At 71.9% G+C, this 56,815-nt stretch carries 49 protein-coding genes (2 of these 49 only partly in view); 9 read left to right on the plus strand and 40 right to left on the minus strand.

What is annotated here, in order from left to right:
* The 8 genes from ACIOC1_RS24990 to ACIOC1_RS25025 all read right to left on the minus strand — a co-directional run.
* A protein-coding gene (locus tag ACIOC1_RS24990) for an enoyl-CoA hydratase/isomerase family protein (RefSeq protein ID WP_401856399.1) crosses the window boundary here: on the minus strand, positions 1-388 show its 5' end (the start). The gene continues 473 nt to the left of window position 1, outside the view; the window shows 388 of its 861 coding nt (coding positions 1-388); it begins with the start codon at positions 386-388; its stop codon lies off the left edge, out of view.
* Entirely contained in the window at positions 385-1,116 is a 732-nt protein-coding gene (locus ACIOC1_RS24995) for an enoyl-CoA hydratase-related protein (RefSeq protein WP_391163032.1), read from the minus strand. The genes ACIOC1_RS24990 and ACIOC1_RS24995 overlap by 4 nt, the downstream gene beginning before the upstream one ends.
* Positions 1,113-2,018: an enoyl-CoA hydratase/isomerase family protein gene (locus ACIOC1_RS25000; protein ID WP_355342456.1), complete on the minus strand. Its 906-nt coding sequence runs from the start codon at positions 2,016-2,018 to the stop codon at positions 1,113-1,115. The genes ACIOC1_RS24995 and ACIOC1_RS25000 overlap by 4 nt, the downstream gene beginning before the upstream one ends.
* On the minus strand, positions 2,015-3,415 hold the full coding sequence (locus tag ACIOC1_RS25005) for a CaiB/BaiF CoA transferase family protein (protein ID WP_401856400.1): 1,401 nt from the start codon (positions 3,413-3,415) through the stop codon (positions 2,015-2,017). Before ACIOC1_RS25005 ends, ACIOC1_RS25000 begins: the two co-directional genes overlap by 4 nt.
* A complete protein-coding gene (locus ACIOC1_RS25010) occupies positions 3,412-5,598 on the minus strand; it encodes an acetate--CoA ligase family protein (RefSeq protein ID WP_401856401.1) in 2,187 nt (728 codons plus the stop codon). Before ACIOC1_RS25010 ends, ACIOC1_RS25005 begins: the two co-directional genes overlap by 4 nt.
* A 188-nt stretch (positions 5,599-5,786) precedes the next feature.
* A complete protein-coding gene (locus ACIOC1_RS25015) occupies positions 5,787-6,509 on the minus strand; it encodes an ABC transporter ATP-binding protein (RefSeq protein WP_401856402.1) in 723 nt (240 codons plus the stop codon).
* Complete coding sequence (locus ACIOC1_RS25020) at positions 6,506-8,413, minus strand: ATP-binding cassette domain-containing protein (protein ID WP_401856403.1); 1,908 nt, start codon at positions 8,411-8,413, stop codon at positions 6,506-6,508. Before ACIOC1_RS25020 ends, ACIOC1_RS25015 begins: the two co-directional genes overlap by 4 nt.
* Positions 8,410-9,273 carry a branched-chain amino acid ABC transporter permease gene (locus ACIOC1_RS25025; protein WP_355342471.1) on the minus strand — a complete coding sequence of 288 codons (864 nt, stop codon included), beginning with the start codon at positions 9,271-9,273 and terminating at the stop codon, positions 8,410-8,412. Before ACIOC1_RS25025 ends, ACIOC1_RS25020 begins: the two co-directional genes overlap by 4 nt.
* A 201-nt stretch (positions 9,274-9,474) precedes the next feature.
* Between ACIOC1_RS25025 and ACIOC1_RS25030 the strand changes: the two genes are divergently transcribed.
* The 3 genes from ACIOC1_RS25030 to ACIOC1_RS25040 are packed head-to-tail and all read left to right on the plus strand — an operon-like array spanning position 9,475 to position 11,959.
* Positions 9,475-9,984, plus strand: a complete 510-nt coding sequence (locus tag ACIOC1_RS25030) for a VOC family protein (RefSeq protein WP_188284259.1) — start codon at positions 9,475-9,477, stop codon at positions 9,982-9,984.
* A complete protein-coding gene (locus tag ACIOC1_RS25035) occupies positions 9,981-11,174 on the plus strand; it encodes a CoA transferase (protein WP_401856404.1) in 1,194 nt (397 codons plus the stop codon). Before ACIOC1_RS25030 ends, ACIOC1_RS25035 begins: the two co-directional genes overlap by 4 nt.
* Positions 11,171-11,959, plus strand: coding sequence for a hypothetical protein (locus tag ACIOC1_RS25040; protein ID WP_401856405.1), 789 nt, complete (start codon positions 11,171-11,173; stop codon positions 11,957-11,959). Before ACIOC1_RS25035 ends, ACIOC1_RS25040 begins: the two co-directional genes overlap by 4 nt.
* Here ACIOC1_RS25040 and ACIOC1_RS25045 read toward each other — a convergent pair.
* From ACIOC1_RS25045 to ACIOC1_RS25090, 10 genes are all read right to left on the minus strand, one after another.
* Positions 11,906-13,297 (minus strand): MFS transporter, encoded by a 1,392-nt coding sequence (locus tag ACIOC1_RS25045; protein WP_401856406.1) that lies wholly within the window; start codon positions 13,295-13,297, stop codon positions 11,906-11,908. The two genes, ACIOC1_RS25040 and ACIOC1_RS25045, sit on opposite strands and share 54 nt — an antisense overlap.
* Positions 13,298-13,350: 53 nt before the next feature.
* Positions 13,351-14,595 (minus strand): cytochrome P450, encoded by a 1,245-nt coding sequence (locus tag ACIOC1_RS25050; RefSeq protein ID WP_401856407.1) that lies wholly within the window; start codon positions 14,593-14,595, stop codon positions 13,351-13,353.
* Positions 14,595-15,452, minus strand: a complete 858-nt coding sequence (locus ACIOC1_RS25055; RefSeq protein WP_401856408.1) for an SDR family NAD(P)-dependent oxidoreductase — start codon at positions 15,450-15,452, stop codon at positions 14,595-14,597. Before ACIOC1_RS25055 ends, ACIOC1_RS25050 begins: the two co-directional genes overlap by 1 nt.
* A gap of 79 nt (positions 15,453-15,531) precedes the next feature.
* Positions 15,532-16,803, minus strand: a complete 1,272-nt coding sequence (locus tag ACIOC1_RS25060) for a cytochrome P450 (protein WP_401856409.1) — start codon at positions 16,801-16,803, stop codon at positions 15,532-15,534.
* 86 nt (positions 16,804-16,889) lie between these two features.
* Positions 16,890-17,882: a zinc-binding dehydrogenase gene (locus ACIOC1_RS25065; protein ID WP_401856410.1), complete on the minus strand. Its 993-nt coding sequence runs from the start codon at positions 17,880-17,882 to the stop codon at positions 16,890-16,892.
* Positions 17,883-18,043: 161 nt separating this feature from the next.
* Positions 18,044-19,162, minus strand: coding sequence for an acyl-CoA dehydrogenase family protein (locus tag ACIOC1_RS25070; protein WP_401856411.1), 1,119 nt, complete (start codon positions 19,160-19,162; stop codon positions 18,044-18,046).
* 3 nt (positions 19,163-19,165) lie between these two features.
* Complete coding sequence (locus ACIOC1_RS25075; protein ID WP_401856412.1) at positions 19,166-20,317, minus strand: acyl-CoA dehydrogenase family protein; 1,152 nt, start codon at positions 20,315-20,317, stop codon at positions 19,166-19,168.
* A 131-nt stretch (positions 20,318-20,448) separates the two neighbouring features.
* Complete coding sequence (locus ACIOC1_RS25080; RefSeq protein WP_401856413.1) at positions 20,449-21,810, minus strand: tetratricopeptide repeat protein; 1,362 nt, start codon at positions 21,808-21,810, stop codon at positions 20,449-20,451.
* Positions 21,807-22,574, minus strand: a complete 768-nt coding sequence (locus tag ACIOC1_RS25085) for a class F sortase (protein WP_401856414.1) — start codon at positions 22,572-22,574, stop codon at positions 21,807-21,809. Before ACIOC1_RS25085 ends, ACIOC1_RS25080 begins: the two co-directional genes overlap by 4 nt.
* Positions 22,571-24,301 carry a DUF4331 domain-containing protein gene (locus ACIOC1_RS25090; protein WP_401856415.1) on the minus strand — a complete coding sequence of 577 codons (1,731 nt, stop codon included), beginning with the start codon at positions 24,299-24,301 and terminating at the stop codon, positions 22,571-22,573. The genes ACIOC1_RS25085 and ACIOC1_RS25090 overlap by 4 nt, the downstream gene beginning before the upstream one ends.
* Positions 24,302-24,966: 665 nt before the next feature.
* Between ACIOC1_RS25090 and ACIOC1_RS25095 the strand changes: the two genes are divergently transcribed.
* Together ACIOC1_RS25095 and ACIOC1_RS25100 are read left to right on the plus strand one after the other, a co-directional pair.
* Positions 24,967-28,233, plus strand: coding sequence for an FtsX-like permease family protein (locus ACIOC1_RS25095; RefSeq protein WP_401856416.1), 3,267 nt, complete (start codon positions 24,967-24,969; stop codon positions 28,231-28,233).
* 209 nt (positions 28,234-28,442) lie between these two features.
* On the plus strand, positions 28,443-31,277 hold the full coding sequence (locus tag ACIOC1_RS25100) for a hypothetical protein (RefSeq protein ID WP_401856417.1): 2,835 nt from the start codon (positions 28,443-28,445) through the stop codon (positions 31,275-31,277).
* Between the two features lie 38 nt (positions 31,278-31,315).
* On the opposite strand, the gene ACIOC1_RS25105 is transcribed toward ACIOC1_RS25100, so the two are convergent.
* The 16 genes from ACIOC1_RS25105 to ACIOC1_RS25180 all read right to left on the minus strand — a co-directional run bounded on the left by ACIOC1_RS25105 (position 31,316) and on the right by ACIOC1_RS25180 (position 48,416).
* Entirely contained in the window at positions 31,316-32,308 is a 993-nt protein-coding gene (locus ACIOC1_RS25105; protein WP_401856478.1) for an ABC transporter ATP-binding protein, read from the minus strand.
* A gap of 231 nt (positions 32,309-32,539) precedes the next feature.
* Complete coding sequence (locus ACIOC1_RS25110; RefSeq protein WP_401856418.1) at positions 32,540-33,409, minus strand: NAD-dependent epimerase/dehydratase family protein; 870 nt, start codon at positions 33,407-33,409, stop codon at positions 32,540-32,542.
* 162 nt (positions 33,410-33,571) lie between these two features.
* A complete protein-coding gene (locus tag ACIOC1_RS25115; protein WP_401856419.1) occupies positions 33,572-34,237 on the minus strand; it encodes an N-acetylmannosamine-6-phosphate 2-epimerase in 666 nt (221 codons plus the stop codon).
* On the minus strand, positions 34,234-35,331 hold the full coding sequence (nagA, locus tag ACIOC1_RS25120; protein WP_401719063.1) for an N-acetylglucosamine-6-phosphate deacetylase: 1,098 nt from the start codon (positions 35,329-35,331) through the stop codon (positions 34,234-34,236). Before nagA ends, ACIOC1_RS25115 begins: the two co-directional genes overlap by 4 nt.
* On the minus strand, positions 35,328-36,173 hold the full coding sequence (locus ACIOC1_RS25125) for a GntR family transcriptional regulator (RefSeq protein ID WP_355342525.1): 846 nt from the start codon (positions 36,171-36,173) through the stop codon (positions 35,328-35,330). Before ACIOC1_RS25125 ends, nagA begins: the two co-directional genes overlap by 4 nt.
* A gap of 106 nt (positions 36,174-36,279) precedes the next feature.
* Complete coding sequence (locus ACIOC1_RS25130) at positions 36,280-37,305, minus strand: SIS domain-containing protein (protein WP_355342528.1); 1,026 nt, start codon at positions 37,303-37,305, stop codon at positions 36,280-36,282.
* Positions 37,302-38,543 carry a sugar ABC transporter permease gene (locus ACIOC1_RS25135; protein ID WP_391046090.1) on the minus strand — a complete coding sequence of 414 codons (1,242 nt, stop codon included), beginning with the start codon at positions 38,541-38,543 and terminating at the stop codon, positions 37,302-37,304. Before ACIOC1_RS25135 ends, ACIOC1_RS25130 begins: the two co-directional genes overlap by 4 nt.
* The gene (locus ACIOC1_RS25140) at positions 38,540-39,364 is read right to left on the minus strand and encodes an ATP-binding cassette domain-containing protein (RefSeq protein WP_188280229.1); all 825 of its coding nucleotides are present in this window, start codon (positions 39,362-39,364) and stop codon (positions 38,540-38,542) included. The genes ACIOC1_RS25135 and ACIOC1_RS25140 overlap by 4 nt, the downstream gene beginning before the upstream one ends.
* A complete protein-coding gene (locus tag ACIOC1_RS25145; RefSeq protein ID WP_401856420.1) occupies positions 39,361-40,344 on the minus strand; it encodes an ROK family protein in 984 nt (327 codons plus the stop codon). Before ACIOC1_RS25145 ends, ACIOC1_RS25140 begins: the two co-directional genes overlap by 4 nt.
* On the minus strand, positions 40,341-41,414 hold the full coding sequence (locus tag ACIOC1_RS25150; protein ID WP_366823751.1) for a substrate-binding domain-containing protein: 1,074 nt from the start codon (positions 41,412-41,414) through the stop codon (positions 40,341-40,343). The genes ACIOC1_RS25145 and ACIOC1_RS25150 overlap by 4 nt, the downstream gene beginning before the upstream one ends.
* A gap of 661 nt (positions 41,415-42,075) precedes the next feature.
* Entirely contained in the window at positions 42,076-43,047 is a 972-nt protein-coding gene (locus tag ACIOC1_RS25155; protein ID WP_401856421.1) for a PQQ-binding-like beta-propeller repeat protein, read from the minus strand.
* A 147-nt stretch (positions 43,048-43,194) separates the two neighbouring features.
* Positions 43,195-43,770 (minus strand): hypothetical protein, encoded by a 576-nt coding sequence (locus ACIOC1_RS25160; protein ID WP_401856422.1) that lies wholly within the window; start codon positions 43,768-43,770, stop codon positions 43,195-43,197.
* A gap of 270 nt (positions 43,771-44,040) precedes the next feature.
* Complete coding sequence (locus tag ACIOC1_RS25165) at positions 44,041-45,060, minus strand: aldo/keto reductase (protein ID WP_401856423.1); 1,020 nt, start codon at positions 45,058-45,060, stop codon at positions 44,041-44,043.
* A gap of 133 nt (positions 45,061-45,193) precedes the next feature.
* On the minus strand, positions 45,194-46,288 hold the full coding sequence (locus ACIOC1_RS25170; protein ID WP_401856424.1) for a CU044_5270 family protein: 1,095 nt from the start codon (positions 46,286-46,288) through the stop codon (positions 45,194-45,196).
* The gene (locus tag ACIOC1_RS25175; RefSeq protein ID WP_355342550.1) at positions 46,285-46,938 is read right to left on the minus strand and encodes an RNA polymerase sigma factor; all 654 of its coding nucleotides are present in this window, start codon (positions 46,936-46,938) and stop codon (positions 46,285-46,287) included. The genes ACIOC1_RS25170 and ACIOC1_RS25175 overlap by 4 nt, the downstream gene beginning before the upstream one ends.
* A 326-nt stretch (positions 46,939-47,264) precedes the next feature.
* Complete coding sequence (locus tag ACIOC1_RS25180; RefSeq protein WP_401856425.1) at positions 47,265-48,416, minus strand: FAD-dependent oxidoreductase; 1,152 nt, start codon at positions 48,414-48,416, stop codon at positions 47,265-47,267.
* A gap of 141 nt (positions 48,417-48,557) precedes the next feature.
* On the opposite strand from ACIOC1_RS25180, the gene ACIOC1_RS25185 reads away from it, so the two are divergent.
* Positions 48,558-49,199 (plus strand): TetR/AcrR family transcriptional regulator, encoded by a 642-nt coding sequence (locus ACIOC1_RS25185; protein WP_401856426.1) that lies wholly within the window; start codon positions 48,558-48,560, stop codon positions 49,197-49,199.
* Here the strand turns inward: ACIOC1_RS25185 and ACIOC1_RS25190 are convergent.
* From ACIOC1_RS25190 to ACIOC1_RS25215, 6 genes are all read right to left on the minus strand, one after another.
* The gene (locus ACIOC1_RS25190; RefSeq protein ID WP_401856427.1) at positions 49,187-49,540 is read right to left on the minus strand and encodes a PRC-barrel domain-containing protein; all 354 of its coding nucleotides are present in this window, start codon (positions 49,538-49,540) and stop codon (positions 49,187-49,189) included. The two genes, ACIOC1_RS25185 and ACIOC1_RS25190, sit on opposite strands and share 13 nt — an antisense overlap.
* Positions 49,541-49,739: 199 nt before the next feature.
* Positions 49,740-50,984, minus strand: coding sequence for an NAD(P)/FAD-dependent oxidoreductase (locus tag ACIOC1_RS25195; protein ID WP_401856428.1), 1,245 nt, complete (start codon positions 50,982-50,984; stop codon positions 49,740-49,742).
* A 227-nt stretch (positions 50,985-51,211) separates the two neighbouring features.
* Positions 51,212-51,574 (minus strand): hypothetical protein, encoded by a 363-nt coding sequence (locus ACIOC1_RS25200; protein ID WP_355342563.1) that lies wholly within the window; start codon positions 51,572-51,574, stop codon positions 51,212-51,214.
* Between the two features lie 360 nt (positions 51,575-51,934).
* Complete coding sequence (locus ACIOC1_RS25205) at positions 51,935-53,221, minus strand: ArsB/NhaD family transporter (RefSeq protein WP_355342566.1); 1,287 nt, start codon at positions 53,219-53,221, stop codon at positions 51,935-51,937.
* Between the two features lie 148 nt (positions 53,222-53,369).
* A complete protein-coding gene (locus ACIOC1_RS25210; RefSeq protein ID WP_355342569.1) occupies positions 53,370-53,828 on the minus strand; it encodes a CBS domain-containing protein in 459 nt (152 codons plus the stop codon).
* 45 nt (positions 53,829-53,873) lie between these two features.
* Entirely contained in the window at positions 53,874-54,146 is a 273-nt protein-coding gene (locus ACIOC1_RS25215) for a hypothetical protein (protein ID WP_188280217.1), read from the minus strand.
* Between the two features lie 377 nt (positions 54,147-54,523).
* Here ACIOC1_RS25215 and ACIOC1_RS25220 point away from each other — a divergent pair, with 377 nt between their 5' ends.
* The 3 genes from ACIOC1_RS25220 to ACIOC1_RS25230 form a co-directional block, all read left to right on the plus strand.
* On the plus strand, positions 54,524-55,471 hold the full coding sequence (locus ACIOC1_RS25220) for a histidine kinase (protein WP_401856479.1): 948 nt from the start codon (positions 54,524-54,526) through the stop codon (positions 55,469-55,471).
* Positions 55,472-55,497: 26 nt separating this feature from the next.
* The gene (locus ACIOC1_RS25225) at positions 55,498-56,130 is read left to right on the plus strand and encodes a response regulator transcription factor (protein ID WP_188280250.1); all 633 of its coding nucleotides are present in this window, start codon (positions 55,498-55,500) and stop codon (positions 56,128-56,130) included.
* A gap of 223 nt (positions 56,131-56,353) precedes the next feature.
* A protein-coding gene (locus tag ACIOC1_RS25230) for a hypothetical protein (RefSeq protein ID WP_401856429.1) crosses the window boundary here: on the plus strand, positions 56,354-56,815 show its 5' portion. The gene runs 117 nt beyond the window's last position; 462 of the gene's 579 nt are visible here — the first part of the coding sequence; it begins with the start codon at positions 56,354-56,356; its stop codon lies beyond the right edge, outside the window.

Here is a 56,815-nt window from a genome sequence, read left to right on the forward strand (position 1 = left end):
CGGTGTCCCAGCAGCGGCCACGCGCCTCGACGACCGTCACCTTCCGGCAGTGCAGCAGCCGGCTGTACAGGCCCGTACTCCCCCACCACGCCTCGTCCAGCGCGATCAGCCGCGCCCGCTGGCTCGGGTGCTTGCGCACCGATCCGCCGGGCGCCTCCACGTACTGGTCCCAGGCGTCGGCCGGGTCCCAGCCCGCGCACAGGTCGTCGCCCTCGCCGCGGATCAGGACGGCCTTCACGTCGTCGTCCCGGTCGACGTCCGCGAGGTGGGCCGCGAACTGCTCGGCCATGGCGCGGGTCATGAGGTTGCCCGTCGCGGGACGCCGTACGGTGACGGTCGCGATGTGGTTCTCGTGGTCCTTGCCCAGTTCGACCCGGCCCTCGCTCATGCGCTCTCCTCCGTGAGACCGGACCCGACCGCCGCGCGGTGGATCGCGTAGTGGTCGGCCAGGTCGAACTCCCGGCCCACGCCGTGCGCGTCGTAGACGGCCTGCTGGAGCATCTTCGACATCGTCATGCCGTCCAGCGGCATGCCGATGACGGCGGCGGTCATCGACACGACCTCCGCGCGGAGCCGGCCGTCCGGGACGACCCGGTTGACCAGCCCGATCCGCCCGGCGGTGGCCGCGTCGTGGACGGTCCCCCTGAGCAGCCACGACTTGGCGCGGTTGAGCCGGACCGTCAGCGCGGCCAGGACGAAATTCGCCTCGGGCACGTCGAGGAAGGGCGAGCCGAACACGGCGTCCTCACTCGCGACGGCCAGGTCGGTACAGAGCAGGAGCGCGGTGCCCGCCCCGTGGCACGCCCCGCGCACCTCGGCGATCACGACCTTCTTCGCGAAGCAGGTCGCCTGGTAGACCGCGGTCGACGCGGCGAAGGCGCGGTGCCAGGTGGTCGGCGCCTCGGCCGCGGACGGGAATCCGGTGGCCGCCTCCGGCGCGAAGTCGGGCCCCGTGGTGCGCAGCACGATCGCCTTGACGTGGTCGTCGTCCGACGCCTCGACGACGGCCGCGGCCAACTCGGCGGCGAAGGCGGGGTCATGGGCCGTCAGCGGGGCGAAGCTCTCCACCTCGATGTACGCGCGGCCGTCGGCCACGCGGAGGTCGACGGCGCTCATCCCTTCACCCCCAGGCGGGGGTCGGCCGCGCCTTTGCGTTTCTTGTCGGCGTCGAGCGCGCCGCCGACGCCGACGTCCCTCGCGGTCTTCCAGAAGTCCATCTCGTCCGGGCCCGATTGGAGGAAGTGCGAGACCAACAGCCCGGTGATCGAGGGGACGCTGGTGTCCATCGCGCCCTCGGCGGCGCGCAGCCGCGACTTCAGGTACAGCAGGTGGCCGGGGGGCCGGGCGGCGAGGTCGGCCGCGATCGTCCGTGTGGCCGCGGCGAGTTCGGCGGCCGGGGTGACGGTGTCGACGAGGCCGAGGTGGTGCGCCTCGGTCCCGCTCATCGGCATCGCGGTGAAGCCGGTGCGGCGGGCGGCCTTCATGCCCAGGATGCGGTTGATGTGCACGCTGGCGACCGCGCCCGCCGGGCCCAGGAAGCGCGCTTCGAGCGCGCCGATCCTGCTGTCCTCGGCGGCCGTCACCACGTCGGCCTTGCACGCGATCATGAAGTAGGCCGCCGCGGCGCAGTAGCCGTGCAGTTGGGCGACGGTGACCTTCGGCGAGCGGGAGATCGCCTGGCTGAAGCCCAGTCGGCCCCACGCCATGTCCGCGCCGTACCGGTAGCCGACCGTCAGGGTGCGGCGCCGCTCGTGCGGGCGCTTCTGGCCCCACTGCTCGTTGATCTCGTTGCCGCTGCAGAACGACTTCCCGTTGCCCCGGATCACGATGACCCGCACCGTCGGGTCGTCCCCGGCAAGCGCCATCAGCTCGATGATTCGGTCGCGCATGGGCACGCTCATGGCGTTGTGCTTCTCCGGCCGGTTCAGCGTCAGATACGCGATGCCGGACGCCGGGTCGGCCTCGTACAGCACCTGTCGCGCCGCGGCGGCGATGCTCTCCGGGGTTCCGTACTTCACGCCTTGCCCACCTCTTCCGTTGCTCGGGGTGATTCCGACGGCGCGTGCGCGGGCCGCGCCTGCTCGACCACGCCGTCCGCGACGAGCGCGTCGATACGGTCCTGCGGGACGCCGAGGCGCGCGAGTACGTCGCGGGTGTCGGCGCCCAGCTCCGGTGTCCAGTCGCCGACCCGCGCGGGGGTGGCGCTGAGCAGGAACGGGTTGCCCACGGTGCGGACGGTCCCCCAGGTCGCGTCCGGCTGCTCGACGACGAAGCCGTTCGCGAGGACGTCGGGGTCGCGGGCGGCCTCGACGAAGGTGTTGACGGGAGCCACGGGTACGCCGTTGTCCCGCATCCGCTCGACCCAGGTGTCCCGGTCGGCGGTCAGGAAGATCTCCTCCAGGACCGGCTCCAGGACGTCGCGGTGCCGCTCGCGGATCCTGCTCTTCTCGAACCGCGGATCGTCGCGCAGGTCGGGCCGGCCAAGGGCCGCGGTCAGCCCGTGCCACACCTTCTGGTCGGTGGCGCCGATGACGATCCAGCGGTCGTCCCCGCAGCGGAACGCGCCCGAGGTCGACGTCACACGGCCCTGGGTGCGCTTCACCTCGTCGCCGTGCAGCGCGATGGTGACCTCGGCGGTGTGCATGGCCAGGCAGGAGCCGACGAGCGAGCCGTCCACGCGCTGGCCCCGCCCGGTGCGCTCCTTGGCCAGGAGCGCGGTCAGGATGCCCATCGCGAGGAAGACGGCACCGGCCGAGTCGGCCATCCCGCGGCTGGCGAGCCGGGGCGCCCCGTCCGGGGTGCGGACGAAGTCCGAGAGGCCGGAGACGGCCTGCGCGACCATGTCGAACATCGGCTCCTTGGCGCGCGGGCCCAGCGGGCCGTAGCCGGACGCGGCGGCGTAGACGATGCCCGGATTCTCCTGGCGCAGGGTGTCGTAGCCCAGGCCCAGCTTCTCCATGACGCCGAGCCGGAAGTTCTCCACGACGACGTCGCACTCGCGGGCGAGGGCCTTGACGATGTCGCGGCCCTCGGGGGTGGTGATGTCGACGGCGATCGACTTCTTGCCGCGGTTGAGGCCGGTGAAGAACCCGGCGTATCCGTCCGGGGCCTGGCGCAGCCGCCGGTCCCACTCGCCGCCCGGCCGCTCCACCTTGACGACCTCCGCGCCGAGGTCGGCGAGGATGCGGGTCGCGTAGGGGCCCTGGAGGAAGCGGGTGAGGTCGAGGACCTTGATCCCGTCGAGCGCTCCGGCGAGGAATTCGGGCGCGCCGGGCGCGGGCCGGGGCACGGTGTCCGGGGTGACCACAGGCGCGGTCGCGCGGTCGACGCCGGTTCCGTCCTCAGGCGCGGTCGTACGCTCGACACCGGATCCGTCCTCAGGCGCGGTCGCGCGCTCGATGTCGGGCGCGGTCATGCGTCCTCCCCCACCGTGGCCGTGACGAGTACGTCGAGCGCTTCGACCCGACTGCCGTTGACGCGCAGGGGGTTGACCTCCAGGGTGTCCAGGCTGGGTCCGACCGACAGGGCGGCCCGGCTGATCGCCACGATCGCCTCGCTCAGCGCGTCGAGGTCGGCGGCCGTGCTGCCGCGTGCGCCGCGCAGCAGGGCGGCGCCCTTCAACTCCCCCAGCATCCGGCGCACTTCGCGGGCGTCGACGGGCAGCACTCGCAGGCTGGTGTCCTTCATGACCTCCACCCAGATGCCGCCGAGGCCCACCGCGAGCACCGGTCCGAAGGTCGAGTCGACCGTGACGCCGACGAGGAGTTCCTGTCCCGGCTCCCGCATCGGCGAGACGAGCACACCGCGCAGGTCGGCGCCGGGGACGTTCCGCGCCACCGTCGCTGTGATCGAGTCGTACGCCGTCGCCGCGGCCCCGGCGCCCTCGACGCCGAGGACGACCCCGCCGACGTCGGACTTGTGCGCGACGGCCCGCGAGCAGATCTTCATCGCCACCGGGCCGCCGGCCTTGGCCGCCGCGCCCGCCGCCTCGGCCGCGGAGTGGACGAGCACGGCCGGGACGATCGGCACACCGGCCGCCTCCAGCAGGGCCCGCCCCTCGTCCTCCGCCCAGGTGCCGGCCGTCGGCCCGTCGCCGACCGCGGCGGGCGGCACTTCCCCGGTCCCGCTCGCCGTCACCCGAAGCGCGTCGCGCTGCTCGACCCACCGGGCCACATGCCCGAGGGAGGTGATCGCGAGGTCGACGCCGGGCAGCAGGAACAGCTTGTTCTCGGAGAGCAGCGACAGGGCGTACGGCGAGATGTCCAGGCAGGTGTTGGACGAGAGGAAGACCGGTACGGGCGAGGCGGCCACGATCTCACCGATGATCTTCATCCGGCTCTCGATGAACGTCGGGTCCTCGGGGCGCTCGTCCGGCAGCGGCGTCATCATCGAGAACATGAAGTCGATCCCGGAGTCCTCGACCGCGATCTCCATGAGGTCGTCCTCGGCCTTCGTCGGCCGGGGTCTGGCGCGGGCGTGGCCGAAGCCGGTGGTGTCGAGGGGGTTGAGGATCGAGGCGAACTCCGGCAGGTGCGCGGCCAGTTTGGCGCCGGTGTCCTCCTGCCAGCCGGGCAGGGCCAGGCCGTTGACCGAGGCGAGGTCGGCGATGATGTTGCAGCCGCCGCCGGACGAGGTCACGACGCCCATGCGGCGGCCGTCCGGGAGCCGCGGGCTGTAGCCGAACACCCCGGCGGTCGCGACCAGTTCCTCGACGCTCTCGACGCGGACCATGCCCGCCTGCCGGAACGCCGCGTCCACGACGGCGTCGTCGGTGGCCATGGCACCGGTGTGCGCCATGGCGGAGCGCATGCCCTCCTCGCTCCGCCCGGCCTTGTAGACCACGATCGGCTTGCCCGCCCGCAGCGCCTTCGTGCCGAGTTCGAAGAGCCGGTCCGGCTCGCGCACGGTCTCCAGGAACAGGGCGATGGCGCGGGTGCTCTCGTCCTCGATCAGGTAGTCGAGGACGTCCAGGCTGGTCAGTACGGCCGAGTTGCCCACCGACGCCCACAGCGTGGAGCCCACGCCGTGCGCCTGGGCGAACTGATACGTCGCCCGCGCCATCGAACCGCTCTCGAAGACGGCGCCGACCGGACCGGCCACGGGTGCGGACTCGGTGGCGACGGCCCAGGGCACCACCCCGTCCACCGCGTTGATGAATCCGATGGTGTTCGGGCCCATGAGCGTCAGGTCGAGATCGACCGCGCTCCGCGCCAGCCGCCGCTGCCGGTCGCGTCCGTCGGCTCCGGACTCCCCGTATCCGGAGGCGAGGATGACCGCGTTCTTGATACCCGCCGCGGCGGCGTCCTCGAGGATGGCGTCGACCCGGCTCGGGCCGACCATGATGTAGGCCATGTCGACGGGCTTTTCGAGGTCCCGCAGCGTCGGGACGGTCGGTTTGCCGAACACCTCGCCGTACTTGGGGTGGACGAAGCGCACGTCCCGCACCCCGCCGCCGAGTTCGAGGGCGTTGAGGAGATTGCGCGCCCAACTGGAGCTCGGCGATGCTCCCACGACCGCGATACTGCGGGCGCCGAAGAAGCGGCGCAGCCTGTCCGGCTCGACGATCGAGCGTCGTGCCGCGTAGTCAACGGTGAGCATGGGGCGTAACTCCTCGGGAGTCGGGCGATGGAGATCGGACCGTGGGATTCAGGCGGGGATTCGGGCGGGGAAGGTCGGGCGAAGGGATGTCGCGCGAAGGACGTGGGCGAAGGACGTGGGGCAATTTATTTAGCCACGTAAAGTATCGCACATGGCCCTGCGGCCGGACACCTGGGCGACCCGGCCGCTCAGCCGAAGTAGGCGGCGTTGAGCTCGGCCCCCTGGAGGGAGGACGGCGTGCCGGTGGCGGCGATCCGGCCGTCGCGCAGGACGATCAGCCGTTCGCTGGCCCTGGCCAGGCGGTCGCTGTTCTGCTCGACGACCATCATCGAGATGCCCTCGGCCTGGAGGGCCCGCAGGGACGCGTAGATCTTCTCGATCACGACCGGGGCGAGCCCCAGCGACGGCTCGTCCAGGAGCAGCAGTCTGGGCCGCTGGATGACGGCGCGGGCCAGGGAGAGCATCTGCTGCTCCCCGCCCGAGAGCAGGCCCGCGAGCTGCGTGCGGCGCTCCGCCAGGATCGGGAACAACTCGTAGACCAGGGCCTGCTTCTCGGCGATCGCGCGCCGCACGGCGCGCCTGCTCAGCCGCATCGCGGAGATCTGCAGATTCTCCTCGACCGTGAGCGGGCGCAGGACGCGGTGCCCCTCCGGCACGATCACGATCCCCTTGCGGACGCTGGCGGCCGTCGAGAATCCGTTCATCCGCTCGCCCTGGAAGGAGACCTTCCCCGACCGGGGCTTGAGGCCGCCGCTGAGGGCGCGCATCAGGGTCGTCTTGCCCGCGCCGTTCATCCCGACCAGGCCGAGCAGTTCGCCCTCGGCGAGGGTGAAGGAGACGTCGTGGAGTACGGGTTGGTGGTCGCCGTAGCCGGCCGTCAGGCCGGTGACGTCGAGAAGCGGCGTGCTCATCCGGGAACCCCCAGGTAGGCGGAGATGACCTCTTGCTGTGCGAAGACCTCGTCGGGCGGGCCCTCCGCGATGACCTGGCCGTGGTCCAGGACGTAGACGCGGTCGCAGGCGCTGGTGATCAGCGGAAGATTGTGGTCGACCAGGACCACCCCGAGGTCGCGGGCGCCGAGCGCGCGGACGGTCGCGGCGATCTCCTGGCGTTCGAACTCGGTGAGTCCCGCGCCGGGTTCGTCCAGCAGCAGGAACGCCGGGTCGAGCATCAGATTGCGGGCGATCTCGACCAGGCGGAGCACGCCGTACGGCTGGTCCGCGGCCAGGCTCCTGGCGCGGTCGGCGAGGGCGAGGTCGGTGAGCAGGGTCATCGCCCGGTCGCGTCCGGCCAGCGCCTGCTTGCGGGCGGCCGGGCTCAGCAGCGACTGGCGGAGCCAGCCGACCTTGCCGATGCCGTCCCCGGCGAGCATGACGTTCTCCAGCAGGGTCAGTTCGGGGATGACCTTCGGGCTCTGGAACGTCCGGCCGATGCCCGCCCGTACGAGGTTCTGCGCGGGCGTGCCGAGGATCTCGTCGTCGCCGAGGCGCACGGAGCCGGTCGCCCGGACGTCCCCGGTGATCGCGTTCAGGAGGGTGGTCTTGCCCGCGCCGTTGGGGCCGATGAGTCCGATGACCTCACCGGTCGCGAAGGAGAGCGAGACGTCGTTGACCGCGGTGTTGCCGCCGAAGGCGACCGACACTCCGCGCACCTCGACCCGTGCGTCCCGGTGCACGGCCCTGACCGAGTCCGCGAGGCGGTGGGTCACCTGGGTCACCGTCTCGGCGACGGCCAGGCCCGGTTCCCGCGGCTCCAACTCGCCGGTGGGTTCTGCCGCTTCGTCCGGCCGTCGGCGCCTGATCAGCCACGTCACGAGGTTGTCCAGACCGCCCGCGATGCCGCCGCGGGTGAGCACGACGAGCACCAGGATGCCCACGCCGTAGACCAGGTCCTGGGCCTGGCTGGTGGCCAGCGACAGCTCGTCCATCACCAGGATGGCGACGACGCCGAACACCGGGCCGAGGAAGTAGCCGCTTCCGCCGAGGATCGCGGCGAGCAGCAGCGCGACCAGGCGGGTGAAGCTGAAGGTCTCCAGGTCGATCACGAGCTGGAAGTGGGCGAAGAGCACCCCGGCGAGTCCGGCGAGGCCGCCGGAGATCGCGAAGGCGACCAGCCGCGTCGAGTCGGGCGAGACCCCCACCGAGGCGAGGACGCGCGGCCCCTCGCGCAGCGCGGTCAGTTTGCGCCGCATCGCCGACAGGTGGATGCGCAGGACGAGTTCGTACGTGAGCCACGCGAAGAACGCGGCGAGCCAGTAGTACGAGAGATAGCCGCTGATGAGCTGGTGGCCGAAGAACGTGGGCAGCGGAATCGAGTAGATGCCGATCGTGCCGCCGCTGAACTCGTGCCAGTTCACCATGACTTCGGCGAGCGCGAGCGCGAAGGCGAGCGTCTGGATGGCGAGGAACAGCTCGTTGAGCCCTCGGGTGGGAACCGCCACGAGAACGGAGAGCACGGTGGTGACCGCGACGGAGATCAGCAGCGCGGGCCAGAACGGCATTCCGAACCGGACTTCGAGATAGACGCTGGTGAAGGCCCCGACGCCGTAGGTGATGACGACCGAGAGATTGAAGATGCCCGCGTAGCCGTAGACGATGTTGAAGGCCGTCGTGAGGATGTACGCGATGACTCCGGCGGACGCCAGGTGGACGTAGTAGTCGTTGCCGCTGGCGACGAGTCCGACGATCACCAGGACCAGTGGGCCCGCGACATGTTTGGCCCAGACCGAGGTCAGTGCCTTGCGTATTCCTTCGGGTCTCTTCGGGGCGCCGCTCACCTCGCGCGGTGCGGCCTTGTCCAGTCCGATGGTGCTCATACGCGCTCAGCCGTTCCGCGGAAGGTGAACAGCCCTGTCGGCCGCACGAGCAGCACCAGGGACAGGATCACGAAGAGTGAGGTCAGGTGGTAACTGGCGGCGATGTGCTGGTCGGTGAAGGTCATCACGAAGCCGGCCACGACGGCGCCGCCCACCGCGCCGAAGAGACTTCCGAGGCCGCCGATGACGGCGCCGACCAGGCTCAGGACGAGGAGGGTGGGCGCGACGTCGACCGAGACGCTGCCGAGCGAGGCCTGGAAGATGCCGCCGATGACCAGGCAGGCGCCCGAGACCACCCAGGCGAGCAGTTCGAACCGCATCGTGCGGACGCCGTAGACCTGCGCCAGTTCGTGGTCGAAGGAGACGGCGGACAGGTGGTGCCCGATGAGCGTCCGGTCGAACAGGAACCACATCACGAGCAGCAGGAGGAGCGACAGGCCGATGACCAGCAGCCGTTGCTTGGAGGTCTCGTAACTGCCGATCGAGACCGAGCCGTGGATCCAGGGCTGCACGATCGAGGGCTCGCCGCCGAACCACGTGCGGGTCAGGAAGTTGAGCAGGAGTCCGAAGCCGAGGGTGGCGAGGGTCAGGCCGATGACCGGCACCTTCTTGCGCTGCGCGGGCACGATCGCGATCGCGTAGCAGGCGGCGCCCAGGACACCGCCGACCACGATCGTCAGGACGACGCCGAGACCGCTGTTGCCGGCCCCCCAGGAGGCGCACGCGGCACCGGCGAAGACGCAGAAGTTCCCGGCGCCGAAGTTGACGACTCCGCTCACACGGAACACCAGACTCACCGCCAGGACCAGCGGAATCAGCACCGCCGCCTGCGAGAGGCCGGTCACGACCAGCGAGATCATTGCGCACTCCCTTGTGCCCAGGAACGGTCCGCACCAGAATCTTTCACATGGCTAACTGCTATGAGACTGAGGTCGCGGATCACCCCTGTCAAGGGGTCGTCGGAAACCTTCCGCGTCGGCTCGCGTCGGCCCGCGTCGGCACTGCCGGATTTACTTAGCATGATGTAACGTTCGTCGCCCGACCACAGAGAGGGGCCCTTCATGAGCACCGAGCCGCTGCTCCGGCTGTACCACACCGGCATGATCGTGGACAGCCTCGACAAGGCGATGGCGGCCATGGGCGACGCCCTGCGCCTGGACTGGGCACCGCCGCTGACCTCGACCGTTCCGCTGGAGTGCCCCGACGGCGTCGTCGGGCGCGAGGTCCGCTTCACCTACTCGCTCCAGGGCCCGCACTTCATCGAGCTGCTGGAGCAGATCGACCCGGCGCCGTACCTCAACGTGACGGGCGGGCGCAGGGTCCACCACCTCGGCTACTACACCGACGACCTGCGCGCCGCGGCGGCGGCGCTGGAGGCCAGGGGATACCGGCGCGAGCTGAACGGCGTCGCCGAGGACGGCGGCATCGGCCGCGCCACCTTCCACTACAACCCCGAATCCCCCGGCATGTGGATCGAGTTGGTCTCGCACGAGGTGGCCGAGCAGATCGACGGCTGGATCGCCGAGGCCGCCGCCGCCAAGAACATCCCGTACGTCTCCCCGTTCGCATGAGCGGGCCGCTGACCGGACTCCACGTCCTCGACCTGTCGACGTACGTGGCGGGCCCCTCCGCGACGATGACGCTCGCCCAACTCGGCGCGGACGTCGTACGGGTGGACCCCGTCGGCGGCGCCACGGACACCCGGCGGCTGCCGCGCGGCGCGGACGGCACCAGCCTGTACTGGGCAGGGCTCAACAAGGGCAAGCGCTCGGTCGAGGCCGATCTGCGGTCGGAGTCCGGGCGCGACGTGGTGCGCGAGCTGCTGGCCGCACCGGGCGGCGGCCACGGCCTGCTGGTCACCAACGCGGTCGGCCAGTCGTGGCTGGACTACCAGGAACTGCGCCGCGTCAGGCCCGATGTCATCGTCGCCCACATCGGGGGGCGCGGCGACGGGCGTCCGGCGGTCGACTACACGATCAACTCCGAGGTGGGCCTGCCCTGGCTCACCGGGCCCGTGGACTCCTCGCTCCCGGTCAACCACGTCCTGCCCGCCTGGGACCTGCTCACCGGTCTGCACGTGGCGCTGGCCCTGCTCGCGGCGCACACCGAACGCGCCGCCACCGGTCGCGGCCGGCTCGTCGAGGTCAACCTCGCGGACGTCGCCGCCGCGACCATGGCCCACCTCGGCTTCGTCGCCGACGCGGTGGTGAACGGCGCGGGACGGCTGCGCGACGGCAACTACCTCTACGGCAGCTACGGTTGCGACTTCGCGACCGGCGACGGCCGCCGGGTCATGGTCGTCGCCCTGACCGCCAGGCACTGGGACAAGCTCGTCGGACTGACCGGCACACGTACCGTCCTCGACAGCCTTCAGCGCACGCTCGGCGTGGACTTCGGCGACGAGGCGGCGCGGTACGAGCACCGGGACCTGATCTCGGCGATCCTCGCGCCGTGGTTCTCCGCGCACACCCACACCGAGGCCGTCGCCGCGCTCGACGCCGGGCACGTCCTGTGGGGCGACTACCGGACCGTCGGCGAATTCGTCCGCGATCCGCTCGTGACCGCCAACGACCTGTTCCACCAGGTGGATCAGCCGGGCGTCGGCGTGTTCCCCGTACCGGGTCCGGTCACGCGGTCGGCCGGATGGGGGCAGGACACGCCCGCCCCCGCGCCCCGGCTCGGCGCCGACAACGACGCGGTCCTGCGCGAGTGGTCGCGGGCACCTGCCGAAGAGCCGCGGGTCGAAAGCCGCCCGATATGAGCACCGACCGGCTCTTCCTCACCTTCACGCACCTCGCCGACGCCACCCGGCACGCCGAGTACAACGCGTGGCACCAGCTCGACCACCTGCCGGAGAACGCGCTGCTCCCCGGCGTCGCCTGGGGGGACCGCTGGGTCCGCACCCCGCGGTGCGCGGCGGCCGGCCATGTCGGCGACGACGCCTACGCACCCGTCCAGTACGCCGTCGCCTACGGGTTCCGTGCCCCGCTGGAGTCCGCGCTGCGGGAGTGGACCGACCTCAACCAGCGCGCCCTGTGGTGGGGCCGCCGCCCCGAACTGCCCTGGACCGAACGACGCCCGGTCGGCTTCTTCCACCCGGTCAAGGAGTACGCGGCCCCGCGCGTCCTCGTCGCGGCGGCGGCGCTCCCGCACCGCCCGCACCGGGGCGTCCACCTCACGCTGTCCAGGACGGCCGCTCCCGCCGAGCCCGCGGGCGCGGCCCGTTTCGCCGCGCTGGACCGGGAGTTGATCCCGGCGGTGCTCGCGGTGCCCGGTGTCGCGGGCGCGGCGACGTACCGGTTCGCCGAGGGCGCGGGCGGGTTCGGGTCACCGGCCGGGAGCGCCGACGACGGTCTGACGGTGCGCGTGCTGTACCTCGACGGCGACGTCCTGGAGACAAGCGCTCGCGTCGAGGACGCGCGGCCCGACTGGATCGGGCGGGACAGCGCGCCCGGCGACGCGGAGCACGTCCTGCTGAGCACGCCGATGCTGTCAATCCGCCCGTGGGAGTGGGACTGGTTCGACGGCGGCCGGCCGCGGCTCTGACCGGCGCGCGCGGCGGCTCGGCACACAGCAGCTGACCACGACCGAGGCCGCGCAGGTGGCGGCGCAGGCGAGCGCGGCCCAGGTCAGCCCGGTCGTCGTCGCCACCCCCGCCGGTCCGTGGGCCGCGCCGATCAGCGCCGCGGTGACCGCGCTGCCCACCGCGCCGCCGACCGCCCGCAGCAGGATGTTGACGCTGGTGGCGCTGCCGGTCTCGCCCGGTTCGACCGAGTCGACGATGAGGCCGGGCAGCGTGCCGAAGGTCGCCCCCGCTCCCCAGGACGTCAGGACGACCGCGGCCACCAGCAGCGCCAGGTGCCCGTCGACCTCGATCAGCATCAGCGGCCCGAGCGCGCCGACGACGCCTCCCGAAGCCAGCGCGACCCGTCGGCCCCTGACCCGCGCCAGCGCCGTCGCGGTACGGCTGCTCAGGTAGTTGCACAGCGCGATGGGGACCATCACCACACCGATCGCGCTGAGGCTGAGCCCCGCGCCGTACCGGGTGTCGCGGGAGGCGAGACCGATGCGGGTGATGAGGACGGGCGTGTTGTACAGGCTCACGCCCATCAGCAGGCCGGTGAGGTGCGCGGCGAGGACGTCGCGCCGGGCGAAGAGCCGCAGTTGCACCAAGGGGTGGGCGGCGCGCAGTTCGAGCCGGATCCACCACAGCGACAGGCAGAGGGCCGCTGCACCGAGGACGAGCACTCCGGCGCTCGACCAGCCCCAGGAGTTGCCCTGGCTGACGGCCAGCAGCGCGCACGCCGTGGCGGCGATCAGGACCACCGCGCCCGGCACGTCCAGCGGCGCGTCGCGGCCCACCGGCACCGTTCGCGGCAGACCGGCGGCCACCGCGAGCGTGACGAGCAGCGCGAGCACCGTGGCGCCGCCGTACGCCGCCCGCAGGCCGAAGTGGTCGGCCACGAACGTCGTGAGCGGGTAGGCCGCCCCGGCGCCGAGCGCCGTGGTGATCGACAGCAGGGCGACCAGGCGGGCCGTCGCGGGACCCGAGTACAGGTCGCGGGCGCACGCGATGGTCATCGCCACCAGCGCCACCGCGACGCCCTGGAGCGCGCGTCCCGCCAGGAAGACCCCGAAGTGGGTCCCGGCGGCGGAGACCGCGCATCCGAGGGTGACCAGCGCGCACACCACGACCATCGCGGGTCTTCGCCGCCGTCCGTCGGCGAGCCGGCCGAGCAGCGGGGTCAAGGTGGCGCCGACGAGCAGGGTGATCGTGTACGACCACTGGGACGCCTCGGTGCCGACGCCGAAGGTCTGCTGGACCCGCGGCACGAGCGGGGCGCCGAGGGTGACGACCGCCGCCGAGACCAGGGCGGCGGACACCAGCAGTGCCGACAGGGCACGCCCGCGCGCCCCCGGCCCCGGCGGCCGGTCGTTCAGAGGGTCACCGTCAGCCTGTCCACCGACCGCATCTTCAGGCCCGACCACGCGGGCTCGAACCCGTCGGCCAGGCGCATGCCGGGGAACCGGTCGAGCAGGACGTTCGAGGCCATCTCCAGCTCGGACTTGGCGAGCATCGCGCCGAGGCAGAAGTGCCGCCCCGAGCCGAAGGCGAAGGTGTCACCGGCCGCGGTGAACGTCTTGGCGTGGTCGAGGTCGGGCCGGTGGAAGTCGAAGGTGTCCGGGTCGGAGAACCGGTCCTCGTCGCGGTTGGCCGAGGCCATGAGGAGCATCACCAGGGTGCCCGCGGGCAGCAGGGTGCCCTTGACCTCGACGTCCTGGGTGACCTTGCGGCCGTTCATCTGGGACGGCGGGCTGATCCGCAGGGTCTCGCTGATCGCGGGGACGACCTGCGAGCGGTCGTCCCGTACCTCCTCGAACAGCGTCCGCTCGCGCAGCAGATAGGCGAACATACTGGCCAGCGCCTTGCCGGTGGTCTCGGACCCGGCGTTGAGCAACTGCGTGACGTGGGTGAGGATTTCGAGGTCGTCCAGGCGCTCGCCGTCGATCTCGGCGGTGATCAGCCCGGAGATGAGGTCGTCGCCGAGGTGCGAGCGGCGGTCCTCGATCACGGGGGCGAGGTACTCCCAGAGTTCCTTGGTGGCCCGGCGGCCGAGTTCGTCGATCTCCGGGTCGCGGGCGAGGTTGCCGAGGAAGGCCACGTGCCTGCTGTACCAGTCGAAGAACCGGTCGTAGTCGCTGTGCGGCAGGCCGAGCATGTCGGTGATCACGTAGACCGGCAGGTAGTAGCCGAAGTCGGCCAGCAGGTCGACGGTGTCGCCCGGCCGGAAGCCGCGGGTGAGGTGCGCGGACGCCGACGCGACGGAGCGGTCCAGGATCGTCGCGACATTGCGCGCGATGACCGGCGCCCACTTCTCCAGGCCCTTGCCGCGGAAGTACGGGGTGACCAGGGCCTTCTTGCGGCTGTGTTCGGCGCCGTCCATCTGGAGCATCGAGCGGCCGAAGACGGGCTGGAGGCTGACCTCGTAGTTCTGGGTGGAGAACAGCGGGTTGCGGTAGGCGGCTCCGACGTCGGCGTGCTTGCTGATCAGGTAGCCGCGGTAGCCGTCGTCCCAGTGCACGGGGGCCTCGGCCCGCAGCCGCCGGTAGAAGGCGTCGGGGTCGGCCGCGACCTCGGAGGAGAGGAATCCGGGCAGCGTCCCAGCGGTGGTGTCGGTCATCACGACGTCGCCTCCTGCGCGATCTCGTCGAGTCGGTATCCGGGTGTGCCCCCCGTGAGCGGCATGACGGTCAGCGACAGGCCGCCGTCGACGGGCAGGTCCACGCCGGTGACATGCCCGGCGCGCGGACCCGCGAGGTAGAGCACGGCGTCGGCGATGTCCTCGGCGCGCGCGATCTTCCGCATGGGGGAGACCGCTTCGCGGTAGCGCCTGTTCGCCGCGGCGGCCGTGTCCTCCGCGTCGCCGAACGATTTACGGGTCAGGCCGGTGTCCGTCGGGCCGGGCGAGACGCAGTTGGCCCGGATTCCGTACCGGCCCCATTCCACCGCCATCTGCTGGACCATCATCTTCAGCGCCGCCTTGCTCGCGCTGTACATGCCGAGCGGCGGTGTCGGGTGCGTCGCGGAGATCGACGCGGTGGCGACGATCGCACCGCGCGACTCGCGGAGCGCCGGGAAGGCCGCCCGTGCCAGCAGGAAGGTCGCGCGGGTGTTGACGTCGAACGTGCGCTGGAAGGTCTCCAGGCTGAGGTCTTCGAGCGGGTCGGCCGAGCTGATCCCGGCGTTGCTCACGAGGGCGTCGAGGCCGCCGAAGGCGGAGACGGCCTCTTCCACCGCCTTGCCGACCGCCGCCGGGTCGCTCAGGTCGACGGCCAGCGGCAGGCATTCGGCGCCGGTCCCCCGGAGTTCGGCGGCGACCGCCTCGATGGCCCCGGCGTCGCGGTCGAGCAGCGCGAGCCGCGCCTGCCCGGCTCCTTCGCTCCCGGCCGCGCGCGCGGCCAGGGTCGCCACCGCACGTCCGATCCCACTGCCCGCGCCCGTGATGAGGTAGCGCACCGGAACCTCCCGATCATTCATTTAGCAATGTGAAATAACACGATAGGAGTGCTGCCCGCCACCGTCAAGGCACGGGATCGGCCGCCGTCACGGCATCCGATCAGCCCAGCAGTCGGACCGGCATGGCCAGTGGCGTACGCAGTGAACGGCCGCCCCAGCGCAGGTCGGCCTCGACCGGCCGCGCGCCGGGGAACCTGCGCGCGATCGTGCCGAACAGCGCCGTCGCCTCCATCCGCGCCAGACCGGCCCCCAGGCAGAAGTGCGGCCCGAGGCCGAGCGAGACGTGCGCGCGGCTGTCGGAGCGGGCGATGTCCAGCTCGTCCGGCCGCGCGAAGACCGCGGGGTCCCGGTTGGCCGCGGCGAGCACACCGATGACGGTGTCGCCCGCCTCGACCGCGACGCCGTCGACCTCCCGCCCCTCCTTCGCGACGTACGGCAGGAAGTGCGCGGGCGTGACGAAGCGCAGCAGCTCCTCCACCGCCGCCGGGACCCGCTCGGGCTCCGCGACGAGCAGGTCCCACTGGTCCGGATGGCGCAGCAGTTCGAGCAGCCCGATGGCCAGCAGATTGCTGGTCGTCTCGTGCCCCGCGAAGATCATCAGCGCCATCATGGCCATCGCCTCCTCGTGGGAGACCACGCCGCTGTCCTCCGATTCCAGCAGCGCGGCCACGAGGCCGGTCTCTGACCCGCTCGCCCGCTGGCGCGCCACGAGCACGTCGATGTACGTCATCAGGTGCCGGTACGCCTCGTCGGCCTCGACCGCCGCCCTCTCGGAGTCAGCGTTGAACTTGTTCTCGGCGATCTTCTGGGCCCACGAGTGGACCATGTCGAGGTCGTCGATCGGTATGCCCAGGAGGTCGCCGAGCACCTGGAGCGGAAGGGAGTACGCGAACTTCTTGAAGTCGGCCTCGCCGCCGCCCGCCGCCAGCGCGGTCAGATTGCGGTCCACCCGTTCGCTGACCTTGTCCTGCATCTCACGGGCCAGATTGCGCGCCGAGAACGGCGGCTGGACCGCCCGCCGCACCCGCGGGTGGTCCGGCGGGTCCATCCGCACCAACTGGTGGAACTCCTGGTCGAGGACCCGGCCGAAGGCGGCGCTGCCGTGCGGGCTGAACTCCCGCTTGGCGCGCTCGTAGCGCGCGGAGGTCTTCGTGCCCTGACGGCTGTAGAGGATGTTGTTGTCCCCGAGCAGTTGGTGCACGTGCTCGTGCCGGCTCAGGATCACCACGTCGCCCTGCTTCCAGACGGGGATCTCCTCGCGCAGCCGGTTCCAGGTGGGGTACGGGTCCGCGAGTCTGTCGCCGTCTCCGGCCAGCAGGGCGAGTACGTCGTCCCGCAGGGCGTCCGTGCCCGCGCTCGTACCGCTGCTCATGCCCGTACCTCCGCTCGGTCCCGCACCGCTGCTCGATCCCGCACCGTCGCTCATTCCCGCACCGCCGCTTGATCCCGCACCGTCGCTCACTCCCGCACCGCTACGACGAGCTTGCCGACGACGTGGCCGGTGAGCAGGTCGGCGAAGGCCGGGCCCGCGGCGGCCAGGCCGGGCGCCAGGTGGATCTCCTGGTCGAGGGCGCCCGAGGCGATCATGTCCGCGAGCGCCCGGCGCGCGTCGGCGTTCTCGGCGGCGAAGTCGGCCGCGCGGAAACCCTGGACGGTCAGCGAACGGGTCACCAGCCGGAACCAGTTGTCCAGCGGCAGCGGCGGGACCACCGCCTCGCCGATGCCGGACATCTGCCCGCACAGGGCGACGCGGCCGAGCGGTCCCAGCCGCTCGACCAGCCGTGCGGACGTCTCGCCCCACACGTTGTCGAAGACCGCGTGCAGCCCTTCGGGCGCCCAGCGGTCGACCTCGGCGGTCCAGTCCGGAGCCCGGTGGTCGACGGCGGTGATGCCGAGCCGCTTGAGGCCGTGCGCCTTGTCGGGGCCGCCCACGACGCCGAGGACGTCGGCGCCGCTCGCGGCGATGAGCTGCGCGGCGACCTGGCCCACTCCCCCGAAGGCGCCAGTCACGACGATCTTCTCGCCGCGACGCGGGCGGAGCACCCGCCGTACCCCGAAGTAGGCGGTCAGACCGGTCAGTCCGAGCAGACCGACCGCGTGGTGGAGGGCCACACCCTCCGGGGCGTCGTACCGCTCGGCGCTCGCGGCCGGGACGCGGACCGCGGTGGCCCAGGCGCCCGGCGCGGTCACCGTGTCCCCGACCTCGAACGCGTCGCTCCGGGACTCCACGACGGTGCCGACGACTCCGGCGGGCGGGACGAAACCGGCGCCCTCCGACCGGAGCCGGATCCGCTGCGAGGGATCGAGGGAGGCGTACCGGACCTCGACGAGGATCTCGCCGTCGACCGCCGGGGGCAGTTCCCGTTCGGCCACCTCGAACGAACCGGCGGTGAGGGGTTCCGCGCCGTCGTGGGTGAGCCGGGCTTCGTGTGTGGTGACCGACCCTGCCATGGGGGCCCCTTTCGGATTGCGCAATAAATTAGCATGGTTAATGGATTATCGACAGAATCCCGCCGGCTCATCGGACGACTCGTCCGCCGGCTCGTTCGTCAGCTCGTGCGGCGGCTCGTGCGGCGGCTCGTGCGTTAGCTCCTGCGGCGGCCGGGCGCCAGCTATTGCAGCGGGTTCACGGCCCGGTGGTCGCCGACCGCCGCCGCCAGGCGGGAGAGGTGGTGGCGCCGGTCGCCCAGCAGGTGCTCGATGGTGGTGAGCCGCATCGCGTAGTGCCCGACCTGGTACTCCATCGTCATGCCGATCCCGCCGTGCAACTGGATCGCCTCCTGGCCGATGTGCCGCCCGGACTCGGCGGCCCGGAGCTTGGCGCGCGACGCCGCCTCGATGCCTTCGGCCGCGCCGCTCTCCGCCTGACCGCCCTCCCGCTCCCTCTCGTCGCTTTCCGCGAGCACCATCGACGCCCACAGCACCGTGCTGCGCGCGAGTTCGAGCGAGACGTACATGTCGGAGGCGCGGAAGGTGAGGTTCTGGAAGGCGCTCAGCGGTTTCCCGAACTGGCGGCGGTCGCGCAGGTAGTCGCGGGTGATCTCCAGCGCGCGCTCCATGGCGCCGAGCGCCTCGTGGGCGTACGCCACCTGCGCGCGGGCCCGGGCGTACGCGATCACGCCGGTCGCGTCGGCGGCCGGATCGCCCAGCGGCTCGGCGGCGGTCGCGTCGAAGGTCACCCGGGCGGCGCGTCCCCCGTCGTACGTACCGAACGGGGTCCGCTCGCCCCCGGCCGTCGTGAAGAGCGCCGGTGTTCCGCCGGCGTCGGCGACCACCACGAGCAGGTCGGCACGGGCTCCGTTGAGTACGGGCGAGGCGCCGCCGTCCAGCACCCAGCGCTCGCCGTGGCGCCGGGCCGTGACGCCGGGCCCGCCGACGTACGCCGGAAGGAGGGTGCCGTCCGCGATCCCGGACACGTCGCCGCCCGCCCGCGCGAGGAGGCCGCCGCACAGGACGACGGCCTCGACGAAGGGCTCGGGGGCCAGTACGCGCCCGATCTCCTCGGCCACCACGCCGACTTCGACCGGGCCCGCGCCCATGCCGCCGGCCTCTTCCGCGAACGGCAGTCCGAGGACGCCCATCGCGGCCAGCCGGGACCACATGGTCTCGTCGTATCCCGGCTCCTCGGCCGTGGCGTCACGGCGGCCCTGGACCGTGGCGTAGGCCGTGCCCAACAGACCGCGTACGGCGTCCCGCAGGGCGCGCTGCTCGTCGGTGCGGTCGAAGTCCATGTCTCACAGCCCCAGGATCGTGCCGGCGATGATCTGTCGTTGCACCTCGTTGGAGCCGCCGTAGATGCTCGCGGCCCGCAGGTGGAGATAGGCCGCGGCGGCCGGGCGGGTCCACGGCGGCGCGCCCGCGGCCGGGTCGCCGGAGAGCCCCCGCTCGCCCGCGAGGCCGAGGACGAGTTCGGTGACGGCCTGCTGGAGTTCGGATCCGGCGAGCTTGAGGACGGACGAGGCGGGCTGCGCCTTGCCGTCCGCCGAGTCGGCGGCGACCCGGATCGAGGTCAGTTCGACCGCCAGCAGGTCGTTCTCCAGCCGCGCGAAGTCCGCCGCGAGCAGCGGATCCTCGCGCAGCCGGTCCCCGGCCCATGTCTTGGCCTGCGCCAGCAGCCACTTGGTCCCGCCCACGCCCGCGATCCCCACCCGCTCGTTGCCGAGGAGGAATTTGGCGTAGTCCCACCCGTGGTTCTCCTGGCCGACGAGGTTGTCGACGGGGACGCGCACGTCCTCGAAGAAGACCTCGTTGACCAGGCTCCCGCCGTCGATGAGCTGGATCGGCCGGACGGTGACGCCCGGCGAGGCCATGTCGATCAGGAGGAAGGAGATGCCGGCCTGCTTGCGCGGGGCGTCCGGATCAGTGCGCACCAGCGTGAAGATCCAGTCGCCGTACTGGGCGTAGGAGGTCCAGGTCTTCTGGCCGTTGACGACATAGTGCCCGCCGTCGCGTACGGCCGAGGTGCGCAGAGCGGCCAGGTCGGAACCGGCGTCGGGCTCGGAGAAGCCCTGCGACCACCAGATGTCGACGTTCCGGGTGGCCGGCAGGAAGCGCTCCTTGAGCTCCCGCGAGCCGAACGCGGCGATGACCGGGCCGACCATCGAGGCGTTGAAGGTGACCGGCGGCGGAACGCAGGCCGCCTGCATCTCCTCGTGCCAGATGTGCCGTCGCAGCGGCGTCCAGTCCCTCCCGCCCCACTCGACCGGCCAGTTGGGCACCGCGATCCCGGCCGCGTCGAGCGTCCGCATCGACTCGACCATCTGCTCCTTGGTCAACTCCTCGCGCGCCGCCACCGTCTCCCGAATGTGCCCCGGCACCCGCGTGGTGAAGAACCGCCGCAACCCGTCACGGAAGGCCGCGTCCTCGGGCGACAACCTCAGCTTCATACGGCTCCTCGAGGAATCACTTAACATCCCTAAGTAATATCCTCACCGTGGCACGCCACCCGAACCCCCGTCAAGAAGCGCGAACGCCCCGGTGCCCGGCCCAGCCGCCGAGGACCGGGACTCCGCGACCGTCAGGTGCGCCGGGATGGGCCGGTCAGGGCGGTCAGGGCCGCGCGGGCCTTGGGGGCGGCCAGGGGGCTGAAGTGGGGGTTGACGGACAGGGCTGTCGCGAGGTCGGTGCGGGCCGCCGCGGTGTCGCCGAGGGACCGTTCGATCATGCCGCGGTGGTAGCGGAACAGGGCGTTGCGGGTGCCCTGGGCGAGGGCCAGGTCGCTCTCGGCGAGGGCTTTGCGGTCGCGGCCGTTGGCGTGCAGGGCCCAGGCCAGGGCGTCGTGGGTGTCCATGAAGGGGCGGGACTCGATGCCCCGGCGGGCGATGGCGAGGGCCTGCGCGGCGTCGCCGTGGTCGGCTTCGAAGAGGGCCGCGTCGGAGTCGAGGGCGACGCCGTTGGCGGTGAAGAGCTTCTGCTCGGCGCGGAAGAGCTGGTACTGCTCGTCGGCCTGCGCGGTGCGGCCGAGGGACTGGTACAGCTCGCCGAGTTGGAGCACGTACTCGGGCTGCGGGACCCGCTGGACGGCCCGGTTGAGGTCGGCGAGGGCGGCGTCGGTCCTGCCGAGCGCGGCCTCGGCCCTGGCCTTGGCCTGGAACAGCGAGGTGTAGGTCGGCGCGACGCGCAGACCGGCGGCGGCCTCGGTCAGCTCGGTGGCCGGATCGCCGTTGTTGAAGGCGAGTTCGCCGAGGTAGTAGTGGGCGAACGCCTGGTCGGCCGGGCCCGCGGAGTCCTGGAGGGCGCGGCGCATGTCGGTTCTGGCCGTGTCGATGTCGCCGCGCAGTTCGGCGACGTACGACGCGCGCGCCAGCGAGGGCGCGCCGGGCCTGAGGTCGACCATGCGCTGTACGGCGTCGGCGGCCTCGTCGTAACGGCCGAGCTGGGTGAGGGCGTCGGCGAGGGTGCCGTACAGGGACGAGTTGTACGGATTGACGGCCACCGCCTTGCGTGACCAGGTGAGCGCCTGGCGGAAATCGTGCCGCCCGGCTTCCAGGGCGGCCATGCCGCCCATCGCGGTGAAGTTGTCCGTGGCGTCCACCGACAGCGAGCGCTTCAGGACGGCTTCCGCCTTGGGGTAGTACGTCGGGTCGGCAGTGTTCTTGGCCTGCTGGACGTAGTCGAGGCCGAGGGTGCCGAGCGCGACGGCGTCGCGCGGGCTCTGCCGCAGGTGGGCCTGGATGCCGTTGATGTCCTGGGCGAGCGGGTCCGCGCCGGCCGCCGGAGCCCCGGCCTCGCCCGTGGGACCCGCGGCGCGGTCGGCGCCCGTCACCGGCCAGGGGGCGAGGCCGAGGCCGCCGGCGAGGAAGAGGCCCACGCCGAGGACGGTGGTGACGGCGGCGGACAGCAGATGACGCCGGGGGCTCCGGCGGACGGACGTAGTCAATTCCCGCTCCGATGGGGGGTCTTGGGGGTGGCGTGGGGGGACGGGCGCGGCGGCTTCGGGTCGGCGGGCGTGGCGTAGACGACGACGTTGTCGAGATAGCCGCCGCCCTCGGGTCCCGCGTACGCGCCGCCGCAGGTGATCAGCCGCAGCGTGGGCGGACCGGCGGTCGCGTAGACCTGGTCGTCGGGGAACGCGTCCTTCTCGTACTGCCGCAGCGCCCGCACGGTGAAGTCCAGGTGGCTGTGGTCGGCGCGGTCGACGGTGATCCGGTCGCCGGGGCGCAGCGTGGACAGTCCGTAGAAGGCGGCCGGGCCGGTGAGGGAGTCGACGTGGCCGACGACGATGGCGGCGCCCGGGTCGCCGGGGCGCGGGCCGTCGCTCCACCAGCCGACTTGGCCGGGGTCCTCGGGCACGCCGAGGTGGCCGTCCTGCTGGACCTGGAGGCCGATCAGGGGGTGGTCGAGGCCGATGCCGGGGATACGGATCCGGACCGGCCGTGCGGCGGGCGCCGCGGGGGCGACGGCGGCGGCGTGGCCCCCGGCGGTCGCGGGGACCGGCAGCGTGCCGACGTCGACCTGCGTGGTCTTCGGCGGCCGGGCGGTGAGCAGCGCGCAGCCGCCCGCCGTCATCATGCCCAGACCGGCGAGGACGCCCAGCGCGGTGATCAGGCGCCAGGGCCGGGCGGGGCGGAATCTGAGGGCGCGCCGCAGCCGCCCGGCCTCCGGTGCGGAGGCCGGGCGGCCCGAGGTGGCGGGGGCGGTCACACCCGGTCGGCGCGCCTGCGGCGCAGCGCCAGGAGTCCGGCGGTGGCCAGCAGGGCACCGCCGCCCAGGGCCGTCACCGAAACGGCGGGGAAGCCGCCGTGGAACGCGGTGCCGCCGAAGCCGGCGCCCACGCCGCCGTCGGGGTGCAGCGAGTCGGCCTGGTTGACCGCGGCGGTGTTGGGCAGCGCCACGTACGGGAAGGTCGAACCGGGCTGGCGGTAGGGGGTGTCGACGGCGTCACCCGCGGCCAGCGCGGGCACGATCTTTCCGGTCTCCGCCGCGCCTTCCAGCGCCTGGAGCTCGATGTCGACGACATCGTCGTTGAGCCGCCGGCCGTTGGGGAAGCCGGCCAGGTCCTGGCCGAGGACGCCGAGCCGGTTGGGGTTGGCGGAGGGCGCGACGGCCATGTTCAGCCGCAGTTCCTCGGACGGTGTGAACTTCGCCTTGTCCACGTCGGCGTTGAGCAACTGCGAGTTGAGGTCGGCCTGGACCGGTCCGCACGCCTTGCAGATTCCGGACAGGAAGATCTCGGCGAGGTCCTTGCGCGGGGTGGCAGGCGCCGGGACGCCGTAGATGCTCTGGATGAGCTTGGGCACGATCGGGTCCAGGACCTTGTCGACGACCGGCTGCACGGTGTGGTCCTGGTCCGGGTTGAGGGTGTTGAAGGCGTCCTTGTACTTCAGCGGGACGACGACCTCGTTGACCAGCGGGTTGCCGAGGCGCGAGACCTGGTGCCAGCCCGACTCGCCGCCCTTGTCGGGCATCGGCGGACCGCCCTTGCCCTCGTCCTGCGAGTCCCCGGCGCCCGCGGTTTCCCCGGCACTCCCGGCGCCCCCGGCACCCTCCGCGCCGTGGGACGCCATGCCCTCGTCGCCCTTGCCGGACGGCGCGGCGACCGCCGCGCCCTGCCGGTCGGTGGTGGACCAGACGCCGATGACGGGGTTGCGGGTGGCGTCCCCCTTGAGCGCCAGCGCGGACTTGGGCACCTGGAGGGCGATGGTGTTGACGTTGTAACCGGCGAGCGTGTTGTGGCCGGTCTCCTTGAGGTTGCCGCCGTACAGCAGGTCGAAGACCCGCAGGTCGAGGAAGAACGGGTCGGACGCCTGCCCGGCGTAGGTCTGGCCGCCGTCGGGGAGGGCGACGGTGGCCTCCTTGCGCAGTGAGGCGTAGTCCGGCATCGACGCCTTGCCGACGTTGGAGGGGGCCGCGGGCGCGTCCTTGAGGAGCGTCTTGGTGTTGCCCTCCGCGTCGGTCACCGTCAGCGTGTACGTCTGACGGAAGTTCAAGGTGGTGTCGTCCAGCGACTTCACGACCCCGGTGTTGTACAGGAACTGGTTGGCTTCGTCCCGGTAGTGGTCGGTGAAGGACCAGGTGTACGTGGTGTCGGCCTTGCCGTCGCCGTCCGCGTCGATCTTGATGTTGTAGTGGGCGTCGTTGGCGAACGGGTAGAAGTTCGGGCCGCCGTTGGGCTCCTCGAACGGGATCCAGTTCGCCACCAGGGTCACGGTGTCGGGGTTGTCCGGGCTGGTGAAGGCGTAGACGTCGGTGTTGTCCGCCTTGGGGTCCCCGGCGATCAGCGGCGCCTCGCGGTGGCTGGAGGCGGAGCTGACACCGGGCGTCAGACCGGTCAGGACGACGGAGGACACCAGGGCCAGCAGGCCGGCGGTGGCGAGTGAGCGTTCGGCGGCGCGGGCCGCCGTGCGGCGGGGCGGGTGGGAAGACTGCATGGACCATCCGTTTCCAGGCGGGGCCGCCGCCCCCCGGCTGGGGGCGGGACGGCGCAGAGCGGGGACGACTCAGCCCTGAACGGAACCTCGATGACCGCGCCGTACGGTGACGGCGACGGCACCGAGCAAGTCCGATATGAGGCTTAAGCTACGCATAAAGCACCACGCGCCGAGGGGGCCTGCAACGCGCCAGGTCCGAAATGCGGCAGAAGGGTTCTCGCTGTGGGCCACCACGGTCAACAAACCTGGATCCGCCGGTACTCGGGCCAGGGGCGGCGGTGGTGACGGGGCGACAGCGGGCTCAGGAGCCGGGGCTGCCTCCCTCCGCGCCCGGCCCTGTGCGCCACCCCGGTGGCAGCGGTGAGCCGCCCGAGTGAGTGCGCGCCCGTGACAGGTGCGGGGTCGGCCCATCGGGTACGCGCGCGGCCCCGCCCGCGCCGCCGGGGCCGGGATTCGGCCTCCCCGTAGGCCCCGCGCCGGGCCTCCCCACAGGCCCGCGCCGGGCCTCTGCTTGCCCCGTTGGGGGATGCCCTGGTAGGACTGTGACGCGCCGTCACCGTCACATGTTCGATAACGCGGGGGTTCATGTGGTCGCCACGGCCTTCACGTCGTCGTCGCGACGACGCCCGGGAGTCCCGGGACCGGCCCGACGGCGGCTCCCCACGGTGGTACGGCAGGCCACGCAGCACGGGCTGGTGCTGGCCGCCGTCGCCGTGACCGTCCTGCTGTGCGCGACGGCGCTGGCCGCACTGGCGGCGCTGGCCGGGAGTTCGGTACAGGCGGGCGCCGTACGGCGGTTGGCCGCCGACCTCGACGCGCAGGTGACCGTCAACGCGCCCTTCCGCGCCGAAGGCATGGCCGTCGCCGACCGGGATGTACGGGCCGCCGCCGACCGGACGTTCGCCGGGGTGCCGCAGCACACCTATGTGGGGCTGCTGGGTTCTTCACCGGTCTCGGTGACGGGGATCGACGGGGTCACGGGCCCGCCGCGCGGCCCCGGGGGAACCGGATTGCACCCGGTCGCCGTCCAGGACGCGGGCAGATTCGGGCAGTTGGTCGCCGGACGGTGGCCGGCCGGCACAGCGGACGCGACGGCGGACGCCTTCACCTCGCTGCCCGACGTACGGATCGCCGCCGGGTCCACCGCCCCGGTCGACGCGGCGCTGCCGGACGCGCTGGCCAGGCGGCTGGGAGTCACCGCCGGTTCCCGGCTCCAGGTGCGCGACGGCTTCAGGCACTCCATGACGCTGCGGATCACCGGCGTCTTCCGGCCGACCGGCCCCGTCGGATTCTGGCCCGCGATGGCCGGCGACGTGACGGCGGACGAGACCGCCAGCCAGGACCTGCTCGTGGTCTCGGCGTCGGCTCTCAACGGGAGCGTCGTCCTGAACAGCCATCTGACGGCCCACTGGAGTATGCAGCCGGACTTCGCCCGGATCGACGCCGACAGCCTCCCCGGACTGCACGACCGGATGCGCGCCTTCTCCGGCAGCGCGAGCCGCGTGTCGGTGTTCGGCGGACGGCAGCCCGCTCTGGACGACCTGACGGTGGCCTCGGGGCTGCCGGGCGCGATCGACGGCCTGGCGGTGCCGATGGTGGCGGCCCGGTCCTCGCTGTACCTGCCGAGCGTGCTGCTGGCGGTCCTCGCCCTGGCCACCCTGGTACTGGCCGCCCGCCAGCTCACCGAGCACCGGCGCGACGAACTGGCACTCCAGCAGGCCAGGGGCGCGGGCACCCCGCGACTGCTGCGCGCGGCGGCGGCCGAGTGGGCGGTCACCGGCGTTCCGGCCGCGGCCGTCGCGCCGTTTCTGGCCGGGCTGCTGCGCCCGGGCAGCCGGGGAACCGCCGCGTGGGCGGCGGTTGGCCTGACCCTGCTGGTGCACGCGGCGGCGGTGCTGCTGCCCGTCCTGCGCTCGACGCGGTCCCGGCCGGCCCGCGGTGTACGCGCCGCCGCCCAGCGGCTGGGCGCCGACCTGGCGCTGCTGGCCGTCGCGGCCCTGGGCTATCTGGAGCTGCGGCGGCACCATTCGCTGATCGCCGACGTCGGCACGGGCGGCGCGGGCGCGGACCCGGTGCTGGTCCTGGTGCCCGCCCTGGTGGCCGGGGCCGCCGCCCTCCTGCTGCTGCGCCTGCTGCCGCTGACCTCCCTGCTCCTGGACGCGTTCGGCCGTCGCAGCCGGGGCCTGGCCCTCGCGCTGGCGGGCTGGCAGTTGAGCCGCCGGGCCGCGCGCAACGCGGGACCGGTCGTCCTGATGTGCCTGGCCGTGTCCGTGAGCGCCTTCGCGACCACCGCGCTGGCCTGTCTGGGCGGACTGGCGTCCGAGCAGGCCGCGTTCACCGTCGGCGCGGACGTACGCGTCCAGCCGTCGGCGGACGGCGGCTACCCCTCGTCCGTACTGGGCGCCGCCTATCGCGCGCTGCCCGCGGTGACCGCCGTGACCCCGGTGACGCAGTCGACGGTGAACCTGCCGGGCGACGCCACCGAGGGCCTGGTCGGCACGGTCGGCGGGCCCGCTCCCCCCACCCCGTCACCGGTCGTCTTCGGGGTGCCGCTCCCCGGCCGTCCGACCGCGCTGCTGCTGGACGAGCGGCTGCGCAGCGACGGCAGCCGCGCGGCGCCGAATCTGGAGTTGACCGTGCAGGACGCGTCCGGCCTCGTCAGTACGCTGGCGACCCGCCTGCCCGCCGCCGACGGCGCCCGGCACACCGTCGTGGTCCCCCTCGACGTGGCGCTGAGCGACGGCCACCCGCGGGCGTATCCGCTGACGGTGACCGCTGTGAACGTCCTGCCGCAGCCGAACGCGCGGCCCGCGCGGCTCGACCTGGAGCTGATCCGGGTCGGCGCGCGGGGCAGCGCGGACACGTGGGTCACCGGCCTTCCCGGCGGCCAGGTCTGGGCCGACGGTACGACCCACGCCTCCGACGCCACCGCCGGGGCCTGCGAAGGCAAACCGGCGGGCGACTACAGTCCGGGCACTCCCGGGGTGTGCGCGATCGCCCCCGGCCGCTCCGAGGTGCTCAGGACCACCGTCAGCACCGGCGTCAGGGCCTCGACCGCGACCGGAGACGCCTTCGGCGGCCTGGCCGACAGCGACTACGAGACCCGGCCCGGCAGCCAGGTGCGCCTCGTGGCGGGCCCGGCCGACCGTCCTGCGCCGCTCCCGGTACGCGCCGACGCCGCCGCCATGCGCGACACGCGCCTGAGCGTGGGCAGCACCACCACACTGGATCTGGGCGGCGGCCGGATCACCGCGACGATCGTGGGCCTGGTCGACTCGCTGCCGGGACTGGGCCGCGGGCAGGGGCATCTGATCGCCGATCAGCGCCAACTCGCCGCCGCGATGACCGTGGCCGGAGTCGACCAGGAAGATCCCGCGTTCTGGTGGATCAGCAGCACCGACAGCGCGCGTACGGCCGCTGCCGCCGAGGCGCGGCCCGCGCTGGGCCGGGTCACGACAGCGGAACGGACCGCGGCGGCGCTGCGCGACGACCCGTTCCGCGCCGGGCTGCGCCGGGTGCTCGAACTCGTCCGCTACCTGGCCCCCGCTTTCGCGGTCATCGCCTTCACCGTGCACGCGGTGGTCTCCACCCGGCAGCGCCGCAAGGAATTCGCGCTGCTGCGGGCGATCGGCGTCCGGTCCACCGGCCTGTACGCGCTGTTGGGCGCCGAGCAGCTGAGTCTGGCGCTGTTCGCGGTGGTGCCGGGCGCGCTGATGGGCATGGCCCTGGCCTCGGCGGTGCTGCCGCTGGTCACCGTGGACGACAGCGGCCACGCCCCGTATCCCCCGTTGCCGAACGTCACTCCGTGGGGCACCGTGACGCTGACGGCGGTGGCGACCGCTGTGGCCATCAGCGCGATCGTGCTGGCGCTCGCCCGGCTGCTGGCCCGGGTGGACCTCGTACGCGTGCTGCGAGCGGGTGAGGACCGATGAGCCGGGCCGGACGCGACCGCGCGGGACGGCGGACACCAGCCGAGGGAACGGGCGCGGGGGACAACGGACGTGGGGCAACGGACGGGGCGGAGACGCGAGCCGAACGAACGGGCATGACCGGAAAGGGACGTGGGGCAACGGGCACGACAGAGACGGGATCGGCGGGAGCGGACACGGCGGTGAGGCGGCCGGGCGGTACGGGCGCCTCGGTGACACTGCGCCTGATACGTCAGGAGACCCGCGGCGACCTCCCGCTGCTGGTCTGCCTGACGGTCATGGTGATCGTGTTGACGGCGCTGTGCGCCTGGGCCCCGGCCGTCGTGGGCCGCCAGGAGGACCGGGCGCTGCGGCAGCGCGTCGCGGCGGCGCAGGCCGAGGCACCGCTGATCAGCGTCAGCGCCACTCCGGAGGTCTTCGACACCGACCCGCCCGCGGTGGACATGGCCAGCCTGCTGGGCGCGGGAAGCACCTTCACCGAGCAGCTCAGCGGCACCGGCGCGCGCCGCCTGACCGCCGTCGGCGGCGGTTACGACTACAACCCGGCGTCCCTGGTCGCACCGCCGCCTCCCGGCCCCGCGAACACCGCTACCAAGCTGGCGCTCAGCTACCTGCCGTCCGCGCGGGCCCATCTGCGCTACGTCAGCGGCCGCGCCCCGGCCGACCGCACACCGCTGGGCACCGCGCCCCAGATCGGGTTGTCGCAGGCCACGGCGCGGGCCCTGGGCGTCACGACCGGGAGCCGACTGACGCTGGAATTCGCCAGGACGCCCGCGGTGGGGAACGCGCCGCCCCAGGTCGACCTGCTGGTCAGCGGGGTCTACCGCACCACGGCCGCGGCCGACGGCTTCTGGGCCGGGCGGGCGTCGTTGGACCAGCCGACGCGCTACCCGGCGGAGCGCTCCGCCGGCACGGTGCTCGCCGTCAGCGGCCTCGTCGGCCTCGACGCCGCCGACCTGCTCGCAGGGGCCGGGGTCGTCGGTCCCCGGGTGACCTGGCAGTTGCGGGCCGACCTGTCGGGAGCGGCGCTCGACCAGGCCCGCGCGCTGGCCGGGCCGCTGTCCCACTACGGCGCGGACCTGAGTGCCGCCCTGTGCCAGGGAACCGACTGGATCTCCGGCGACATCAGCTGCCACGTACGCGGTCAGGCCACCGGGTCCCTGCTGGTGACCGACTTCCTGACGCCGCTGCTCGCCGAGTTCACCGCTCAGGACCATCAGGCCAGGGCGCTGGCGATGTACGCCGTCGACGCGCTGGCCGCGGTCGCGCTGGCCACCGTGGCCGTCGCCGTACGGCTGTTGCTGCGCCGACGGCGGGCGCACCTGCGGTTGCAGCGCGCGCGGGGCGCGTCCACCGCGCGGCTGGTGCTGCTGCGCTGCGCCGTGGCCTGGCCGGTGGTGCTGATCGGCGCTGCGCTCGGCTGGGCGGCCGGTCGGGCCCTGGCTCCCGGCGGCACGTCAGGATCGCCGCAGCCGGTGCCCGCCGCGCTCGCCGCCGCGGTCGTGATGGTGACGGTGCCGCTGATGACGTGGCTCGCGGTCCGCGAGCCGCGCAGGCCCGGCCGACCGCGGCGCTCGCGCCGCCGCGCTGTCACCGGCCGCCGCGTGGTCCTGGAGCTGACGGTGCTGCTCGCGACGGCGGCGGGCGTGGTCGCGCTGCGTTCGCAGGGGCCCGACGGGATTCTGGGCGCGGTGCCGGTGCTGGTGGCGCTGGCCGTCGTGCTGCTCCTGCTGCGGATCTCCCCGCTCGCGCTGCGCGTGGTGCTGCGGCGGACCCGGCGCGCCCGGGGAGCGGTCGGCTTCATCGGGGCGGCACGGGCCGCCCACGACGCCCCGGCGACCGGGCTGGCGCTGTTCGTCCTGGTCCTGACCTTGGGGACGGCCGTGTTCGGCGGCCTCGTACAGCGCACGATCGGCGACGGCCTGGCCGCGGGCGCGGACTGGACCACCGGCGCGGACGCGAGCGCGATCGTGGCCGGGACCGCGAACGGGGCCACGACCGGGACCGCCGCGCCGGGGACCGGCGCAGGCGAGGGCATACGGACCGTCGTCCAGCATCTGCACACCCTCGACCTGGTGGGACAGGTCGACGGCGCGCTGATCACGCAGGTCGCCGTGATCACGGTGGACCCCCGGCAACTGGCGGCCGTCGCACCGAAGTCGCCGCTGGCCACCGCCCTGCTGTCCGGGCTGGCCACCCCGGCGGGAACCCGGATCGACGCGCGCGTCCCGCTGCCGTCCTTCCTCTCGCCCGACCTGCGGGCACGCGAGCGCAACGGCGGCTTCACCTCCAGCGTCTCGATCCTCGGGCGGCGCCCGGTGGACCTGGTTCTCACGCCGGTCGGCACCCTCACCGGCGCGGACCTGCACGACCCTCTCCTCGGGCCGGTCACGGCGCGGATTCCCGCCGGGACGCCGCTGCTGATCACCACGGCGGGCGCCGAGCACCTGATGCCCGAGCAGTCCTCGGGGAGCACCGTCATGCTGCTCAAGGGCGGCGCTCCCGACGGGACCGCCCCCGCCACGCCCGCCGCGCTGCGGTCGGCGGCGGCCCAGACGCTCGGGCCGCTGGCCCGGATCCGCGTCCGCTCCGAAACGCTGAGCGCCCTGCGCGCGGACGGGCTGACGCGGGGCCTCGACACGGCCTACGCCGTCACGTCGATCCTGGCCGCGCTGGCCGGCCTGCTCACGCTCGCCCTGGAACTGACCCTCACCGCGCACGAGCGCGGTCGCACCGCCTCGTTCCTGCGCACGCTCGGGCTCGGCGGCAAGGAGGCCGGGGCGCTGCACTTCCTGCAACTGCTGCCGCTGGCGGTCGCCTCCGCGGTGGGCGGCACGCTGCTCGGGCTGCTCGAACCGCGGCTCATGGCACCGGCGTTGGACCTGCGGCAGTTCACCGGCGGCCCGGCCCAACCGGCCCTGCGCACCGACTACTCGCTGACGCTCGCCCTCGTCGTCGCCGTGACCGCGCTGATCCTGGTCGCCGCCGCGGCCGAGACCGTCCTCGCGCGTCGGCGGCGACTGGGGGCCGTGCTGCGGCTCACGTGAACGGCCGCGGCTCAGGGTGCGGCCGTAGAGCGCAGGGCTTACGGGGCGCTCTCGGTGGACTCCGTGTCGCCCTCCGTGTCTCCTGCGCCCGCGGCGCTCTCCGCCGCGGACTTCGCCCGCCGCGCGGCCTCGTCCGGCCATACGCCGATGTGGTCGGTCTCCAGGGCCAGCCGCACCCGTTTGCGCATGTGCAGGCGCTCGGTGAACTGGCCGGGCAGTTGCAGCCGCCCGCTGGCGTCCAGTACCGCGAACTCCTCGGCGGTGAGCACCTCGACGCCGTCCTCGCCGGTGGTGACCCGGCGCAGCACCTCGGTCGAGGTGCGGCCGTTGCGGATCCGCACCGTGCGCTGGACCTGCTCGGACACCAGCGCGTCGTGGGTCACCACGATCACGGTGACGCCCAGGTCCTCGTTGGCCCGGCGCAGTGCCGCGAACACCTCGTCGCTGGTGGCGGTGTCGAGTTCGCCGGTGGGTTCGTCGGCGAACAGCACCTGCGGCTCGTTGGCGTTGGCCACGGCGACGGCGACCCGCTGCTGCTCGCCGCCGGAGAGCGTGTCGGGCGTACGGTCCCGGCAGTGTCCGATGGACAGCAGGTCGAGCAATTCCTCGGCCCGCGCCCGGCGTTGGGAGCGCTTGATCCCGGTGTACGTCATCGGAAGCATCACGTTCTCGGCCGCCGAGAGGTAGGGCAGCAGATTGCGCGAGGTCTGCTGCCAGACGAAGCCCACGGTGCCCCGCCGGTAGGTGAGCCGCTCGCGGCGCTTCATCGTCAGCAGGTCGTGTCCGGCGACCGTGGCGGCGCCCGCGGTGGGCACGTCCTGGCCGGAGAGTATGCCCAGCAGGGTGGATTTCCCGGAGCCGGACGCCCCGACCACCGCGATCATCTCGCCCTGGGCCACGGCGAGATCGAGGCCCTGGAGCGCCTGCACCTCGACGCCCTCGGTCTGGTAGATCCGCACCAGGTTCTCGCAGACGACCAGCCCCTCCTCCCGCCGTGGCGCCGCGACGGCCCGCCGCCGCAGCTCGTCCAAGTCCGTTGCCCCGGTGGGCTGTTGGTGAACTGCCACGCGGTCCCCCGATAAGGTGAAGTCTGCGAATCCCACTGTCGGACAGCCGCCAGGGTAATGCGCGAACCCGCCCGGGAGCCGCCGTCCGCGGGACCGGACCTCGATCAGGGGTCAGCGTCGCCGAGGTCGTCGCGTCCGCTTCGGCCCGCGTCACATCCGCCACGATCCGCATGCCGTCGATCGGACAGCGTGCTGTCAGACCGCGCGGGCGTCCCGCAAGAGTTCCCGGACGCCGCGAACAGGGCGGTAGCCGAAGGTGTTCGTTGCCGCGGTGGAGTCGTACACGCGGTCCAGACGATCCGGCACCGGCCACCCCCGGTCGCGGAACGCCTCGACCACGTCAGGAGCCCGACCGGCGAGGACCGCGCCCGCGTCGCGGTGGAGAGCGACGCAGTCCTCACGCTGGAACACGTGCGGCCCGGAGACGTTGAACGTGCCGGTCACCTCAGGGCGCGTCACGGCCAGGACCCCCGCCGCCGCGACATCGGCCACGTCGACCGCCCGGTGGAGCAGATGGCGGGCGCGTACGGGCAGCGGCTCCGGAAAGCACCGCGCGATGCGCAGCGTGACCGCGGAGACGCCGCAGGCGGCGACCAGGCGTTCCGCGGCCAGCTTGGTCTCGTCGTAGATGTCCCGGGGAAGCGGCGTGAGGTGCTCGTCCACCCAGACGGCGCGGTCGGCGGGCACCAGGGCGTGGCCGTAGACGCTGGTACTGCTGATGTAGAGAACGCGCCGGACACCGAGGCGCGCGGCGTCGTCGAGGAGTTCCGCGGTCATGCCGACGTTCACGGCGCGGAACTCCTCATCGGCCACGCGCCGGACGTGCGGGGCGTGCAGCGCGGCGGTGTGGACCAGGACGTCGGCCGACCGCAGCGCCGCCCGCCGCTCGCGCGGGTCCCGCAGGTCGGCGACGACGCTCGTCCAGCGGCCGGCCACCCTGTCCACGCCGCGGACCTCCCGGCCCGCCGCGTCGAAGGCCGCGGCCAGGGCCGATCCGACCCGGCCCGAGCTTCCCGTGACGACAACCGCCCCGCCAGGGGCCCGCATCCTCCGCTCGGCGCTCACACCCCGATTCTGCCAGCCCCGCGCGGATTCGGTCCGAAGCACCCTCCCCGCCGTGCGATGCCGCGCCCGCCTCGACAGGAGACGCCGTCACCCGGCGGTAACCGCGCCTGTCGGCTTGGGCGTTAGGACCGCGAAGGCGAGGAGCGTGGGGCCAGCCAGGCCCTAGGCCACGCCCGCGAAGCGGGCGGTCAGCCAGACGGGGTCGACGATGGCCGAGCCGACCACGACGGCGTGCGCGCCCGCGGCCAGGGCCGCGCGCACGTCGTCCGGCGTGGAGTAGCCGCGCTCGGCGACGACCGGCACCCCGGCACCGGCGACGAGGGTGGCCACAAGTCCCAGGTCGGGCAGGGGCCCGGAGTCCGCCTTGGCGGGGTAGCCCATCGTGGACGAACTGACGATCGCGGCGCCCGCCTCAACGGCGGTGCGTGCGTCGTCGATCCCCGGCACACCCGCCTTGACCGGCTTGCCCAGCGCGACGAAGGACGCGACGAGTTCGGCCAGGTCCTGGCCGTCGTGTCGGCGCGCCGCCGCGTCCGCTTCCAGTTCCACGACGTCGGCCCCGGCGTCCACCAGGCCGGCGGCGTGGTCGAGCGTCGGCGTGATGCGGACGACCCCGCCGTGCGAGCCGTCGATGCTCACGGCGAGCACGGGGAAGCCGGGGACGGCGCGCTTCACCGCGCGTACGGCGTCCGGGCCGTCCATTTTCACGGCGACGGCGCCACCGGCCTGCGCGGCGGCGGCGAGCCGGACGACGTCGTCGATGTTCTGCCAGGGCGACTGGGGCGACGGGGTGAGCGAGACGATCAGGCCGCGAGGAAGGATGTTCACGCCGCGAACTCCTCTCCGGCGACCAGGACGCGCTCGACGGCGACGTTCTCGTCGGTGACGATCAGGTCGGCCGGGCCGCCGAGGGTGAGTTCCCCCGCGCCGGTGAGCCCGTAGAAGCGGGCGGGCGCTCGGCTGGCCAGGTTCACCGCCCGGTCGACGGGCCAGTCGTGCTCGACCAGCTTGCGTACCTGCTGGAGCAGCGTCACCGTACTGCCGGCGAGGGTGCCGTCGGGCAGGCGCGGCACCCCGTCGGTGACCTCGACGGTGAAACCGCCCACGGTGAAGACACCGTCACCGGCCCCCGCGGGCGACGCGGCGTCGGTGACGAGCATGATGCGGTGCTCGGCGGCCTTGAGCGCGAACAGCGAGGTCTCCCGCGCCAGATGGATGTCGTCGGCGATGAGCTGGATGGCGACCTCCTCCCGGTTGAGCGTGGCGCCCGCGATGCCGGGCGCGCGGTGGCTGAACGCGATCATCCCGTTGAACAGGTGCGTGACCGCGCGGGCTCCCGCGTCGAAACCGGCGTACGCGGTCGCCGCGTCGGCGCCCGAGTGCCCGGCCTGCACGATGACCCCCTGGCCCGCGGCCCAGGCGATCAGCTCCGGCGCGCCCGGCAGTTCGGGAGCGACGGTGATCGTACGCAGCGGCCCGGCGTCGAGGAAGCGTCGCACGATGCCGATGTCGGGGTCGCGGAGGTACTCGGGCCGGTGCACGCCCCGGTGGTGCGGCGACAGGAACGGGCCCTCGGCGTGGACGCCGACGACCTTCGCGCCGGGAGGCGAGGACGCCTGGAGCTTGTCCAGCACGCCGAGCTGCCGGACCACGTTCTCCTCGGAGTCGGTGATGACGGTGGGCTGTACGTGGAAGACGCCGTCGCGGGTGAGGGCGGCGAGCGCCCGCTCGAACTCCTCGGCCGTGGCCGCGTTGAAGTCGACCCCGCCGTAACCGTTGACCTGGAGGTCGACCAGGCCGGGCAGGACGTACCCCGTGCCGGTCGAGGGCAGGCCGGTGCGTACCAGCCGTCCGCCGTCGACCTCGACGTCGCCCTTCACCCAGGCGCCTGCGACGACGGCGCCGCGTGCGGAAATTCTCATGGATACAACCTCGCTATATGGGGGGCTGGGCCGCGGCCGGTCGGCTCTGCGGCGGATTGATGGCGGTGCGCGCGGCCGGCCTGGCCCTGGAGGGCGGCGCGGAAGCGGTAACGGTCACCGCGGTAGACGCTGCGGCACCACTGCACGACCCGGCGGTTCTCGTCGAACGTGGTCTGGACGATCCCCAGGACGGGGTCGCCCGGAGCAAGGCCCAGGTTCTCGGCGATGTCGGCGGTGGCCCCGCGCGCCTCGATGACGCAGTCGGCTCTGACCGCGTGCAGGCCGTACTCGTCGGAGAGCGTGGAGTACAGGGAAGCGGTGGTGAAATCGTGGTCGCCGAGGCCCGGCGCCAACTGCTCAGGGATGAGCGAGAAGTCGATCAGGGTCGGGATGCCGTCGAGATACCGCAGCCGGACCAGGTCGACGATGGGTGCGCCCGGGGCGACGCCCAGCAGGTCCGCCTCGTCGAGCGAGCTGGCGCGGGTCAGGCACTTCAGCACTTTCGAGCTGGAGGTCAGGCCGTTCGCCTCCGCGAGGTCGGAGAAGCTCACCAGCCCGGTGGCGCCCTCCTCGATCGACTCCGCCTCGTCCTGGTCCGCGGGCCGGGCCGGGGCCGGCGCGGGCGTCTGCCCGCGCACCCACCGGGCGCCCATGACGACGGTGACCAGGCCGGCCGCCTCCAGATCCTTCAGTGCCTGACGGACGGTGACCCGGCTGACGTCGAACTGCTCAGCGAGAACCCGCTCGGAAGGCAGTCTCGAACCGGGCTCGATCACACCCGATTCGATGCGTTCCCTGAGGTGCTGCGCCACCTTGCGGTGCAGTGCTGGCGAAGTAGACATGACCCCGATTGTGTCTCGTGGAGTTGGTGGGAATGAACGTAATCAGCAGCCCGTGTCGCACGGTGCGAAGGCGGCCGTACCGCCCTCGTACGGCCGCCCGGCCGGGCTATTCGCCGTCGTCGAGTTTGGTTCCGGTGTCGAGGAAGAGGAACTCGTCCGGATCGATCCCCCGCGCCCGCGCCGAGCGCAGCGCCACCTGTTGCAGCAGCGCCGCCACGAACACCGGTATCTCCAGGGGGTTGTGCGCCTCGACCGGCACGACCAGGGTCCGCTCGCCGTGGACGACGGGGGCGCCCGTCCGCAGTTCGACGATCTGACGGCCGAGCGAGCCGAGGGCGCGCAGGATCTGCCCGTCGTCGGGACCGTCGAGAACGATGTGCAGCGTCGAGGGGTGGGTGGACTCCATCAGCCCGTGCAGGTACTGCCGCGTCTCGAACGACGCCGCGGGGACCCGCGTCACCTCGCGCAGCAGCAGCGCGCCGCTCTCGGCGACCCCGTACTGGTCCGCGGGCGCCACCAGGTCGATGATCGACGCGGCCGACAGCCGGTCCGCGATCTCCTCGGCCTGCGCGGAGGTCGCGTCGAGGAACCCGGCGAGCCGCTCCCCCAGGCTGAGCCACGTCGGCGACGGTTCGCCGTCGGTCCAGGTCTCGGCGAGCATGGAGACGGCCATCGCCGAGGCGGTGAACCCGATCGTCGAGGCGAGGCTGTCGGGCAGGTCGCCGAGGGTCAGCACCGAGTCGGCGGCGGCGGCCATCGGCGAGTCGGTGACGTTGACGACCGCGAGCTTGCGGCCGGTGGCCGCGCGCATCACGTCGACCGTCTCGCGGCTGCGGCCCGACTGGGACAGCGCGACGAGCGTGGTGGTCTCGTCGAACGGCCCCGCCTGCGCCGCGTTGAGCCGGACGCTGGGGATGCCGCGCGCCGACAGGTGGGCGACCGGTGCGGCGAGCGCCGCGAGGCTCGCGCCGATGCCGATGAACGTGGCCTGGTCGGGGCGGCCGACCGCACCCGCCGCGGCGAGCGCCCGCTCGCGCAGCACCGGTGCGACCTCGGTGAGCCGGCTGGTCTGGCTCAGCACGCCCTCGTCGAAGGGGATGAACCCCTGGCGCAGAAACGCGTTGACACTCATCGGCCGCTGGCCGCCCTTCCTCGTCGTGCCAGGGAATCGATCACCACGGCGGCCACGAGTACGGCGCCGGTGATCACGTACTTGACGGCGGAGGTCTGGTTCAGCAGATCCATGCCGTTGGACACCGCTCCGATGACGAGCATGCCGAGCAGTGCGGAGTACGCGGTGCCGCGTCCGCCGAACAGGCTGGTGCCGCCGATGACCGCGGCGGCGATCGCGTTGAGCAGGATGTCGCTGCCGCCGCTGGCCTGGTTGACCGCGAACAGGCGTGAGGCCGCGAGCACACCGCCGAAGGCGGCGAGCGACGAGGCGATCGTGAAGGCGATGACCTTGACGGTGCCGACCTGGATGCCCGCCCGGCGGGCCGCCTCGGCGTTGCCGCCGACGGCGAACAGCTTGCGGCCGAAGGTCGTGCCGCGCAGCAGCAGGTCGACCAGGACCACGAGTCCGACGAAGATGATCAGCGACAGGGGTATGCCGTGCCACCGCGCGAAGACGGTCGTCGCCGCGACGATCAGGACCGTGATCACTCCGGCGCGCACCAGGCCCCCGGTGAGCGGCCGTACGGTCAGGCCGCGTTCGCGTCGCCGTCTCGCGGTGAGGACCGTCCCGCCGAAGGCCGCGCCCGCGTAGACAGCGGCGATCACGTATCCGATCCACGCGGGGAGCGTGGTGTTGGCGAGCGAGGCGATGGTGCCGTCGTAGGGGATGTTGATCGTGCCCTGGTTGCCCAGGACGAGGAGTTGGCCGCCCTGCCAGGCGAGCAGGCCGCCCAGGGTCAGCACGAACGACGGAACGCCGAGCTTGGTGAAGATGAAGCCGTGGAACAGGCCGATCGCGGCGCCGAACACGACGGCAAGGACGATCGCGAGGACCGGCGGCCAGCCCTGGTTGATGCTCAGCACCACCATGGAGGCGGAGGTGATCCCGCTCACCGATCCGGCGGACAGGTCGATCTCGCCGATGATCAGGACGAACACGATGCCGAGCGCGATGACGCCGGTCGAGGCGATTTGCAGGCTCAGGTTGGAGAGGTTCTGCGGCGAGAGGAACCGCTGGTTGGCGATCTGGAAGACCAGCGAGATGACGACGAGGCCGAGGATGACGGGCAGCGCCCCGAAGTCGCCGGTACGCAGGCGCTGGACGCGCTCGCGCACCCAGTTCTCCTGCGCCGGCGGTCCTGGCGGCAGCACGCTCTGCCCGGCGGGGGCGGTTGCGGTGTTGGTGGTCACGGTCATCCTTCCTGAGCCCGGTCGCGGCGCAGCGTCCGGCGCTTTTGGGCACTGCTGTCGGCGACGCCGGTGATGGCGGCGACGACCTGTTCTTCTGTGGTCCCCTCGACGGGGAACTCGGTGACGCTGCGCCCGAGCCGCAGGCAGACGATGCGGTCCGCCACGTCGAAGACGTCGGCCAGGTTGTGGCTCACCATGAGGACGGCGTGCCCCTCGCTCCGCAGCCGCTCGATGAGTTCGAGCACTTCGGCGGTCTGCTCGACGCCGAGCGCCGCGGTGGGCTCGTCCAGGATGACCAGCCGCGGATCGCCGAGCAGGGACCGCGCGATGGCCACCGACTGGCGCTGCCCGCCGGACAGCGACGAGACGGGCGCGCGCAGGTCCTTGATCTTGACCGAGAGCCGCTTGAGCAGCCCGACGGCGACCTCTTCCATGTCGAGCGCGCTCAGGAAGCCGCCGTGGTGCTTCTCGCGGCCGAGGAAGAGGTTGGCGACGATGTCGAGGTTGTCGCACAGCGCGAGGTCCTGGTACACCGTCGCGATGCCGAGGCGGGTGGAGTCCGTGGGCTTGCGCGGGGAGACCGGCTCGCCGTTCACCGCCATGGTGCCGCCGTCGCGGGGGTGCGTACCGGCGATCGTCTTGATCAGGGTGGACTTGCCCGCGCCGTTGTCGCCGACGAGCGCGACGACCTCTCCCGCGGCGACGGTCATGCTGACGTCGCTGAGCGCCTGAACGGCGCCGAAGCTCTTGCTGATGTGTTCGAGTTCCAGCACGGGCGGCGGGCGTTCTCCCGCCCGGTCGGCCGCCCTGTCAACGGTCGTTGTCATCGGCGGTCTCCTTTCATGCCGAGTCGGTCCGCCGCGGTGGCGACCGCGATCGGTTGGGCGAGGTGCCACGCGCCGGCGCCGACGAGACCGGCGTCGTCGCCGCACACGGCGGCGCGTACGTCGACGTCCCAGGAGACGTGCGAGCGCGCGGTGTCGCCGATGCGGCGTTCGAGCTCGTCGAGGAGCTGCGCGCCGGCCGCGCGGGCGAGGCCGCCGCCGACGACCAGTACGTCGGGTGAGACGACGTGGCACAGGAGGATCGCGGCGGCGGCCGCCGCGTCGGCGATGTCGGTGAGGGCGGCGGCGGCCAGGGCGCGGGGGTGGGGCGCGGTCGGTACGGGGTCGGCGCCGGGGGCGCCGTCGCTTGAGGCGAGGTCGGTCAGGGCGCGGTAGTCGACGTCCCTGCCCAGTTCACGCCCGGCCTCGCGTACGCGCTGTCCCGAGCCGAGGTCCTCGATCATGGGGCGCCCGGCGCCGAGCAGGTGCAGGAATCCGATCTGGAACCCCGACACGCGTCCGGACAGCACGCGGCCGTCGCTCACCACCGCCGCGCCGATCCCCGTCGAGAGGGTCAGATAGGCCGTCGTCCCCGCGGTGGACCCGGCGCCGAAGTACGCCTCGCCGATCGCGGCCAACTCGGCGTCACCGGCCAGCTCGACGGCGAGTCCGGTGGCCTCGGAGAGGTACGCGGCCGACAGGCGGCCGAGGTCGGTGGACGGCAGATTGCGCGCCACGTGCAGACGGCCCTCGACGTGGTCCACCCGTCCCGGCAGTCCGACGACCGCCGAGACGGCGTCCGTACCGGCCGCGATCCGCGTCATGAGATCGGCGACCTGCTCGTGCGCCGCGTCGTGCCGGACGGGCTCCTTGAGCCTGGCGGTCACGGTTCCGCCGCGGTCGACGAGCGCCGCGCGGGCGGTGGTGCCGCCCAGGTCGACTGCGACGACCTGGGCGGCATCGCCGGTGGAGAAGGAGGTCACTTGATGAGTCCCGCCTCGACGCACGCCTTCTTGTAGTTGGCCGTGCAGATCTGATCGACGGTCAGATAGCCGCTGTCGAGCAGGATTTCCTTCATGTTCTCCATCGTCACGGCGATGGATTCGAGCAGGTAGGCGGGCACCTTGCCCGCACCGTCGTCGATGGTGCCGTTGAGCAGTTCGCCGGAGGGCTTCTGCCCGGTGGCGAGGGCGGCGGCGGCCTTGGCGCCGATCCGCGCCTCGGTCTCGACCGGCAGGTACGTGCTCTCGTACAGGTCGCCCGCGACCATGTTCTGGATGGCGTCGAGCTGCGTGTCGAGGCCCGTGACCGGCGGCATCGGCTTGATGCCCGCGCTCTTCAGCGCGGCGACGACACCGGTGGCCATGCCGTCGTTGCCCGCGTAGACACCGGCGATCTTGGACGCGCCGAGCTTGGTGATGGCCTGCTGCATCTGGTTCTGCGCGTTGGCCGCCGACCAGCCCTTGGTGTCGTACTCGGCGGCGACGGTGAAGCCGGACTTGTCGATGACGCTGTGCGCGCCGTCCTTCTCCGGCTTGGCGCCCGAGTCGACGGGGTCGCCGTTCATCATGACGACGTTGCCGGAGGTCTTGCCGTCCTTCTTCAGCTTGTCGAGCAGGGACTGCATGCCGACGGCGCCCTGCTGGACGTTGTCGAACTTCACCCCGTAGTCCACGGCCGCGTTGTAGATGACGCGGTCGTAGCTCATGACCTTCGCGCCCTGCCTGCGGGCGCTGGCGACCACGGCCCCGGCGGCCTTGGAGTCGACGGGGTCGATCACCAGCACGCTGGCCCCTTCGGTCAGCGCGGACTCGGCCTGGCTGAGCTGCTTGCTCGCGTCCCCGGCCGCGTTGTAGTAGCGGAGCTGACACTTGGGGCAGCTCTCCGCGAGCTGCTTCTCGAAGGTCGGCTTGTCCCGCGCCTCGTACCGGGCGGTCGCGTTCTCCGGGAGCAGCAGCGCCACGATCGGCTTGTCCTTGGCCTTGCCGCCGCCGGAGCCGCCGGTCGAGCCGGAGGTCGCGTCGGATGTGTCCGACGAGCACGAGGCCAGCATGAGGGCTCCAACTACAGCCACCCCCGCAACGGCCATGCGTCGGCGGTGTGAATGAGAAGTAACGTTCATGAGAGTTTCGTCCACCTCTGAGCCATGTGTAGCGGGGTGAGTTGCCTCAAGCTAGATCTGGTATCAACCAGTGGTCAACCCTCTGGTATTACAGCTCGATAACCTAAGCAAACCACTGGTATTACCCCGAGGTGACCAGCAAATTTCCCCCCGCCCCACCCGCACACCCCGCGCCGCCGCCCCCGTCGACCCCAACTCCCCCGCGATTCCCCCCGACCCCCCGCCCTCCCTCTGGTACGAACCACCGGTCGTATCCAATCCCACCCCGCCGCACCCGCCCCCCCTCCGAACCACAAAGCCCCGCAGACACGAAGAGGCCGGCCCGGACGCGCCTCACCGGAGGCAAGCGAACTGGACGGCCTGTGGAACCTTGGGGACGCACGTGGGCCCAGCGGCCGACAGCGCACGGGCGGCGGCGTGGACGAGGACCCGCAAGATGCCCGTCGAGCGGACGCCCGACCGGATCGGCGCAGCCTCCTCGGCTCACCTCAGGTGCCTCAGGTGGGCGAAGATCCATTCCCGGGCGGCTCCAAGACCAGCACCGACCCATGACGGTTCCGCCGACTTCGGCGGCCCGACCGCAGTGGCCGAGCTAGCCGGAAGGGTGAGTCAATCGGCTCACCGTTGCATAGTCGTCGGATGCGTGAACCGTAGCTAACAGGATAGCGCCGTCAGAACACTCGAGAACCGCTGGGTTGTTACCCGGGATCGGTGCATAGGCGGCTTCACCCGTGAAGGCATCGAGAATGTGCACAGGGCCCGCACCGGAAGACACGAACAGAAGCGCGGACTCATTCAAACAGCCCGCGGCGATGGCACCGACGTCCGGGCCCATCGACAAAGCAGGACCCAGCGGCTCACCAGTCACCCCGTTATACCGAGACAAGTTTCCATTCATGTCGAGTGACGCCAGGACAGCCCGGCCGTCGGGATGCGTCAGCGCGGTCATCCTCATGTTGTATTCGCCAAAGCCATGAATATGTGATCCGAATGGCTCGCCGGTCGAGGCGACCCACCGATACACAACTCCAGCCTCGTCCTCCGCTGCGATGAGGACCGTGCCGTCCTTGAGCGACAGTGACGTGATGGTCTTCAGCGGATAATCCGGCCCCGTCAGTTGAGGGCTCAACGCTTCGCCGGTAGTCGCGTCCCAATAGTGGATGAACGGCTCACACTGCGCGGCAACAGCGATGAACGCTCGCCCACCGGGCAGCGGCCCACTGGTGACGTCCCAAGCGGTGTCATCAAACTCAGCCATCGCGCCAACGGGCACGGGCCTGCCACTTGCAGCATCAACCCGCACCACCCCGATATCCGTGGCCACCGCGACGACGGCATCACCATTCGTCGGGGTGGCCACCGCAAGCGTCGATATCAGATCCTCACCCGCAAACCTCCAGAGCATTTCACCGGTGCGAGGGTCCCAACGCCAAAAATCGTAGCCGGTACCGTTTGAGAGCAATATGGGTGTATCACTCTCACCTTGAGCCAAAACCGGCACGACGCCGTCCGGAGCTTCTTCTGCAAACACTGTTTCCAGGACCACATCTAGCAATTCGAGCACAACGCTTCCCAATCTCCGCATTACGCGGCGCCGACAAATCTCCAGAGCTCCGACGAGCGGAGGCCGCATCCCAGAATTCCCCACTCGACCCCTGACGGATCGACGCACCTCGTTGAAGGCGACCATGCACGACGGAGAGTGTCACCGTCAGCCGCGAGCCATGGTGGCGGGAGGGGGCGGCGGAGGGATGAGTCGGGCTTTGGCTCGGTCGAGGCGTCTGGTTGTGCGGCTGTGGGCGGCCCGGGCGGCGGCGAGGAGGACGCCGATCGTCAGGCAGAAGACACCGAAGCCGGTGGTACCCACGATCAGGAAGATGGCGCCGAGGACGAGATAGAACCCGGCGAGCCAGGGCAGCCACCGAAGGCCGCTGCGCGCCGCCTTGCGTTGGCGTCGCAGAAGGACGGTCATGGCGTGCCGTACGGCCGGGTCCGCGGGAACGCGTCCCTTGCGCAGGCGGCGGGCGATCACCGGGATCTGCCGGGGCCGGATTCCGGCCTCCTCGGCGAGGTGTCGCCGGAAGGTCCGTTGCCGCCACAAGCCCGCCGTGGCGGCGCCCAAGCCTCCCGCGAAACCGCCGAAGTTGAAGCCCAGCCAGAACCACAGCGCGGCGTACATCACCGCGAGGAAGGCCACTGCCGCCCCGACACGCACCCACAGGCGGTCGTACCAACGGCGTTCACCGTCCCAGTCCACATCCCCGTCTTGGCGGTACTCGCTGCTCATCCGCGCCCCCAACTGCCGTCGCCACGACGACAGTCGTCTACCCCCGAGGATCGCTCGAACGCGTCGTCACGATGTCAAGCCCGGTGCCGGTGCGGCCCCCTCCGAAAGGTCTTGGCCCGTACAGGTCACTGCCCGTACGGACCCTATCCCGGTGTGCCGCTGGGCCCCCGGGGTCATCGGTCGTCCCTGGAGGAAACAGCCCCAAGCTGGTCCCCGCGCACCTGTAGGGGACCGAGCCCGTCGTCGGGGGCAACTCGTCCTGGGGCGGCGTCAGCGGGGGCGGCGGCGGGTGTGCTTGTCGCCGAGGGTGGAGGGCAGGAAGAGGATGTCCTTCTGGTTGAGGTTGACCCCCGGCGGGACGATCTCGTCGATGCGGTCCAGTACGTCGTCGCTGAGTGCGACATCGGCGCCGGCCAGCAGATCGGTGAGCTGCGCGGGGGTGCGCGGACCGAGCAGGACCGAGGTGACCGCCGGGTGGGTCAGCACGAACGCGGTGGCCAGATGGGCGAGTTTCAGCCCCGCTTCGGCGGCCAGTTCGGTGAGCTCTCCGACGGCCTCCGCCTTGGCCCGGTTCCCCGGTTCCGCCTGGTCGAACAGGGGCGTGGCAGCTCCCGCGTTGCGGTGACCGGCGGTGGGATCGGCGCGGCCGGAGAGCCAGCCGGATCCGAGCGGGCCGAAGGTGAGGACGCCCATGCCGTATCGCTGGGCGGTCGGCAGGGTGGTGGCCTCGACGCCGCGCAGCAGGACGTTGTACGGCGGCTGCTCGGACCGGAAGCGGTGGTGGTGGCCGCGCTCGGCGGCCCACTGCGCCTCGACCGTCTGCTCCGGGTGGAACAGCGACGAGCCGATCGCCCGTACTTTCCCGGCCCGGATCAGGTCCGAGAGCGCGGAAAGCGTCTCGTCGAGGTCGGTGAACGGATCCCAGCGGTGCATCTGGTAGAGGTCGATGCGGTCGGTGCCGAGACGGCGCAGGCTCCCCTCCACCGCCTGGGTGATCCACCTGCGGGATCCGCCCCGCCGGTTGTCGTCCGATCCGATCGGCAGCCCGAATTTGGTGGCGAGGACGACCTCGTCGCGCCGCCCCTTCAGCGCCTTGCCGACGATCTCCTCGCTCTCACCCGCGGAATAGACGTCCGCGGTGTCGATGAAGTTGATGCCTGCGTCCAGCGCGGTGTGGATCATCGCCACGGACTCGCCGTGGTCGGTGTTGCCCATCGCGCCGAGCATCATCGTCCCGAGGGCGAATTCGCTCACCGACATACCCGTACCGCCGAGGACTCTGCGTTTCATGGTGCGCTCTCCACTGTCGTGCCGGTCTCATCCGGCAATACGTCCGGCACTACGTCCGGCACTTCGTACGGCAATACTTCGTACGGCGACTCGTCCGACCACCGTCCGGCTGCGGCGGCCGACCCGCCCGTCGTCAGCCCTCGACGCTCGCGGGGACCTCACCAGGGCGGTCGACCACGCCGCGCCGCATGACGGCATTCACGCCGTACAACGTCTCGACGGCGGTGCCGTCGCCCTGGTGACCGATCATGTAGGACCGCGAGCCCAGATACGTGAGCGTGGCCTTGTCGAAGATCCACGTGTCGCGGGTGGCGGCTCCGGGGTCGTGGCGAGTGATGCCGAAGCCGTGCCGGCCCGCCGCGTCGACGGCGTCGGGCACCACGCGGACGCCGGGGATCTTCTCCACGACCTGGTACAGCGCGGACGCGGTGGCCGGGGGCATGATCGCCGTGCTCAGCATCCCGCCGATGTTCGAGAAGACGGTCTCGTCCAGCGAGGAGGTGCCCCACGGCTCGGTCTCGGCGTAGAGCAGCGCGCGCAGCGCCTCGGGGTCCGTGGGCAGCGTGGCCAGCCACTTGTAGGTGGGGTGGTCAAGTCCCGCGTACACGGGCGAGGTGGCCACCATGGGCCCCAGCCCCGGCATCACCGCGTCCTTCCCCGATTCACGGATCCAGCCCTCCTCCGTCATGGGGCCGGGGCGCTGGACGGTCCAGTACTCCTGCTTGTGCAGCGCGCCGAGCCGGACCTGGCCGCCGAACGCGCCCTTGTTCCCCCGGGTCAGCGTCTCGACATACACGAGCTGGTCGTCCTTCACCGGCGTGACGTTGCCCGTCATGGCGACGGCGGCGATGCGGCTGAGCGTGGCGGACGCGCTGTTGTAGTGCGCCGGAGGGGCCGCGGGGAAGTGCCCAGGGGCGTGTCCGCCGCCGGACGCGGTGACGACGAGCACGGCGGTCAGTGCGGCCGCCACGGGAAGCACCATCATCGGACGCGGTTGCCGGCGGCGGCGCTGTGGGGCCGCCGCCGTCGCCACCATCGGCGCCATCATCGGCGTCGTCGTCGTCGCCGTCGTACGGGTCCCGCGGGCGAGGTCCTGGTCGATCCGCCGCATCAGAACGTCCTTGAGGTACTGATGGCGGCTCGGCGAAAGGTGGTCCCAGGCGGCCGAGGCGGCCAGCAGTTCTTCCGCCTCGGCCGGGACGGTGGCGGGCGCGTTGTCAGCCTTCATCGGGTTTCCTCCTGCAAGAAGAGCGCCGCGAACACGGCCTCGCCGTCTTTCTCTCCGGGAACGCGGTCCGGTTCCCCCGCCGTGTCGCGTGCCGGTACGGCGCTCAGCTCGGCCAGTCGCTTGCGGGCGCGCGAGAGCCGCGAGCGCACGGTGCCGACCGGGATGCCCAGTGCTTCGGCGGCTTGCCGGTAGTCCAGCCCGGCCGCCACGCACAGGGCGATCACCTCCCTGTCCTGGCGGCGCAGTCGGCGCAGCGTCTCGTGGACGGCGGCCAGCCGTCGCGCGTCGTCGATCCGGCCGATCGCCTCCTCCGCGAAGTCCTCGACCGCGCGGGGCTCCGGGCTGCGCGCGAGGAAGGCGAGCCTGCGCCACCGTCCGCGGTTGGCGTTGTGCGCCTTGTGCGTGGCGATGCCCAGGAGCCATGGCGTGAGGGACCCGCCCTCCGGCTCCACGGTCTCCCGCCCGCGCCAGGCGGCCAGGAAGGTCTCGGACATCACGTCCTCGGCCTCCGGCCAACTCCCGGTCAGCCGCAGCGCATGGTTGTAGACCGCCCGCGCGCTCTGTTCGTACAGCTCGGCGAACGCGGAACGGTCTCCGGCACGGATCCGCCCACGCAACGGCTCCGCTGGTTCTGTTTGCGTCACACTCATTACTCTCCGCAGCACCGGCCGAGTTCCTGTGTCCGCCGTCACAGCCGCCCGCCCGCCCGCTTCCCGCGCCCGAGAGTAACGGTGCGTCCGGTTTGCACAAAGGGCTGACGGTGCGCTCCGTTATCTGGTGAAGTACGGGTCTGCCGGGCCCGCAAGGGGGGTGCCCGGCCTCGTTCTCCACGTCTGCTCCTACGACAACGCCCGCGTCGCCTTCACGACCTGCTGACCGGGGCCCGCGCCGCTCCGTCCCGCCGCCGACGGAGCGCCGGGGTTCGTATGACGCAATCCGCCCTCGCGGCTCAGTGCCGAGAGAGGTCCCTGCGGGATCAGGGCCTTGCGGGGGCGTCGGCGAAGTCGGGGAGGTCGGGGGTGAGGAGGTCCGCGACGGCGCCGTCGAGGAGTTCGGCGGTCTCGGTGGAGCGGGGGAGCATGGTGCTCTCGTAGGCGCGGACGGCGTCGGCGACGGTGGCCTCGGTGGCCAGGGCGACGGCGAGTTCACCGGCGTCGAGCATGGCGAGGTTGACGCCGACACCCAGCGGGGGCATGAGGTGGGCGGCGTCGCCCAGGAGTGTCACGGTGGGGTGCGGCTCCCAGGTGTGCGGGACCGGCAGGGCGAAGATCGGCCGCTGGACGTAGGGGCCGTCGTTGTCGGTGATGAGCCGTCGCATGGGCGCCGACCAGTGGGCGAACCACTCCTGGAGCAGGGCGCGGACGGCGTCGGTGTCGTCGGCGGCCAGGCCGCCGCGGCTGATCCAGTCGGCCGGGACCTGCTGGACGATGTAGACGCGGATGTGGTCGCCGCCGTTGCGCTGGGCCACCAGCGCGCGTTCGCCGTCGCCCGCGTGGGCCATGCCCTGGCCGACCAGTTCGGCGATCTCGGGGTGGCTGTTGTCGACGTCGTCGAACCACGCCTCCAGGAAGCTCACCCCCGTGTACGCGGGGACGGCGGGCGAGACGGCCGGGCGTACGCGTGACGAGGCGCCGTCGGCGCCGATGACCAGGTCGGTCTCCACGGTGGTGCCGTCGGTGAAGTGCAGCAGCCGCGGACCCTCGGCGGGACCGCCGACGGACTCAAGTCCCTTTCCCCAGCGGATCGTTCCCGGTTCGACCGACCGAAGGAGAAGGTCGCGCAGCACCCCGCGGTCGATCTCCGGCTTGAACAGCTCGTCGGCTTCCGGGACGTGCCGGACGGTGATCGTGCCGTCCGGGTCCAGCAGCCGCATCTCCTGGCCCTCGGGCCGGGACAGCGCGAAGAACTCCTCCAGCAGACCGGCCTCGCGCAGGGCGATCTGGCCGTTGTCGGCGTGCAGGTCCAGGGAGCCGCCCTGGTCACGGACGTCGGGACCGGCCTCGCGGTCGTAGACGGTGACCGCGAGGCCGCGCCGCTGGAGGATGCGGGCGCAGGTCAGGCCGCCGGGTCCCGCGCCGATGACGCTGATCCTGGCCTGGGCCGGTGCTACGGGGTTCGTGGGGTTCATGGGTGGTTCCTCTCGCCGACGCCGGACGGCCGCGGCCCGATGCCGCAGGCATGTCCGGCGCCGTCACATTATTCGAACGCCTCCAAACATACAACGACTCCAATAATGGTGCGACGACAACTTTCGGGGTACGGTCGGCGCATGGACGACACCATCGGCCGGACCGCCCCCGCCGGAAGGCGCGAACGCAAGAAGGCCGCCACCCGGCAGGCGATCGCCGACGCCGCGCTGCGGCTGTTCCTGGAGCGCGGATACGACCAGGTGAGCGTCCGCGAGATCGCCGAGTCCGCCGATGTGTCGGTGTCGACGGTGTTCAACTACTTCCCCGGCGGCAAGGAGGCCCTGGTCTTCGACGAGGACGCCGGGAACGAGGCCCGCCTGGTCGCCGCGGTGACCGACCGTCCCGCGGACCGGACGATCCCCGAGGCCCTGCGCGCGCACTTCACGGGTTTCGCCACCTCGCCCCACACGCGTGACCCGCGCTTCGCCGACCTCCAGGAGCTCGTCCGGCAGACCCCGGCCCTGCGCGAGTACTCCCGCGCGATGGCCCTGCGCCACGAGAACGCCCTGGCCGTCGCCCTCGCAGAGCAGACCGGCCGCCCCCACGACGACCTGCTCTGCGCCGCCTACGCCCGCTTCACCCTGGAAACCCTCGCCTTCGCCGGTTCCCGTCCCGATCCCGTCGCCGCGATCGACCAGGCGATGCTCCTGCTCGACCGGGGATGGACGGCCGCGGTCGCCCCGCCCGGCCCCGCCGCCCCGACGGCGGGTCAGATGTTGTAGTGGTTCTCGTAGTAGCGAGCCACCAGCTCGCGGTAGTGGGTATCACCGGTGTGCTCGTCCACGACGAACTCCGGGGAGTTCTTGATCTGGTCCTTCGTGAGATCGACGAAGATCTTCTGGTCCGCCGTGTCGATCGACCGTACGGTGCCCGCGGGGAGCAGTACGTGCTTGCCGAAGATCCACACGCCGGTATCGACGACCAGATACGCCGAGTCGAAGTCGTCGGAGTGCTTGTCGACCTTGCCGATGTGACCGTCCGTCGCCTCGACCTGGTAACCGATCAGGTCGGTCCCCGCCGTATGGCCGGTGGTGTGCTGATAGCCCCAGATGTTGTCCCTCATGTCGCGGCTCCTCCATCGGAAACGTCGCGCCCCGAGTGACGAGAATGCCGTCGCGGCATCTGCTCGCCGGTGACGCGTACTCAGACGGTCGCGTGCCCGCCCGCCCCGCGCCCACACCTCAGGCCCCGACTCGCCCGCCCGAACGACCTCAACGCCCGACCGACCTCAGAGATCGAACGGCCTCACCTATCGAACGGCCTCAGCGATCGGCGAGCAGCTCGCGAGCCGCGCGGGCGCCGGAGGCCATCGCCCCCTGGACCGAGCCGGTGGCCCGGTGATCGCCGCAGACGTAGCGGCCGGGCGAGACCCGCGTGGTACGGCTGAGCGGCCACGGCGGCGGCATGGCGGGCAGCGCTTCGGCGACGCGGTAGGCGGCCACCGGCTCCCACGTCGTGGTGTCGGTCTCGTAGAGCTCGGCCAGTACCCGGCGCACCTCCGCCTCGCCGCCCTCGGTCTCGTCGACTCCGAGCACGGAGGTGGAGACCAGGGCCCGGCCGGGCGGCGCGTAGGTGGGACTGACCTCGCTGAGCACGACGGTGTTGAGCACGCGCCGTGCGGTGTCCACGATGAGCGTCGGTTCGGCCCGCGGTCGTTCAGGAGCCGCGTGGTAGTACGTGGTGACCGATCGCGTCGCCGGTACGCGCAGGCCGGGTACGAGTGAGGCCGCGGCGGCCGGGCCGGCGGCGACGACCACCGCGGGCGCGGCCAGTTCGTCACCGCGGGCCGTCAGCGCCCCGTCGTCGGTGAGCCGTTCCACGGGGACGTCGAAGGCGACGGTGCCGTCCGGCAGCGCGGCCGCCATCAGCTCGGGCACCGCGGCGACTCCCCGAGCGGGCAGGCACAGCGTGCCGCGCAGCATGGAGCGCCACACCAGGTGGAAGAACCGGCTGGAGGTCTCCAGCTCGTCCTCCAGGAAGACTCCCGACAGGAACGGGCGGAACAGGGTTTCGACCAGTTCGTCGCCGATGCCCGCCTGCGCGAGCGCGGTGCGGGTCGTGCGGTCCGTCTGGCGTTTGAGGACGCGGGGCGGCGCCAGCAGGTCGCGGCCGCTCATCATGGCGAGTCCGGCGAGATCACGCAGCGTGGCCAACCGCCCGGGCCGCAGGTCGGCCGCCATCCGCGGGTGACGCGTCGGGTCGCCCAGGCGGAGCTTCCCCTGAGGGGTGTGCACCAGAAGGCCCGGCGTGAACGGCCGCAGACGCAGCTCGCTCAGCCGCAGGCGACGGCGCAACTGCGGGTAGGAGGTGTTGACCACCTGGAAGCCGCGGTCGAAGCGGAACCCGTCGCGTACGTCGGTACGCATCCTGCCGCCCGCCGCGTCCGACGCTTCCAGCACTCGCACGCGCAGCCCCGCGGCCACCAGGTCCTGCGCGCAGGCCAGCCCCGCCACACCCGCGCCGACGACCACCACGTCGACGGCGCCCTCACTCGCTCCGCGTGTCATTCGAGCCTCCCGCCGCGCGACGGCCAACGCGGATTCGGCGACGCGCTGCCTCTTCCTGCGGATCATGGCAGGCCGTCGGCGGCCCCGCACGTCTGCCACGGCCTGTGAGCCCATGGGATCACCTGCTCCGCGCGGGCGCCCGCCGGTGGACGGGTCCTGCCACCGCCGTGACAGGACCCGTCTTCACCGTCGGCCGGAGGGGGAGGCGGCGGACGGGTGCGCGGTGGTCAGCCGCAGGGAAGCGCCCCCGGGGTCAGGGTCACCTGATGGCTGAGGTCACCGTCGAAGCGGAAGGTGTTCACGGCGGTGCCCTGGCAGGTGTAGCGGACGATGCCGACGCCGTACGCCACCGCGGTGATCGTGCCCGTACTGCTGACCTTCTCGATCACGGCGTAGGCGGGCTGGCTGACGCCGTTGCAGACCTTGCTGTTGTAGATCGAGAGCTGGCCGTAGATGAAGTCGAAGTCGGTGTAGTACTGGCAGCCGCTGGGCCAGTCCGTGGTGCTCGCGGACGCGGTGGCGGCGCCCGGTACCAGCAGGGCGGCCAGGGCCGCGGTACACGCGGCGGCGGTCAGACGGAGCTTTCTCACAGGTCGTTGTCCCTTCGGTGGGCGGGGGGAGCGGAACGAGCCGGAAGCAGCATCCGTGGGACGGGGCGGGGTCTCCGCGCGCCACCGATCGTAGGTTCGGCGACACAGTCGCGCAATAAGCCGGGCAAGTGAAAGAAATTTCCGTAACTCAGCCTGAAAAGAAGTGAGTTCAGTGATGCGTCAGGGGCGTCGGAGGATGGCGGGAGGGGCTGCCGGGGACACCGGGACGCGAGACGCCGGGACGCGAGACGCCGGGGCGAGGTGAGGCCGCGGTCGGTCGGCCGCGCGGCAGCGCGCCGACCGGGCAGGACGGGATGTCCTGCCCGGTCGGTGGGCTCGCCCAGAGGGAATGCGGCCCGCTCAGAGGAAGTAGCGGAGCCAGATGTAGAGCCAGGCGATCACGCAGCTCATGGTCGTCACGATGATGCCGTAACGGGTGAACTGCCAGAACGAGATGCGGTGGCCGCTGCGGGCGGCGATGCCGATCGCCACCACGTTGGCGCTGGCCGCCACCGCCGTGCCGTTGCCGCCGAAGTCCGCGCCGAGGGCGAAGGCCCACCAGATCGCCTGACCGGTGCGCTCGTCGGGCGCCTCGGCCACCAGCCCTTCGACCACCGGCGCCATGGAGGCGACGTACGGGATGTTGTCGAAGAAGGCCCCCAGGATCGCCGAACCGAACAGCAGGGCGGTCGCGGCGCCGAAGAAGTTGCCGTCCACCTGGCCGACCACCCAATCGCCGAACGTGCTGATCACCCCGGTGTGCCCCAGACCGGCGACCATCACGAACAGGCCCATGAAGAAGACCAGGGTGGGCCACTCGACCTCGTTGAGCACCTCGGTGACGTCCATCCGGGAGACCAGCAGCATCAGCCCGGCGCCGACCAGCGCCACCACCGACGGGTCGAGGTGCAGCACGGAGTGCAGCGAGAAGGCGACCACCACCAGCGCGAGTACGGCCAGGCAGCGCACCAGCAGCCGTACGTCCGTGATCGCCCGCCGCTCCTGCAACGCCAGGACCGCGTTGACGTGCTCCGGGTTGTACCGGAACGACTTGCGGAACAGCACCCGGGTGAAGAGCACGAAGACCGCGAAGATCACGACGACGATCGGGGCCATGTGCACCAGGAAGTCCGTGAAGGTCAGCCCGGCGCGGCTGCCGATGATGATGTTCGGCGGATCGCCGATCAGGGTCGCGGCGCCGCCGATGTTGGAGGCCAGGATCTCCGCGATCAGGTACGGCTGCGCGGGGATGTGCAGCCGGTTGCAGACCACCACCGTCACCGGGGCGACCAGCATGATCGTGGTGACGTTGTCCAGGAACGGCGACGCGACAGCGGTGATCAGCATCAGCATGACCATCAGCCGGTACGGCCGGCCGCCCGACCGCTTCGCGGACCAGATGGCGAGGTAGTCGAAGAGGCCGGTCTGCTTCAGCACCCCGACGATGATCATCATCCCGAGCAGCAGGAGGATGACCTCCCAGTCGACCCCGGCGTGCTGGGAGAACCACACCTCGGCTCCGGGCGCGAGCCCGAACACCAGCATCACGGCGGCCGCGACCAGTACGACTTTGACCTTGTCGACCTTCTCGGTGGCGATGAAGAAGAACGCCACCGAGAAGATGGCCAGCGCGACGACGGCGCTCACCGGTCACCCCCCGACCGGCTCGCGCCGCCGCACGACGGGATCAGCCGTCCCGGCGCCATGAGACGTCCAGCCGGACTCAGCCGTCCCGGCGGGAGCAGACGTCCGGGCGCGATCAGCCGTCCCGGCCCCATGAGACGTCCGGGCGCGATCAGACGTCCGGGTGGGCCACCGCGAATTCGGCGATCACCCGCTCCAGCGTGATCGCCCCGACCAGCACACCGGCGTGGTCGACCACCGCCACCAGCGGGCTGCGCTGCCCGGCCATCAGGGCGGCCACTTCCAGCAGCGTCCCGTCCAGGCCGACCGTGACCACCCGGGCCAGCCCCTGGTGCAGGCAGTCGCCCACGGTCAGGTCGCCGAGTTCGTCCCAGTAGTGATCCGCGTGCGCCTCGTCGATGGCCCGGGCCAACGCCCGGTCCGCCCGGTAGCTGTCGGGCACCGCCATCCGCAGCACCTGCGTGCCCGGCAGCACCGTACGCGGTCGGCCCCGGTCGTCCACCACGATCATGCCGGGCAACCGGCGTAGCGCCATCAACCGGACCGCGTGGGCCACGGAGTCCCGAACGGTCACCGTCGGTACGGTCACGGCGATCTGCTGTGCCTGCATTCCACCAACTCCCCTGGCCTGGACCAACCTTCGGATACGTCCTGATCACGCGAACCCGCCCTGGAGCTCGGCGAGCCGCCGTTCCAGGCTCGCCAGCCGGTCGGCGACCGAGACGCTGTGCAGCACCTCGGCGACCTGGTCGGCCTCGTCGAGGTCCAGTTCGATCTGGTTGACCGGTACGTCCGGATCGCCCGCGCCGTAGCAGAGCAGCGATCGGCGGCCGGACTGATGCACAAGTACGCCGAAGCGCTGCCCTTCACGGGTCGAGAAGTGGTTGACGACGCCGACGCCGAAAACACTGGTGCGGGTGATCTCCACTGAGGGCTCCTTCGGGTCATTCGAGCAAGGGAGGCTGGTCCCCCTCTACGTTTCGGGAATTCGGCCGGCCCGGCCATGGGGTCCGACACCCATCTCTGCCCGCGCGGAACATGCAGGTGAACGGGGTTGTGGATGGGTGAGCGACCCGATGGACAAACGGGCCGCTCCCGAGCGAGGCTGGCACGGTGACCAATTCCGCTGACCGGGCAGCCATCCCCGAGCCCGGCCGCCGAGAGGAGCCCGGGCACCGAGAAGAAGCCGACCGCCGAGGCAAGGACGGACGCCGGGACGAGCCCGACCGCCGAGGCAAGGACGGGCGATGGGACGAGCCCGGCCGCAGGGCACCTGCCCAGGCGTTGTTCCGCCGCCTGGTCGTGCTGAACGGCCTGGTCTTCACGATCGGTACGCTCGTGCTCGCGCTCTCACCGGCCACCGTCTCCTCACGGGTACGGCTGGCCGAGATCCCGGTGCTGATCGTCGGACTGGCGCTCATCCTGACGGTGAACGCCCTGCTGTTGCGGGCCAGCCTGGCCCCGCTCGAAGCGCTGACCGCGCTGATGCGCCGGGTGGACCTGCTGCGCGGCGGGGACCGGCTGGCGGACTCCGGCAACGGTGACCTGGCGGACCTGATCGCGACCTTCAACGCGATGCTGGACCGGCTGGGGGCCGAACGCAGCGCCAGCAGCGCGGACGCGCTCGCCGCCCAGGAGGCGGAGCGGCAGCGGATCGCGCGGGAACTGCACGACGAGATCGGGCAGAGTCTCACGGTGGTCTTGCTCGGCCTCAAGCGGGCCGTGGACCGGGCCCCGGACGACCTGCGCGACGACCTGCACGCCGTGCAGGAGACGGTGCGGTCCAGCCTCGACGAGGTGGGACGGGTGGCCCGCAGGCTCCGCCCGGACGTGCTGGAGGATCTCGGGCTGCTCAGCGCGATGAACGCGCTGGCGACGGAGTTCTCGCAGGTCAGCGGGGTGCCGGTGGTCCGGCGGGCGAAGCCGGACCTGCCCGCGCTGAGCACGGAGAAGGAACTGGTGATCTACCGGATCGCCCAGGAGAGCCTGACCAACGTGGCCCGGCACGCCGGGGCCGGCCGGGTCGAGCTGTCGTTGCGGCCCGAGGCGGACACGGTCGTGCTGCGGGTCGCCGACGACGGCCTCGGCGAGGTGAGCCGGGAGGGCGCCGGCATCCGGGGAATGCGGGAACGGGCGCTGCTGATCGACGCGCGGCTGTCCATCACCGCCGTGCCCGGCACCGGCACCGAGGTCCGGCTGACCGTTCCCGCCGACGGCCCGATTCCGTCGGCGGCGGAGAGGAAGCGGGGGTAAGCGTGTCCACGACCAAGACCCGGATCATGCTGGCGGACGACCACGCACTGGTCCGGCGGGGCCTGCGACTGATTCTCGACGCCGAGCCCGACATGACGGTGGTCGCCGAGGCCGCCGACGGGGCGGAAGCGGTGGAGATGATCCGCGGGTCCGAGATCGACCTGGCGATTCTGGACATCGCGATGCCGCGGATGACCGGCCTGCAAGCGGCCCGTGAGATCTCCCGGCGAGCCCCCGGCGTACGCATCCTGATGCTTTCGATGCACGACAACGAGCAGTACTTCTTCGAGGCGCTCCGGGCCGGCGCGTCCGGATACGTGCTCAAGTCGGTCGCCGACCGGGACCTGCTGGAGGCGGTCAGGTCGGCGATGCGCGGCGAGCCGTTCCTCTATCCCGGCGCGATCACCGCGCTGATCCGGGACTACCTGCATCGGGCCAGGCAGGGCGAGAAGCTGCCGGAGAGCATCCTCACGCCGCGGGAGGAGGAGGTCACCAAGCTGATCGCCGAGGGGAATTCGGCGAAGGAGATCGCCGAGACGCTGGTGATCAGCGTGAAGACCGTCGACCGGCACCGGGCGAACATCCTCCAGAAGCTCGGCATGCGCGACCGGATCGACCTCACCCGGTACGCGATCCGGGCCGGCCTCGTCGAACCCTGAGGCCCGGGGCCGCGGCTGGGTCCGGCACCGGGCAGGGGTCCGGCGCCGGGTCCGGGTCCGGGTCCGGCGCGACGCACGCGGCGACATCAGCGGCGCTTCCCGATGGCCCCCACGACCTCGCGCTAGGACGAGTCAAGGACGTCGGAAGGACCCGTTTCCCTGGCTTGTGAGCCCGCCGCGCCGGTGGGCGGGGAGTCCCGTCACCCGGCTGACAGGAGCCCACATGAGAAAACCCCTGCCTCGTATCGCCGCCGCGGTGGCGATGGCCGCGGGACTGATCCTGGCCACCACGGGATCCGCCGACGCCGCGCCCGCCTGGTCGTGGCAGACCGGCCACATCTACCGGCTCGAATCGTTGTCGCCGGACGCGGGCAACACCTGCATGCAGGACTCCCGCGAGTTGACCACCTATCACGGGCATCCGGTCGACTGGGTCCGCAACGCTCCGTGCGATCTCTACGACACGTCGTACCGGTGGCAGGTCGTCATCAACGCCAACGGCTGGGCGAACCTGGAGAACGTGGGCAGCGGCAACTGCCTCGACTACTCCCAGGAATACGGATTGCGCGGTTTCCCCTGCTACAACACCAGCTACACCGGGGGATGGCAGGAGTTGCGGCTCGTCACCCGCCAGGCTCACGGCATCACCCAGGTCGTGCTCCAGAACGGGCGGTACCAGGAAGAC

Source organism: Streptomyces sp. NPDC088197 (assembly GCF_044741185.1).
GTDB lineage: Bacteria > Actinomycetota > Actinomycetes > Streptomycetales > Streptomycetaceae > Actinacidiphila.

What these genes read in the sequence shown, in the direction of transcription:
- ACIOC1_RS24995 (WP_391163032.1), bottom strand. Translation starts at nt 1,116, where the DNA reads ATGAGCGCCGTCGACCTCCGCGTGGCCGACGGCCGCGCGTACATCGAG.
- ACIOC1_RS25070 (WP_401856411.1), bottom strand. Translation starts at nt 19,162, where the DNA reads ATGGACTTCGACCGCACCGACGAGCAGCGCGCCCTGCGGGACGCCGTA.
- ACIOC1_RS25175 (WP_355342550.1), bottom strand. Translation starts at nt 46,938, where the DNA reads ATGAGTGTGACGCAAACAGAACCAGCGGAGCCGTTGCGTGGGCGGATC.
- ACIOC1_RS25165 (WP_401856423.1), bottom strand. Translation starts at nt 45,060, where the DNA reads ATGAAACGCAGAGTCCTCGGCGGTACGGGTATGTCGGTGAGCGAATTC.
- ACIOC1_RS25060 (WP_401856409.1), bottom strand. Translation starts at nt 16,803, where the DNA reads ATGAGCAGCGGTACGAGCGCGGGCACGGACGCCCTGCGGGACGACGTA.
- ACIOC1_RS25190 (WP_401856427.1), bottom strand. Translation starts at nt 49,540, where the DNA reads ATGAGGGACAACATCTGGGGCTATCAGCACACCACCGGCCATACGGCG.
- ACIOC1_RS25125 (WP_355342525.1), bottom strand. Translation starts at nt 36,173, where the DNA reads ATGTCTACTTCGCCAGCACTGCACCGCAAGGTGGCGCAGCACCTCAGG.
- ACIOC1_RS25010 (WP_401856401.1), bottom strand. Translation starts at nt 5,598, where the DNA reads ATGCTCACCGTTGACTACGCGGCACGACGCTCGATCGTCGAGCCGGAC.
- ACIOC1_RS25065 (WP_401856410.1), bottom strand. Translation starts at nt 17,882, where the DNA reads ATGGCAGGGTCGGTCACCACACACGAAGCCCGGCTCACCCACGACGGC.
- ACIOC1_RS25225 (WP_188280250.1), top strand. Translation starts at nt 55,498, where the DNA reads ATGCTGGCGGACGACCACGCACTGGTCCGGCGGGGCCTGCGACTGATT.
- ACIOC1_RS25170 (WP_401856424.1), bottom strand. Translation starts at nt 46,288, where the DNA reads ATGAAGGCTGACAACGCGCCCGCCACCGTCCCGGCCGAGGCGGAAGAA.
- ACIOC1_RS25030 (WP_188284259.1), top strand. Translation starts at nt 9,475, where the DNA reads ATGAGCACCGAGCCGCTGCTCCGGCTGTACCACACCGGCATGATCGTG.
- ACIOC1_RS25055 (WP_401856408.1), bottom strand. Translation starts at nt 15,452, where the DNA reads ATGAATGATCGGGAGGTTCCGGTGCGCTACCTCATCACGGGCGCGGGC.
- ACIOC1_RS25090 (WP_401856415.1), bottom strand. Translation starts at nt 24,301, where the DNA reads ATGCAGTCTTCCCACCCGCCCCGCCGCACGGCGGCCCGCGCCGCCGAA.
- ACIOC1_RS25185 (WP_401856426.1), top strand. Translation starts at nt 48,558, where the DNA reads ATGGACGACACCATCGGCCGGACCGCCCCCGCCGGAAGGCGCGAACGC.
- ACIOC1_RS25150 (WP_366823751.1), bottom strand. Translation starts at nt 41,414, where the DNA reads ATGCTGGCCTCGTGCTCGTCGGACACATCCGACGCGACCTCCGGCTCG.
- ACIOC1_RS25210 (WP_355342569.1), bottom strand. Translation starts at nt 53,828, where the DNA reads ATGCAGGCACAGCAGATCGCCGTGACCGTACCGACGGTGACCGTTCGG.
- ACIOC1_RS25020 (WP_401856403.1), bottom strand. Translation starts at nt 8,413, where the DNA reads ATGAGCACCATCGGACTGGACAAGGCCGCACCGCGCGAGGTGAGCGGC.
- ACIOC1_RS25035 (WP_401856404.1), top strand. Translation starts at nt 9,981, where the DNA reads ATGAGCGGGCCGCTGACCGGACTCCACGTCCTCGACCTGTCGACGTAC.
- ACIOC1_RS25025 (WP_355342471.1), bottom strand. Translation starts at nt 9,273, where the DNA reads ATGATCTCGCTGGTCGTGACCGGCCTCTCGCAGGCGGCGGTGCTGATT.
- ACIOC1_RS25180 (WP_401856425.1), bottom strand. Translation starts at nt 48,416, where the DNA reads ATGAACCCCACGAACCCCGTAGCACCGGCCCAGGCCAGGATCAGCGTC.
- ACIOC1_RS25015 (WP_401856402.1), bottom strand. Translation starts at nt 6,509, where the DNA reads ATGAGCACGCCGCTTCTCGACGTCACCGGCCTGACGGCCGGCTACGGC.
- ACIOC1_RS25140 (WP_188280229.1), bottom strand. Translation starts at nt 39,364, where the DNA reads ATGACAACGACCGTTGACAGGGCGGCCGACCGGGCGGGAGAACGCCCG.
- nagA (WP_401719063.1), bottom strand. Translation starts at nt 35,331, where the DNA reads ATGAGAATTTCCGCACGCGGCGCCGTCGTCGCAGGCGCCTGGGTGAAG.
- ACIOC1_RS25130 (WP_355342528.1), bottom strand. Translation starts at nt 37,305, where the DNA reads ATGAGTGTCAACGCGTTTCTGCGCCAGGGGTTCATCCCCTTCGACGAG.
- ACIOC1_RS25195 (WP_401856428.1), bottom strand. Translation starts at nt 50,984, where the DNA reads ATGACACGCGGAGCGAGTGAGGGCGCCGTCGACGTGGTGGTCGTCGGC.
- ACIOC1_RS25050 (WP_401856407.1), bottom strand. Translation starts at nt 14,595, where the DNA reads ATGACCGACACCACCGCTGGGACGCTGCCCGGATTCCTCTCCTCCGAG.
- ACIOC1_RS25160 (WP_401856422.1), bottom strand. Translation starts at nt 43,770, where the DNA reads ATGAGCAGCGAGTACCGCCAAGACGGGGATGTGGACTGGGACGGTGAA.
- ACIOC1_RS25005 (WP_401856400.1), bottom strand. Translation starts at nt 3,415, where the DNA reads ATGACCGCGCCCGACATCGAGCGCGCGACCGCGCCTGAGGACGGATCC.
- ACIOC1_RS25040 (WP_401856405.1), top strand. Translation starts at nt 11,171, where the DNA reads ATGAGCACCGACCGGCTCTTCCTCACCTTCACGCACCTCGCCGACGCC.
- ACIOC1_RS25075 (WP_401856412.1), bottom strand. Translation starts at nt 20,317, where the DNA reads ATGAAGCTGAGGTTGTCGCCCGAGGACGCGGCCTTCCGTGACGGGTTG.
- ACIOC1_RS25135 (WP_391046090.1), bottom strand. Translation starts at nt 38,543, where the DNA reads ATGACCGTGACCACCAACACCGCAACCGCCCCCGCCGGGCAGAGCGTG.